This is a genomic window from Anaeromusa acidaminophila DSM 3853, from assembly GCF_000374545.1.
GTDB lineage: Bacteria > Bacillota > Negativicutes > Anaeromusales > Anaeromusaceae > Anaeromusa > Anaeromusa acidaminophila.
In genome coordinates, this window is record NZ_KB894582.1 from 111,286 (window position 1) to 168,956 (window position 57,671).

A 57,671-nucleotide genomic window follows, 5' to 3' on the forward strand; every position below is an offset into this window, starting at 1 on the left:
ATAGAAAGCGATGGGGTAGTGTCACGCGGGTCTGGATAGACATTTAAGATTTGATAGCGGCGATCCGCAATATAGATTTCATCTGGACTGATTTTGGCTTCCGGATAGGCGCTGCGAATGCCGGCTAAGCCCAAACCTATTTTTATGGGGCCGGCTTGGCCGTTTGCCAAAAGAAATGACGGAGCAATTTGGCTGTCCGGTACGTTAGAAGGCTTCGAGGTTGCTAGTTCCGGCGGCGGGGCCGGCGGCGTTCCGGCGGCTGGACCTTCGTCCGGCGCATTGAGCGAACGAAGCCATTGTACAACTGCTCCTTGGTTGCGGTTGGCGGCCAAACGCAAGGCGGTTTGCCCTAATTTGTCTTTGCGGGCCAGGTCAGCGCCACGGTCAATTAAAAGACGTACGACATCAAGTCGTCCGGCTGCGGCCGCACGCATAAGCGCGGTTTGCTTATCTTTATCGATGGCATTTACGTTGGCGCCATGATTCAACAAGAGTTCTACTGTCGCTAGGCGGCCTGATTCTGAGGCGGCAATGAGAGGCGTGTAACCGTCAAAGGCTCGGAAGACTTCCGGCGACATGCCTGCATCTAAGAAAAGTCCAGCTACGGTCAAATTACCGCGTTCAGCATTTTCGACAAAAGCTTGTTGACTGAAAGCGACGCCTTTTTGAGATAATGCTTCCTTCGGCGCCAGCGTTGCGGCATCATCCGAACCATGCTGCTTTACGCCTAAATAGTAACCAGCGAGAACTACTAGAGGAAGTAAAAGCAAGGTTGTGGCTGCAATCGCCTTGAAGCTGAGCTTACGGGCGCTAACATCCTCTTCTTCCGTGGCGGAAGTTGAAGAGGCTTCGCTCTTGACTGGTATTGCTTCTTGCGCTTCCAGCGCAGCGGCGCGTTTGCGTAAAGGAAGTTTAGCAAACCATGTCTTAAGAAGCAGTAAAAATGCAGCGAAGCGTCCTGACAGAGCGGAAGTGGAGGATGGCGTTTCTTCAACCACCGGTTCGATGGTAGCAGTTTCTGCATCGGATAAGATAGGAACTGGCTGCGTGTCATCCAACTTAGGAGTTGCTTCGGCAGGCGTTTCTTGCTCGGTTTGCTCAAGCGGTCCTAAATCGGAAAGAAGCTTTTCAATATCGTCTTGGCTCATTTGGGCGTTCGGATCGGCTGCCGGTGCAGCAGGAGCTTCTTCCGGCGCAGTTTCCGCGACCGGCGTTTCTTCCGCCTTCTCCGGTTCGCTTGGCATGGAGGCCAAGAGCGCTGCAATGTCATCCTGGCTCATTTGAACGTTCGGATCAGCTGCCGGTGCAGCAGGAACTTCTTCCGGCGCAGTTTTTGCAACCGGCGGTTCTTCTGCCTTCTCCGGCTCGCTTTGCATAGAGGCCAAGAGAGCCGCAATATCGTCCTGACTCATCTGGGCGTTCGGATCAGCCGCCGGTGCAGCAGGGGCCGCTTCGGGCGCAGTTTCTGCGACAGGCGGTTCTTCTGCCTTTTCCGGCTCGCTTTGCATGGAGGCCAAAAGCGCTGCAATATCGTCCTGGCTCATTTGGGCGTTCGGATCAGCCGCTGGTGCGGCAGGTGCGGCTTCCGGCGCAGCTTCTGCGACAGGCGGTTCTTCGGCTTTCTCCGGCTCGCTTTGCATAGAGGCCAAGAGAGCCGCGATATCATCCTGGCTCATCTGGGCGTTCGGGTCGGCTGCCGGTGCGGCAGATGCCGCTTCGGGCGCAGCTTCTGCGACAGCTGGTTCTTCCGCTTTCTCCGGCTCGCTTTGCATAGAAGCCAAAAGCGCTGCAATATCATCTTGGCTCATCTGGGCGTTCGGATCGGCTGCCGGTGCAGCAGGCGCCGCTTCAACAGGTTCGGCGGCTTTTTCTGGTTCTGTTTGCATGGAAGCAAATAACGCTGCAATGTCATCCTGACTCATTTGCGCGTTGGGATCTTGGCTGGACACGCCAACGGACCCTGCTGGAGGTGTCTCTGCCGGAGTTTCCTCTGGCGGCAGCGTTTTCAGCAGGGCTGTAATTTCTTCTTGTGTTAATGTTGCGTGAGGCGCCTTGTCATTCATTGGCATCGTTCCTTCGATTGTTCTGAGTGGGCAAGGCGATTGGGAAGCAGGCGCTTCCTCTAAAATGGCTTCCAGCGTAGCTGTAGCCAGAAGTTACCTTGCAAAATGACCGGAGTATGGTATCATTACTTAATAACTAGCACAGGAACTTGAGAATAAGTAACCAGTTTATGTGCTACGCTCCCTAAAAGCAGGGAGCCGATTTCACCTAAACCGCGAGTGCCGCACAAAATCAAATCAATCGGATTGGCGGCGGCATAGCTTATAATTTCATCAGCGGGATTTCCGTCGAGAAGAACGGTTTCAATAGTAAGGCCTTCCTTTAAAAAGGCTTCTTTTGCATCGTTTTGCAAGTCTTCTAGATATTGCTTAGCAGACATTTCAAATTGCAGTAAGTTAGCTGCTTTGCCGATTGGATATTGCGCTAACGGTTCAAAAACGCTTAGTAAAACCGTGGCTGCGCCACTTTCTTTGGCAAAGCGGATGGCCCAGGGCAGGGCCTTGCGGCTGGTTTCTGAACCATCGAATGAAAAAATAATGCGACGAACGCTCATTCAAAACACCTCCCCGCGAAAATGAATTTGTTGCTATTCTTACTAGTGATATCTGTTTTATTCGCTGTTTATTTAGGGAATCCTGTTGGCTGTTGAAAATTAAGCCCGTTGGCCCTTGCAGGTCCAAAGGGGGGGAGAGTTCCGTGGATTGAACAAGAGTCGCGGGAGTCAAGGACGAGCATGCATGAGGGCGTGTTTGGAAATGAATTTATAGGTGATTGATTTTCTTGCTTAATTATTTTTCCTTGTTTTGAAAACGATAACTTTTGGCAGGAAAGAGCCAAGAGGACTGCGAATCTAATACAAGATATACTTCTTATTTTGGGAAACGAGGTTGTTGCATGACGCAGACACGAATTCGGCCGCTGGTGGAAGGCGGTATTTTATCGGCGATTGCCATTGTTTTTGCTTTGATGAGCGCGTATTTGCCCATCTTGGGACCTTTTGTCAATATGCTTTGGCCAGTGCCGATTATTCTTTTGGGAGTTCGCCATGGCTTTCGCTGGAGCGTGATGGCTACATTATCGGCGGGCGTACTAATTGCCGTATTAATGCATCCGCTGCACGCGCTGAGCGTGGTGGTCGGATTTGGTTTAATCGGTATTGTTTTGGGACATGCGATTCGAGAAGCCTACTCGCCAGGAAAGGCCTTAGTTTGGGGCTCTTTGGCTTCGCTTCTTTCGAAGGTGGCCGTTCTGGGGCTGAGCGCCTTCATTTTAGGTATCAATCCATTGGAAATGCAGATTGATGTTATGGCCAAAGGCACGGAAGAGGCTCTAGCCATGTACCGCTCCATGGGAATGCAAGAAGAAGAATTGCAGCGCTTGGCGGCGACGATGGGGCAATTGGTTGATGTATTGCGTATTATTCTGCCGGCTGGGTTTGCTATGGCGGCCGTAGTAGATACGTATCTCAATTTTATTGTGGCGCGGCTGGTATTGCGTCGCTTAGGTATGGACGTACCGGCGTTCCCGCCGTTTCGGGAATGGCGTTTTCACGGCGGCCTCGCATACGCGTATGCGCTGGCGTTGGTGGGTGCGTACTGGGGATCTAGTCGTGAGTGGTTATGGCTGCGGGATATTGCTATGAATGTGCAGGTTATTGCCAGCTTGTTTTTGTTTGTGCAAGGCTTGTCTTTAGTAGTGTTTTTGACGGACAAATACCGCTTGCCGAAATTTGTGCGCGGTTTGATTTTGCTGTTACTTGTAACCAATGGTTTTTTGACGCAAATGGTGATTTATGCCGGTGTGGCCGAAGCGTGGGTGGACGTGCGTCGGCTGCGTAAATCGGGGGAACCATCGTAGGAGGCGACTGTCATGAAACTCATTCCCGACTTTTGGCGGGAGGCCCGTCTCTATCTGCTTGTGGCGCTGGGCCTGTTGGCGCTGTTTGGCTTTTACAATTTATATATTGCGTTGTTGGGGGCGTTTTTCTTAGGCGCGTTGTATTTATACGGGCGGGAGCAACGCCACGAAAATCAGCGTGAACTGGAAGCGTACATAAAAAAGCTGGCTGTGCAAGTGGGAGCCGCGGAAAATTATGCGCTAGAAGAGCTTCCTTTGGCGATTGCAGTAATTGATCAAGAGGGCATAGTTTGTTGGCACAATGATCGCTTACTGGAATGGTCGGAAGGACGTCTGCATACAGGAACGCGCATTGATTTGCTTTGGCCGGAACTGTTGCCCAATGGTTGGTGGGGGCAGGCAGGGGAGTTCACTTTTATGGCTGGCGCCCATTATTATCTTGTATTGCACCGGCCGGCGGAAGAACGCATGATCCTGTACATTCAAGACATGACGGAAGAAGAAGGGCGTCGCTTAGCTCTTAAAGCGGCATTGCCCGCCGTAGCTTATGTGCAGATTGACAATTTTGATGATGTGCTCCAGGGGCTGACCGAGAGTAAGCGTGCAGAGCTTCTAGCGGCAGTCAATAAGGAAATTGTCGACTGGGTAGCCGGACTAAAAGGATTTTCCAAAAAATATACTCGCGATATTTACTTGGTGATGTTAGGGCGCGGCCAGTTGGAAAAAGCTATGCGTGAGAAGTTTGACGTTCTGGATCGGGTACGGGAGCTTCATGCAGGAAATCGCATTCCGGTGACTCTTAGTATTGGCGTAGCTACAGGCGAACCGTCGCTGGCGGCGCTGGGAGAACGGGCACAAATCGGTCTGGATGTGGCTTTGGGACGCGGCGGCGATCAGGTTGCTGCGTATTGTGATGGCAAGGTGCAATTCTTTGGCGGCAAATCAAAGGCGGTGGAGAAAAACACCCGCGTTAAGGCGCGGACCGTGGCGCAGGCGGTACGGAAAAGCATGCTGGATGCGTCCAAGGTTTTGGTTATGGGCCATATTGGGGAAGATTTCGACAGCTTGGGCGCTGCCATCGGCGTGGCTCGCATGGCGCGGCATCTGAAAGAAGAAGTTCATGTTATTGTTAGCCAGCCGGGCACGGCCAGCCGCAAGCTGGAGGAACTCTTGTCCGACTATAGCGAATACGAAGGGCTCTTGGTCCCTGCAGATCAGGCGCAAGCTTTGGTTGAGCCTGGCGTTTTGCTGGTGGTAGTGGATACGCACCGGCCGGGGCTGGTAGCGGCCCCTGAATTGTTAAGCCTGATTGAACGTACAATTGTCATTGATCATCATCGACGCAGCGAAGATTTCATTTTAAATCCGTTTTTGGTGTATTTGGAGCCGTCCGCCTCTTCGACCAGCGAAATGGTAGCGGAGCTTTTGATGTACTTTGATGAATCGGTAGAATTGACTCGTTCAGACGCTACGGCGCTGTATGCGGGTATTGTAGTGGATACGAAAAGCTTTACCGTACAGGCGGGAGTGCGAACGTTCGAGGCGGCGTCTTTTTTGCGCCGCGCTGGGGCCGATCCGGTACTTGTGCGCTACTTGTTCCGCACGGATTTTGCTACAACGCAAGCCAAGGCGCGCATGATGGTGGATACGGAAATGCTGCCTGGAGGGGCGGCCGTGTCGGTTTGTCCTCCAGATGTGAGGGATGCTCAAGTGGTGGCCTCGCAGGTGGCGGACGGACTTTTGATGGTGGAAGGCGTGCATATGAGCTTTGTGCTCTTTCCGTACGAAGACGGCGTAGGCATTAGCGCTCGCTGTCAAGGGGATTGTAATGTACATGTGATTATGGAGCGCTTCGGCGGCGGCGGTCATCAGACGGTGGCCGGGGCGCAAATCCGCGGCGTTATGGCAGCGGACATAAAAATGCAGCTGGAGGAAATCCTCCACGAGATAGCAAAGGAGAGTGCAGCAGATGAAGGTAATTCTGACGCAAGAAGTTAAAAAATTAGGTAAAAAAGGCGATATTATTGAAGTGGCTGAAGCCTATGCGCGCAACGTGCTGTTTCGGCAGCAGTTGGCTATTGAAGCCACCGCGTCGAATGTGAATACCGCCAAGCAGCAGTCGGCTGCTAAAGAGCATAAAGAACAACGCGCTCATGATGAGGCGAAAGTGTTGGCTTCGCAAATGACGAAGGTCAAAGTGACGCTGGAAGTGAAAGTGGGCGAAGGCGGCAAGGTATTTGGCGCGATTACGTCCAAGGATGTGGCGGATGCCTTAGTTAAACAGCACGATTTGGATGTGGACAAGCGCAAAATTGAAATTAAAGAGGCCATTAAAACGGTGGGGATCTATCCGGTAACTGTTAAACTTCACCCCGAAGTCAGCACCCAGATTCAGGTGGAGATTGTTGCAGCTAAGGCGTAATCCTCATATCCTAATAGATCGGAGCCAAGTGGGGTATGAAAGATTTTTTACAACGTATTTTGCATAAAGAAGAAATACAGCCGCAGGAGCCGCCGCAAGAGCGGCAACTTTTGGCCTTATATCGTACCTATGCTTCGTTGGTCGGTCAAGAAAAGCTGATCATTAAAGCGGGGAAAATGGGCGTGCTGCCGTTGATGCAGTCGGAACGTTTTGAAGAGCGGCTGTTAGGGTTAGAGCGCTTGGTTTTTGAAGATCCCACCCTGAAGGAGGTTCCGCCCAAGCAGGAAGTTCCGGCAGTATTGCGGGATATTGAAAATTTGCTGGCGGACATGCTGGCGAAAAAGCGCGTTGAAGACCGCATTGAGAAAAAAGTAAACGAAAAAATGGAAGAGCGCCATCAAGAATACCTGCGCGACATTCGCTTGCAGGTACTGCGGGATGAAGAAGGCGGCGAAACGCCGGCGATGCGCAAAAAATATGAAGAACTGGAAAAAATGGAAGAACGCAGCGTTTCTAAGTCTGTTATGTCCATGCTGCGGCCAGCTTCTTTTGATGAGATTGTCGGACAAGAACGGGCGCTGGAGGCGTTGCGTTCCAAATTGGCGTCTCCTTATCCACAACATTTGATTTTGTACGGCCCTCCTGGCGTGGGGAAAACAACGGCGGCGCGCATTGCGTTGGAAGAAGCGAAGCGGTTGGCATATACGCCATTTTCGCAGGATGCGCCGTTTGTCGAAGTGGATGGCACGACGCTGCGTTGGGACCCGCGGGATATTACCAATCCCTTGGTGGGTTCTGTGCATGATCCCATTTACCAAGGCGCTCGGCGAGATTTGGTGGACAGCGGCGTGCCGGAGCCCAAGCCGGGCTTGGTAACGGATGCGCATGGCGGTATTTTGTTCATTGATGAAATCGGTGAAATGGATATTATGCTCCAGAGCAAGCTGCTTAAGGTGCTGGAGGACAAGCGAGTTTATTTTGAATCGGCTTACTACGATCCGAATGATCCGCAAGTGCCGCCCTATGTGCGCAAGCTCTTCAAAGACGGCGCGCCGGCGGATTTTATTCTCATTGGCGCGACCACGCGTGAAGCGGATGACATTGCTCCGGCTATTCGCTCGCGTTGCGCGGAAATTTATTTTGAACCGTTGACGCCGCAGCACATTCAGATCATCGTCACTAATGCGGCGAGCAAGCTCAAAGTGAAGCTGGACGCAGGCGTGGCGGAGCTGATCAGCGAATATACCATCGAAGGACGGAAGGCCGTCAATATTTTAGCCGATGCCCATGGCGTTTCGTTGTACCGCCAGGATGGGACCGAGGGACGTATTACCTTGGAAGATGTATATCGGGTGGCCCAGGTGAGTCGCTTAACGCCGTATGTCAGCCAGAAAGCCAGCGCCACTAGCGAGGTGGGCAAGGTCTTCGGCCTCGGCGTCGCCGGCTATTTGGGCTCGGTGCTGGAAATTGAAGCGGTAGCGTTTCCGGCGGCGGAAAAAGGCAAAGGCGCTATGCGTTTCAACGACACTGCCGGCTCTATGGCGAAGGACTCGGTATTCAATGCGGCGGCAGTGGTGCGCAAGTTGATCGGTGCGGATTTGCCGGATTTTGATTTGCATATTAATATTGTCGGCGGCGGTCGTATTGATGGTCCTTCGGCAGGGGTGGCCATTACGGCAGCCCTCATTTCCGCCATCTCCGGACGCGCCGTACGGCAGGACGTTGCTGTGACTGGCGAGGTTTCCATCCAGGGACGTGTCAAAGCCGTAGGCGGCGTGTTTGAAAAAGCCTATGGCGCGAAACAAGCTGGAGTACAGGTTATGCTGATTCCTAAGGAGAATGCGAAAGACATTCCGGAGGGGCATTTAGGACTGGATATTCGGCCTGTCGAAACGGTTTCCGAGGCGCTGGACATCTTGTTGGAAGAAAAGCCTGCGACATAAGTAAATAGAACTCCCCGCTACAGGATGGAACCTGCGGCGGGGAGTTTGTTTGCTTCTGTTCAATTTCCGTGCCCCTTGTGATCCGCTTTTTTGCAGGAGACTGTTTTTGTGTGTCGAAAAATAACCAAAACAAACACTTCGGACAATATGGAGAGGGGATGGTCGGCATGTTGCGCATTTATGCTCCGCTAGAAAATCCCGAAAATGGTTGGAGGCCTCTTTTGGCCAAAGAGGAGCTGCATTGGCAGCCAGGCAGTCCGATGCGGGCATTGGCTTACTGCTGGTGCGGCGCCGCAAAAGGGTTTCCTAAAGAGGTGGCTGCCGTATTTGCGGCGGCGGAAGAGCCTGAATTGAAAAGCATGCGGCTGCTTTTTGCCTTTCCAGAGTTTCAAGTGCATCTTCCAGGCGGCGAAACGGCGTCCCAATGTGATTTGTGCGTATTGGCGCGGAACGATTTGGAGCAGCATGTGCTCATCGTAGAGGCGCAAGGAGAAGAATCTTTGGGTCCTACGGTGCAGGAATGGCTGCCGCCGGCAAGTCTGCAAAAAGGCAAACGGGAACGGTTGCGGGCGTTTTTATCGTTGTTGGAGCTGGAAGAAGACGCCGCTGCGAATTGCCAATATCCCTGGATTCATCGCACCATTGCGGCTTTGTTGGAAGCTAGCCGTATAGGAGCGCCTAACGCTATGCTGGTGGTTCACGCATTTCAGGCGCCACCTGAGGTGTGGGAGGCCTATGTGCATTTTTTAGCTTGTTTAGGTCTGGAAGCAAGCCGGGGCGGTATTACTCCGGCCTTGCGTCGGGGCGGCTGTCAACTACGCTTTGCTTGGGTAGACGGAAATCCAGCTTGTATGCGCCGTTAGAAAGCTTGTGCAAAAATGCAGGGAATGCGTTATAATAAATGATTGTGAACATATGTTTTTGTTGCAGTACAGGAGGAAAGAATTTTGTTGATTGAACGTGTTCCCCCGCAGAACTTAGAGGCGGAGCAAGCCGTCCTTGGGGCGATGTTAATAGAAAAAGAAGCGATAGCCAGAGTGACGGAGCTTTTAAAAGGCGGCGACTTTTATCGTGAGGCGCATCGGCTGATTTTTGAAGCTATGCTGGATTTGTACAACCGCAATGAAGCCGTGGATATGATTACGGTTATAGAGCTGCTGAAGCGGGAAGACAATTTGGAAAAAGTGGGCGGTATCGCGTATGTGACTTCGCTGGCAAACAGCGTGCCGACGGCGGCAAATGTGCATTATCATGCCAAGATTGTGGAGGAAAAGGCGCTTTTGCGTCAGCTCATCCAGACTTCAACGCAAATTGCCGCTCTGGGCTATGAGGGCAGCGAAGAAGTATCGCAAATCGTCGATCAGGCGGAGAAGATGATTTTGGAGGTATCCAATCGTCGTATCGGCGGCGATTTTGCGCCGATAAAAAGCATCGTCTTAGACGCTTTTGGCAAGATTGAGCAGTTATACGAATCCCGCGGCGGCATTACTGGTTTGGCTACAGGCTTTAAAGACTTGGACCGTTTGACTTCCGGTTTGCAAAAATCCGATTTGATTCTTGTGGCGGCTCGCCCCAGTATGGGTAAAACGGCATTTACCCTGAATATTGCCTCCAATGTAGCCATTCGAGAAAAAAAGGCGGTAGCGTTTTTTTCCTTGGAAATGTCGAAGGAGCAGTTGGTGCAGCGTATGCTTTGCGCCGAAGCGTCTATTGATTCGCAGAAATTGCGTATTGGCGAACTGGAGGACGATGATTGGACCAAACTGATCAATGCAGCGGACCGCCTTTCTGGTGCGCCGATCTTTATCGACGATACCGCAGGCATTTCGGTGCTGGAAATGCGTTCTAAGGCGCGTCGCCTTAAAGTGGAACATGATTTGTCTCTTATCATCATTGACTATTTGCAGCTCATGCAGGGAAGCGGCGGCAAAGGCGGCGAAAATCGTCAGCAGGAAATTTCCGAGATTTCCCGTTCCTTAAAAGGATTGGCCCGTGAGCTGGGCGTTCCCGTTGTTGCGCTGTCTCAGCTTAGCCGCAGCGTGGAATCTCGCCAGGTGAAAAAGCCCATGCTCAGCGATTTGCGCGAATCCGGCTCGCTAGAGCAGGATGCGGATATTGTGGCGTTTCTCTATCGTGAAGACTACTACAATCCGGATACGGAAAACAAAAATATTACTGAGATCATTGTGGCTAAACACCGCAACGGCCCGGTGGACAGCGTGCAGCTCTTCTTCCACAAGCAGTTTACGCGCTTTGCGGATTTGACTCGCATGCCTGAATAAGGAACCTATCCAATGCTCACGTCCGCGCCATGACGGAGCTTTTTCCGCCAAAACTTGTCAGAAAGCCTCGGCATAGCCCCGCTATGCCTGTGTTTTCTTTTTCGTCTGGCAATAGGGCCTTCGGTTGTCGTGCGATCCCTAGATTTTCAGAGGAGACCGGCGATGTTTCTTCAACAGACTTTTTGAGAATCCTGGGCGGATAAAGAACCGCGAAACACACGAAAGGCGCGAAAGGTTTTTTGAAATTATGTCTTTCTTCTTTTCTCTGGCTTTTCTCTGTTGCTCTGTGTGATGTTTCTTTACTGGCGAATTGAAAGATTTTTGCAAAATAAAACAAGCGCCGGCTCATTGTGAATAAAAAATGACAAAGCTGTATGGGGTAAGCGCGAGCGGCAGGCGAACGTACGTAACGGAGCGGGATAACCGAACGTTGAAGTGTAAATCAAGAAAAATATTCGGCAAAATATTGACAGGAGGAAATTTTCCTGTTATGATATTTATGGTGAAAAATGAATAACTTGCGGGAGACTCAATCTCGGCGCTCCATGATGAGACCGTATTGAGTTCTTTTTATGCGTGAAAAATGACTAAGCTAAATTAATCATGGCTCGTTTTGAGCTATAAAAAAGGTGAGTGATATCATGTCAGCAATTATTGTTATCGGCAGTCAATGGGGCGATGAAGGAAAAGGGAAAGTAGTCGACTACCTGGCGGAACAGGCTAACGTGGTTGTTCGTTATTCCGGCGGCAACAATGCCGGCCATACCGTAGTGGTAAACGACGAAGCTTATAAGCTGCAACTGCTGCCATCGGGCATTCTTTATAAAGGAAAGACCTGCGTTTTGGGCAATGGCGTTGTTATTGATCCGGAAGCTATTTTGAAAGAAATCAACGGCATGAAAGAACGGGGCATTGATACTTCGAGTCTGCGTATTTCTACGCGGGCGCAGGTGCTGCTGCCTTATCATCGCCGCCAGGATGAAGCGGAAGAAGTCGCTCGCGGCGAGTTTAAAATCGGCACGACCAAGCGCGGCATCGGTCCTTGTTACATGGATAAAGTCGCTCGCTGCGGCATCCGCATTGTGGACTTGATGGACGCAGAAGAGTTTGCAGCCAAGCTGAAACATAATCTGGCCGCCAAAAATGAATTGTTGGTGAAACTCTACGGAGCAGAGCCGTTTGAGTACGAGCCCATGCTGGAGCAGTACTTGGCTTTTGCCGAGCAGCTTCGCCCGTATGTGGCTGATACGACCTACCTTCTCAGCGACGCTTTGGACAAAGGCGAAAAAGTGCTCTTCGAAGGTGCGCAGGCAACGTTATTGGATCTGGACCATGGCACCTATCCTTATGTGACTTCGTCCAATCCGATTGCCGGCGGCGCTTGCACCGGAGCTGGCGTAGGACCTGGCAAGATTGACAAAGTAGTGGGCGTAGTGAAAGCTTATACTACTCGCGTTGGCGAAGGTCCGTTCCCGACGGAACTGCATTGTAAAATGGGCGACACCATTCGCGAAGCTGGTCATGAATTCGGCACCGTTACAGGCCGTCCGCGTCGCTGTGGCTGGCTGGACGCCTGCATTGTCAAGTATGCCGGCCAAGTAAGCGGTCTGGATGCGCTGGCTATTACCCGTCTGGACATCCTGGACGGCTTGGATAGCATTAAACTGTGCGTCGGATACCTTTATAACGGTGAGATTCTTAAAGAATATCCGGCTAGCTTGAAAGTATTGTCCAAAGTGGAGCCGGTTTATGAAGAATTTGCCGGTTGGAAGACAGACATTACCAAAGTGCGCCGCTATGAAGACTTGCCGGCGGCTGCTAGAACCTATTTGGAGCGTCTTAGCGAAGTGGCGGGCGTTCGAATTGGTATTGTTTCTGTCGGCCCCAATCGTGAACAAACTATCATTATGGAAGAAATGTTTTAAAATATCATTGACAAGAAAACCGAATGATGATATAATTCCTTTCTGTGAGACATGACCCACTAGCTCAGTCGGTAGAGCACCTGACTTTTAATCAGGGTGTCGTTGGTTCGAGTCCAACGTGGGTCACCAGCAAAAACTCAGCCTTTCAGGTTCGCCTGAAGGGCTTTTTTTTATCGGAGCAGAAGCTTTACTCACGGCTCGCACCAAAACAGATCTTTTTGCGTCAGCCTTTGTCAGAAAGCCTCGGCATAGCCCCCACTATGCCTGTGTTTTCTTTCGCGCCTGACGGAAAAATCTTTTGTTTTGGCGGAGCGTTCGCTAAAGTTTCTGCTCCTTGCAGCCACTAGCTTTTGGGACGAAGTTGCTCATTAAGCTAATGGCTGCTGTCGTTTTAGACTCTAACTGTTATTCGGCTTAATCTGATTTTTTTGTTCTGTGATCATCTTGTTCCAATAAATGTTTTAAATACAACCATTGCTCCGTAACCCTCTGAGAAATCCTCCGATTCTCATCGAGACTCTTGTTCAATCGTCTTACCCTCACTCTACTCCCTTTACTCCTGTTGCATTTTCGTACCCTGCGCCTCTTAATGGAAGCATTATTGCTTTTAATAAAGATTCGCGATATAATTAATGGAATGCATTGAGCGGATAGAAGTCAGCCCCTACTTGGTATACGGAACGGACGGCAACCATATAGTGGTTATATAGGAACTCGCATGCAAGCGAGCTTTCTTTTGTATGTAAAAATGCAGTCGAAAATAAGAAAATTATAATAAAAACATGGAGGATTTTTTAGTGAGATCATCAAAACCAAAAGGAAAATTGCTGGTTATTCCCTTGGGCGGCCTAGGGGAAATTGGCAAGAACATGACGGTGTTTCAGTACGGCGACGACATCGTGATTCTGGATGCAGGTCTGGCATTCCCGGAAGATGATATGCTGGGCATTGATTTAGTGATTCCGGATATGTCGTATCTGTTTGAAAACCGAGACAAAGTGCGCGGTGTTGTTTTGACCCATGGTCATGAGGACCATATTGGCGCGTTGTCTTATTTGCTGCGGGAGATTAATGTTCCCGTATACGGCAGTCGCTTGGCCTTGGGTCTTGTGGAAGGCCGCTTGAAAGAAAACCGCGTTGGCAAGTATAATCTGGTGCCGACAAATCCAGGGGATGAGCTGACCTTAGGGGTCTTCAAGATCGGCTTTATTCAGGGCAGTCATTCCATTCCTGACGCTTGCGGCATTTACTTCAAAACGCCGGTGGGGACAGTAGTGCATACTGGTGACTTTAAGATTGATCAGACGCCTGTAGACAATAAGCTCATTGATATTCATAAGTTTGCCGAATTGGGTAATCAAGGCGTGCTGCTTCTGATGTCGGACAGCACCAACGCGGAACGCCCCGGCTATACCGCTTCGGAGCGGACCGTAACGGCAGCGCTGGACGTGCAGTTCCGGGCCGCGAAAAACCGCATTATTATGGCTAGCTTTGCTTCTAATGTATTGCGTGTGGGCCAAGCTATCCAGACAGCGGCTAAATACGGCCGTAAAGTAGTAGTAATGGGCCGCAGCATGGTAAACGTGGTGGCGATTTCTACGGAACTGGGCTATTTGGATATTCCCGAAGGCGTCTTGATTGAGCCTGAAGAAATGAAAAACTACCGCGACGATCAATTGCTGATTTTGACTACCGGCAGCCAGGGCGAGCCGATGGCGGGCTTGAGCCGCATGGCCTCGGGAACTCATCGTAATGTGGCTGTTGTGCCTGGCGATACGGTAATTATTTCCGCTACGCCGATTCCGGGGAATGAGAAGTCTGTTTCCCGTACCATCGACAGTCTGCTTCGATTGGGCGCTCATGTAGTATATGAGCGGTCCTCGGGCATTCATGTATCCGGCCATGCCAGCCGGGAAGAGTTGAAATTGATGCTGAATTTAGTGCGTCCGAAATACTTTATCCCCGTTCATGGCGAGTACCGTATGCTGCGGCAGCACGGCGCATTGGCGGAAGAGATGGGCGTGCCTTCGGAAAATGTTTTTTACGGTGAAAACGGGCATGTTTTCGAGTTTACGCGCAAAGCGGCGCGCATGGCCGGCAAGGTAAAAGCGGGACGCGTCTTTATCGATGGCTTGGGCGTGGGCGATGTAGGTAATATTGTAATTCGAGATCGGCAGCAGTTGGCGAACGAAGGGGTTATCATCGTCGTCGTCACGCTGGATAAACAGCGGAATGTACTGTTGTCCGGACCGGATTTGGTATCGCGCGGCTTTGTCTATGTGCGCGATGCAGGCGGCTTGATGAACGAGGCGCAGCAAAAAGTGCGCCAGGCGCTGGATCGTTGCTCGGAGCGCAATTTGAGCGATTGGTCTTCCATCAAAGTGCAAGTCAAGGAAACCCTAGGAAAGTTCCTGATGGAAAAAACAGGTCGTCGGCCGATGATTCTGCCGATTATCATGGAAGTGTAAGACTGGATTTGACAAGAAGAAGGTCTTCGGCTATATTGATGCATATACGAACAATGTGACGAATGGGAGAAGTAATGGCAAGGCGTCTTTTAGAGAGCCGGGGGGTGGTGCAACCCGGTAGGCGCGTGCGATGAAATACACCCAGGAGCAGCAGGTTGAAAATCCTTGCAGGGGTTAGTAGGCTGGGCCGGCGGATCGCCGTTACCGATCATAGTGGAGCGGTCAGTCTTCGGACTGGCAACCAGGGTGGTACCACGGGCATAACGGCTCGTCCCTCATTTGAGGGGCGGGCTTTTTTAATTAGGGGCCGCTCACTTCTTCACTGCTCACGCCCCGAAGTATCTTTTTACGCCTGACAGTGTCAGAAAGCCTCGGCAGAGCGCCGCTATGCCTGCGTTTCTTTTCGCGTCAGACGAAAAAATCTTTCTTTTGGGCGAGAGCGCTCAGAGCACGAGCGGCCCTTGAAAATGAGAACTAAAGGGTTCTAAAACAAGTAGACCTTTGGAGAGGTTTCTATGAAATTTTGATAGGATAGCAAGAGGAGGAACTTAAAATGAGTGTATTAGACGTCTTGAAAGAACGCGGCTATGTGCAGCAAATGACCCATGAGGATGAAATTGCCGAGCTGTTGGAAAAGGAAAAGATTACGTTTTACATCGGTTTTGATCCGACGGCGGACAGCCTGCATGTGGGGCATTTCTTGGGCATGATGGTTATGGCGCATATGCAGCGCGCCGGACACCGTCCGATCTGCCTGATTGGCGGCGGTACGGCGATGGTGGGTGATCCGTCGGGCAAGACGGATATGCGCAAAATGATGACGCCGGAAACCATTGAACAAAATGGCGATTGCTTTAAAAAGCAGATGGCTCGCTTTATTGATTTCAGCGAGGATAAAGCGGTCATGGCCAACAATGCGGATTGGCTGATGCAGTTGAACTATGTCGGCTTTCTGCGGGAAATTGGCGCGCATTTTTCCGTCAACCGCATGCTGACGGCGGAGTGCTTCAAACAGCGTTTGGAAAAAGGTCTGTCCTTCTTGGAGTTCAACTATATGATCATGCAAGGCTATGACTTTTTAGAACTAAACCGCCGTTACGGCTGCGTTATGCAGATGGGCGGCGATGATCAGTGGTCCAATATTCTTGCAGGCGCTGATCTGATTCGGCGCAAGGAAAGCAAACCGGCTTTCGGCTTGACTTTTACGCTGCTCACTAAGAGCGACGGCAAGAAAATGGGTAAAACCGAGAAGGGCGCGCTGTGGTTGGACCCGGAAAAGACCTCTCCGTACGAGTTCTACCAATACTGGCGCAATGTGGATGACGCGGATGTGCAAAAGTGCTTGTCTCTTCTGACGTTCCTGCCGATGGAAGAAGTGCGACGCTTGGGAGCGCTTAAAGATCAGGCCATCAACGAAGCTAAGAAAGTGCTGGCTTTTGAAGTAACGAAGCTGGTTCATGGCGAAGGCGAGGCGGCGAAAGCGAAAGAAGCGGCAGAGGCTCTCTTCGGTGGTTCCGGCGCCTTGGATAACGCTCCTACTGTTACAATTGCCCAAGCGCAACTCGGCGGCAAGATCATCGACATCATGGCCGAAGGCGGCATTATTGCTTCTAAGAGCGAAGGACGCCGCTTGGTGCAGCAGGGAGGCTTGCTCCTAGGCGATGCCAAGGTAACAGATTTAGACGCCGTCTTGACGGCGCAGGACTTCACTGACGGCAGCGTGCTGTTGCGTAAAGGAAAGAAAAGCTACTTTCGCTTAGTCCTGGAGTAAGGCTAGAGGGTTACGGTTTTTAACAGGAGTAAAGGGAGTAATCGGAGGGTACGCTGAGGATTACGGAGTGCGATTTTGAAAATGCTTTAAAAACAAGAGGCTGTGTCGCTAGGTTAGCGGCGCAGCCTCTGTTGCTTTTTCGAATCCCTCTTTCGTACCCTCCGGTCACTCTGGTTCTCTTGTTTGTATTTATCTCTCCTGCAGCGTGCCCATGAGGCCATGCTTGAGAGCGTAGTTGACCAGCTCGCTTTTGCGCGTAGCGCCCACTTTTTCCATCACTCTCGTTTTATAGGTTTCGACGGTTTTGGCGCTGAGGGTGAGTTTTGGGGCGATTTCAGTAATCGCGTAGCCGTGGACAATATAGCGCAGTACTTCCAACTCGCGGGTGCTGAGCAGGTCTTCGGGCCGGTCAGCAGCGGCCGTTTCTTCGCCCAAGGTGCGCAGCAAGCGCTGTGAATCCTGCGGCGATAAATAACGGCTGCCGGATAGGACGGTGCGTACGGCGTCAAAGAATTCCTTATCGACGGCGTTTTTCGTTAAAAAGCCTTGGGCGCCCAGGCGAAAGCCCAGGCGGATGTATTGCTCGTCTTCGTGCATGGTCAAAAGCAGGATGCGCGTTTGCGGCGAGGCGCTGCGGATGTGTTCGATGCAGGATAGGCCGTCTAAGGCGGGCATGGAAATATCGAGAATGATCAAGTCTGGCCGTAAGTCCCGCACTAGCTCAATGGCTTCCAGGCCGTCGGCGGCTTCGCCCACAAGCTCCAAAGAGGGATCTTTTTGCAGCATGGCTTTGAGGCCGGCGCGGATTAAGCGATGATCATCGGCTAAAATAATGGTATTCATGAAGGAGTCTCCTTTGTTAACGGAATTTGGACGCGCAAGAGGGTGCCTTGCTTGGAGTCGGGAGCGAGGGTGAAACGCCCGCCTAAGAGTTCTACCCGTTCGCGCATGCCTTGGATGCCCAAACGTTCTGTTTCAGCGGTTTGCTTTTCGCTTACGCCCTGGCCATCGTCGGCCAGTTCAATATATAGCCAATTGCCTTGCTGATGGAAGCGCAGGCGCAGGGAGGAGGCATGAGCATGGCGGATGATATTCGTGACCCCTTCTTGAACAATGCGGTAGAGCGCTACGGCGACATCGGAGCGCAGGTTCCACTCTTCTTGTTCGCTTTCCAGCGTCCACTGCAGGGACAGCGGCGTGCAAAGCCGCTCCAGATGCCTTCGTAAGGCGGCGATAAGGCCGATGTCGTCCAAGACCGGCGGACGCAGCTCGACGGCCAAATCGCGGATGCCTAATAGCACACCCTCGGCAACATCGCGGGAGCGCAGCAGCACTTCCCGGTAGGTGGGATCGTCGGTTTCCTCGGCCAGCATGCGCATGGTCACCATTAGGGACGCTAAGGCTTGGCCGGTTTCGTCGTGGAGTTCCCGGGAAATGCGTCTGCGTTCGTCTTCCTGGGCGCGCAGCAAGCGTTCCATAAGATGGGCGCGCACGGCTTCCTTTTGCTGCAGTTCCTGCAATAACCGCTCGCGTTCATCCAGGTTTCGGGTTAAGGTGCCGGTCATGGCGTTAAAGGCGGTAGTGAGGCGCTCTACTTCCGGTGCGCCGCCGCAGGACGCCTGCTTTTGCCATTGCCCGGCGGCGATTTTGTCGGCGACAATGGCAAGCCGTTCTAGCGGCGCGGTAATGGCTTTGGCGACGCGGCCGCTGGCCAGGGCGGCGACAAAGCAGACTAAAACGGTCAGGAACACTACTTCGGCTAACTTGCCTGTCAAGTATTGCCTGGCGGCGGAAGTGGACAGACCGACATGCACGCTGCCCAACGACCCTTGCTCGATAGGAGCTGTCATTTCCAGTAGGCGCCCTTCGTTACTGGTAAGCTGGCGGCTTTGGGGCGATTCGGAAGGCTGGGTTTGGCGGGCTCGTTCGATCAGCGCCGAAGGTACGCCGCCGTCAAAGGTGTGGGCCAAGATGCGCCCGGAGGTGTCGGAAATAAAGATATAGCGGATGTAGTGGCTGGTTTGCGCGCTTTGGCGCACTTCCTCGCCTAGCGTGTAGTAATCCTCAGCCATGATCATGACGGCGCTTTTGGACGCTACATGAAAAGCGGTTTCCTGGCCCAAACTTTCTAATTGTTTGTGCAGTAAATCATTGCTGACTTCCCAAATGATGCCGCTCATAAGTGAGGCCAGCAGCACCAGGAGGACCACGCTGTACATTTGGATACGGCTGCGGATGGAGAGGCGGCTTACGGCCGCGCGGATGTTCATGGCAGAGCCTCGCGGCGGTCGAAGGCCTTGCGGAAGCTGCTGTACCATTCCTCGCTGGGCGGGACGAAGCGGTCAATGAGGAGGCCTTTGAGGGCTTCCTTTAATTCAGGCTGCTCATGCAAGTGGAGGAAAAGCTCCTGCAGTTGTTGGCGTTCTTCCGGCGGCATACTGCGTCGCACGACTACCGGTCCGGTACCCATAGCGGGCGAAGTCTCGATGATGCGTACCGCATCGGCCACTTCGGGGTAATTCTGTCTAGCGTGGTTATAGGCCAGGGTGGAGACGGACGCGCATTGAACGGAGCGATTGGCGACGGCATGGAGCGATTTTTCATGACCGTACGTATAAACCGAGTGGGAGAAAAAGCTTTCCGGCGTTTGCCCCAGCTCCTGCAACCTTCTGGATAGATAGACGTAGCCGGAATAGCTCATGGGATCGGAAAAGGCGACAGTGCTCCCTTTTAAATCGCTTAATGCTTGGTAGGGGCTGTCTCGGTGCACCAAGATGACGGCGTTATAAAGAGAGCTGCCCATGCGTTCTTGCGCGGCGATGACGTGCATATCATCCAGGGAAGGGTACACGCCAAAGGCGCCTGCAGGGAAAAAGGCAAGATCTGTGCCGCCATTGCGCAGTAAGACCGATACTTCCAAATAGTTGCGCCTGGGGATTAGTACGGCTTGGCGTCCTGTAGCTTGGCCGAGGTAGTCCGCGATGCGCCGGAAATGCGCCGCTGTCTCAGCCGGGGAAAGACTGGAGATGACGGCGATGCGCAGGATTTTATCGCTCGTATGCAGCTTGTCCGGCGCGCCCAAAGGCTGGGTTTGACGAAAATCCACGTCGGGGGCGGTATTGGAACCGCAGGCGGTAAGCAGCATACAGCAAAGCAGCAACCATAAAACACGTGACGGGAAAGACACAGCAAAGCCTCCTTGAATCAAAAAAATACAATGTCAGGAAAAAGCTTACGAAAGCGGGAAGAAATCCTGCCATAAAGTTCAGCCAAATCCCGCTGGGGTGAAAACTGAACATTTGTAATAATGATAAAGGAAGTTATTATTTTTTAAAAGAGGTGGCAGCTATGTTTTCATTCTTGCAGCCAAGAGCCGCGACGCAGACGGTGGCGGCGGCCGATGTGGAACGCACGTACAAAGTCTATCGGATTCAAGCTCTTTTAGGCGTGTTTTTCGGCTATATGGCGTATTACATTGTGCGGAATAATTTTGCTCTTTCTACCCCTTATCTTAAAGCGCAGCTGCATCTGAGCGCAACCGAGGTAGGTATGCTCAGCAGCTATATGTTGATTGCGTACGGCGTCAGTAAAGGTATTATGAGCAGTCTCGCCGACAAGGCGGATCCAAAGCGCTATATGGCGTTAGGTCTTTTGATGTGTGCGGCGGTCAACTTGACCATGGGTTTTTCCACTGCTTTTTGGATGTTTGCCGGCTTGGTTGTATTGAACGGCATGTTTCAGGGCATGGGGGTAGGACCTAGCTTTATTACCATTGCTAACTGGTTTCCCCGGCGGGAACGCGGTATTGTAGGGGCGATCTGGAATATTTCTCATAATGTTGGCGGCGGCATTGTGGCTCCCATCGTTGGCGTGGCCTTTTCGCTTGTAGGCGGTCCGGAGCACTGGCAGGCGGCGAGCTACCAGGTTCCTGCGCTTGTGGCTGTTTTCTTTGCCATGGTGGTGCTCCTTTTATGTAAGGGGTCGCCGGCTAGTGAAGGGCTGCCGTCCTTGGCGGAACTGAGACCGGAACAGGCCAATCCGGCGGAGTTGCGGAAAAACAACGCCCAGGCGCCGGAAGACATGACCGCTTTTCAGATTTTTTGCCAATATGTATTGAAGAACAAAAACGCCTGGTTCGTTTCCTTGGTGGATACCTTCGTGTATATGGTTCGTTTTGGCATGATCAGTTGGCTGCCTATTTATTTATTAGAAGTAAAGCATTTCAGCAAAACCGAAATGGCGATTGCCTTTCTCTTCTTTGAATGGGCGGCTATTCCGTCGACTCTTTTTGCCGGGTATCTGTCGGACAAGTTTTTTAAAGGTTACCGGATGCCGCCGGCCATTATCGCTATGTGCTTGATCTTTTTCTGCGTTATCGGCTATTGGCAGAGTACGACTCTGTTCTGGACTACGGTCTTTGCGGCGATTGTAGGCTGCTTGATCTACATTCCGCAGTTTTTGGCATCCGTGCAGACGATGGAAATCGTTCCTTCCTTTGCCGTTGGTTCAGCGGTAGGATTGCGCGGTTTTATGAGCTATATTTGCGGCGCGTCCTTAGGGACCAGCTTGTTTGGGGTCATGGTGGACCGGGTAGGTTGGGACGGCGGCTTCTACGTGCTCTTGGGCGGCGTGGTTTGCTGCGTGTTCTTCTGCGTCTTGACGCACCGAGGTGCGCAAAAGCTGGCTAAAGAACGCGAAGAGCTGCAGCGCGCAGCAAGCTAATTGGTCTAAAAATAGTAGAACGTTGAATTCGGCTTGGTTGGTGCAGGCATCTGCAACAGCTAGGCCGAATTTGTTTTAATATACCAGTATTTATAAAATGAACCGCGAAATACAAGAAAGACGCGAAAGGGGGTTGTTAAAATACTCTTTCCTAACCCTCGCTTTACTCCCTTTACTCTTGTTTAAAAAACGTGTCCTCCGTCTTATTCTTCCTTGTTGTGTCTCGTGACAATGGAATTCCTCCATTACAAGTCGACTTTAAAAAACCAGTAAAATCAAGAGGTGTACAGTTTGTAAAGTTTCGTGGTGAAGGACAAAGTATACTTTTTTAAAAGTTAAGAATTTGTTTTCTCCGGCCTTGGAGTGTGCTATGATGAGATAGCAGTCGATAACACGACGAGGAGGATGGAACGTGAGAAAGTTTGAAGAAGTTCTGGAAAAAGCAAAGGGAATTCCTACGTGTAAAGTAGCCGTAGCGGCAGCGGAAGACGAGCATGTCTTAGAGGCGGTGCTGGCGGCGAAAAAACAGGGAATTGCCGAGGCGGTTCTTGTCGGCGATAAAGAAAAAATCTTGGCCCTGGCGGCGCAGTGCGGCGTAGCGGCGGAAGATTTGACGATAGTACATGAGGCCAATCCTTCTAAAGCGGCGCTGGAAGCGGTGCGTTTAGTCAGTTCCGGAGAAGCCCAAGTAGTTATGAAAGGCTTGATTCCTACCGCTGATTTTTTGCGCGCGGTGTTGAATAAGGAAGTGGGCTTGCGTCAGGGAAAACAAGTGTTGTCTCATGTGGCGGTAATGGAGATACCCGGACGGGAGAAGCTGCTTTTTATGAGCGACGGCGCTATGAATATGCGACCGGACTTGCCCCAGAAAGTACAAATATTGAAGAATGTCGTTCATGTGGCCCATGCGTTAGGCTTTGAAAAACCTCGTGTGGCGGCGTTGGCGGCGGTAGAGGTCGTCAATCCGGACATGCCGGAAACGGTGGATGCGGCAGCGTTGACTAAAATGTGCGAACGCGGCCAAATCAAAGGCTGTATAGTGGACGGTCCCTTGGCGCTGGATAATGCTTTGAGCGAGGAAGCGGCGCATCACAAAGGGATTGTCAGCGAAGTAGCCGGACGTGCCGATGTCCTCATGGTACCGGAAATTATATCCGGCAATATATTATATAAGGCGGTTACCTTTTTGGCGCAGGGCGCTGTGGCAGGCGTGGTGATCGGCGCTAAAGCTCCGATTGTTATGACTTCTCGCGCCGATTCGTCCGCCGCAAAGCTGCAATCCATCGCGTTAGCAGTGCTGGCGGCGCAGTCTTAAAAGCGGCTGAAACTACGCCTAGAATTTATTTTGAAAAAAGGCGTTGACAAGGTGAGGTTATTCCGTTAATATATACATTGTCCCGGAGCTGCAGTAGCGGCAACGGCAAAGAGGCCCGTTGGTCAAGCGGTTAAGACACCGCCCTTTCACGGCGGTAACAAGGGTTCGAATCCCTTACGGGTCACCAAACTCGCGTTTAGCGCTTTGGCGCTGGACATAGAGTGGGCGATTAGCTCAGCTGGGAGAGCGCCTGCCTTACAAGCAGGATGTCGGCAGTTCGATCCTGTCATCGCCCACCAAAAAAATGCGGCCCCGTGGTGTAGCGGTTAACATGCCGCCCTGTCACGGCGGAGATCGTCGGTTCGAATCCGATCGGGGTCGCCACTTTTTTTTTGCCGCGGTAGCTCAGTCGGTAGAGCAGAGGACTGAAAATCCTCGTGTCGGCGGTTCGATTCCGTCCTGCGGCACCATTGTAATAGCAACGCCTTTCCTGTTTGGAAAGGCGTTTTTTTGTTTGGAAAAGGGTGGGGCTTTGGACTAGAACGAGAAAATGAAAATTCACGTAATTGAAAATGTTTACTTTGAGAGTATTTTCAAACGATATAAATAAAAGTATAATAAATATACAATAAGCTAAGATTGGCAAATAGTAGAAATGAGGAGGACGTCATATGAATCAGAATAAGAGTCGTACGCCTATAGTTGCACAAATTGTATTTATGTTTGTCTTAGCAGTGTCTTTGATGGCAGGGGTCGTAGGATACACTTACTACCATTTGCGCGCAGTCGGAGCGGAAGCGCAAAACGTCATTGAAGCTGACGCTTTGGATATGGTGGCGGCAAAGGATGCGCATACGCAATTTACGCGCGCGCTTCTGGATATGCGCGGGTTTCTCTTTTATCCGGATGGCATGGATACCTATGAAAAAGGATATCGCACGAATATTCAGCTGAGTTATTCGATTATGAATGACCATGTTGCTAAGGTGGAGAAACCGGAACTGAAAGCCAAAGGCGAAGAAGTGAAAAAGCTTATTGGCGATTATATCAAGCTAGGAGATCGGGTCATTGCCGCAAAGCGGGCTAACGATCCAAACTTGAGCAAAATTACCGGCGAAGGGCGCGCCTTGGTGGCTGCCATCGACAAGGGCTGTGTGGATTTGACGGAAGCACAGCGGCAGAGTTTATTAGCGGAAACTAAAACCATGGTGACCCATGTGCAGGAGCGCTCTAATAATGCCTTGCTGGTAAGTGCGGTTATTATTTTGTTTGCGCTAGGCATGGGTATTTGGTATAGCCGCAATATGGCGGCGCGCTTGGCGAGCGTGAAGATAGAGCTTGAGAGTATTGGCAATTTGGACTTAACTCGATCTGATATTGTTCCCAAGCGTAATGACGAAATCGGCGATATGGGCTTGATGCTCAATTCTATGCGCGTGCAGCTTAAACAAGTGGTGCAGCAGGTCCATAGCGGCAGCCAGACCTTAGCCGCCGCTAGCGAAGAGCTGAGCGCTACCATTGAAGAAACGATGCGCGCTCTGGAACATGTAGTGACCAGCGTTGAGGAAATCGCGCACGGAGCTACGCAAAATGCTGATAACATTACTACTGTCTCGGCGACCATTGAAGAAATCTCCGCCGGGACGGAAGAAATGACCGCTAATGCCAATGAAGTAAATAACGGTACTCAAACTGCGGTGGAAGAAGCCAACCGCGGCATGGTTATGCTGGGCGAAGTAGTCGCGCAAAATGAAAATATTGGTCGTTCGATGAGTGAGATTACAGCGGTTACGAATAAGCTGGCAGCGGCATCGGAAAACATTAAAGGCATTGTCGATGTAATTAATGGTATTGCCGGGCAGACTAATTTGTTAGCGCTCAATGCGGCCATTGAAGCGGCTCGGGCGGGAGAAGCAGGCAGAGGCTTCGCGGTAGTGGCGGAAGAAGTGCGCAAGCTAGCGGAACAAAGCGCCAAGGCTACCGAGGAAATTGCCGGTATTATTGGCAGCATGGGCGAAGAAATCGCCTTTTCCGTTGCCCGCGTAGAAACAGCGAATAAGGATGTTCTTTCGGGCAAAGAAACGGCTCACCGTACGGCGGAGGGCTTTAAAGCCATCATTGATCGCTTAGGAAAAGTAAAGATCGGTATCGAGCAGATTACTGCCTCCGTGGACGAAACGGCGCACGGAACCCAGGCTATGGTGGATAATGTGCAAAGCATCAGCGCTGTAGCGGAAGAGACTTCGGCGACATCGCAGTCGGTGGTGCACGCAACAGAGCAGCAGCGGGCTAGTATGCGCGAGGTTAACAGCAGCGCCGAGTCGCTGGCTACCTTGGCGACGGAAATGAATCAGATTGTAGGTCGCTTTAAAATTTAATGTCTCTTCCTCTTGGCGTCGGCGCTGTTAGCCGTTACAATAAGGACAGGATATTTTTTACAGGAGAGGGGCAGTAAGGTTGGCGACACTGCATGAAGCGCTGCAGCAGCTTTGCGACGAAGGATTTTTGGATGTAACTGGAGACGGAGGCTCGATGCGCGATATCGAGGACGTCTTAGAAGAGGCGCTGGCGATTGCGCCTTTTGATGCGGACCAGTATCGCGTGGTGCGAGGCGTTCCCGGCGAGGCCTGGGTGGTTCGTCTGGAAGCGGATGGCCGCATGTCCCAGCGGGGACGGATGTTCGTAAAAAAATAGCGGTTTAGTATGGAGGAGAGGCTTGGATGCAAGCTTCTCCTCCATTTTTTATAAGCATGAGTATCACAATGATGGTACATGCCATAATTGGATCTAGGCTTACCGTTTGCGAAAGAATCCTTTTCTGTTAAAATTAAATATATAATGGATTGCATGAAGCAGAGGGAGTCTGAATAAAATGGGAGAACAAGTGGAACGCGGTTACCGGGAGTTGTTTGAGCATTCGGCTGTCGGTATGGCGGAGGTTACGTTGCAGGGCGTATTTCGGCGGGTTAACAAGATGTTTTGCCAGATGATGGCTTGCGCGGAAAAAGACCTGTTAGGTCTTCGGTTTCAAGATATTACGCATCCGGATGATCTGGAAGAAGATATAAGGCTAGTGGAAGATTTAGTAACGGGAGTAAGAGACCGTTATGAACTAGAAAAGCGATATATACGCTTTGACAAGACTTTTTTTTGGATTCATCTTTCCGTTGCGGTCGTGCGAGATGAAATGGGGAAGCCCTTGTACTTTGTTGCTACGATTATTGATATTTCGCAGCGCCGTGCGGACGAGTTGCGTTTGAGGGTTTTGTCGGAAGCGGTGGAGCAGAGTCCTGTCAGCATTGTGATTACCGATCCTCAAGGCGGAATTGAGTATGTCAACCCGATGTTCTGCCAGGTTACGGGTTATGGAAAAGAAGAATTGCTGGGCAAAAATCCTCGCATTCTCAGTTCAGGGAAGATGAACAAGGCTTTTTATCGTAAGCTTTGGCAAACAGTGACTTCACGGAAAATTTGGCAAGGAGAGTTTGTTAATCGGCGCAGGGATGGCGTCGAATATTGGGAAAAAGCCAGTATTTCTCCCATTGTCGATGAACAGGGGCGAATTTTGCATTATGTCGGCGTCAAAGAAGATGTTACCGAGCGTAAGCGCAATAATGATGAACGGGAGCATTTGCTGGCGGCGCTGGAACGGCGCGTCCGCGCGCTGCAGTGTTTGACGATGATTTCGAATGCTATTCAGCAGAAGGAGAAGTTGGAAGACCTTTTCTGGGAAGTGCTGCGAATCTTGCCTGAAGGCTGGCGGTATCCGGCGCTGGTGCATTTGGTATATGACGGCGTGGATTATGCCTACCCTGGTTTTTTACAGACTGCGGATCGGCTGCGGGCGGCATTGAAAGTGGGCGAAACTACGCGAGGCTGGGTGGAGGTCGTTTATCCTCAAAAGCACCCAAGCGCCTATGAGGGGCCGTTTTTGAGAGAAGAGAGAGAATTGTTGGAAACGGTAGCGCGGATGCTGGGCCAGAGCCTGCGGCGGCGTGAAAGCGAGGTAAAACTGGAACAAGCCAGGGAAGCTGCTATGGAAGCTAATCGGGCCAAGAGTTTATTTCTTTCGAATATGTCCCATGAGATTCGGACTCCGTTGAACGCCATTCTCGGTTTTTCGGAAATTTTGTATCGCGACGCCGCTATGGAGCGAGAACAGCGGGAAAAACTGCAGATTGTCAATCGCAGCGGGACGTATTTGTTGGCACTGATTAACGATGTGCTGGAATTGGTTAAAGTGGAATCCGGGCGTGTCGTTTTGCAGGAATCTCTTTTTGATTTGCGCCGTTTGGTGAGGGATATGGGCAGCCTGTTCCAGGTGCGCTTGGATCAGAAAGGCTTGCAGCTTTTCCTGGAAACCGTGGAACCATTACCGGAGCAGGTAAAAGGAGATGAAGGAAAAATCAGGCGCATTCTGGTCAATTTGATTGGCAATGCGTTGAAGTTCACGGATCGCGGCGTTATTAACGTGCGTTTAGCTGGAGAGTCCCTGGGAGACGGAAAATGGAGGCTGCAAGTAACGGTAAAAGACAGCGGCATTGGTATTGCGGCAGAGGATCAGGAGGCTATCTTTGGGTATTTCGAGCAGGCCTACCATCAACGGCATGATCGAGGCGGTACGGGGCTGGGACTGGCTATCAGCCGGGATTTTGCCCGAGCGATGGACGGCGACATTTCCGTGTCTAGCCGGCCAGGCGAAGGGGCGGAGTTTTTGGTGACCTTGCGTTTGGAAGAAGGAACTCAGCAGGAGGCGACGACGCCTCGCTCAGAGTTGGCGGTCGGGCTGCTGCCGGGACAACAAGCATATCGGATCCTTGTTGCGATGTCAGTGGAAACGGATGCGCTTTTGCTGCAAGCAATGCTGGAGCAAGCCGGATTTTTGGCGGTAGCCGTAGGGGGCGAAGAGGAATTGCTGCAAGAAAGCGCTCGCGGCGCGGATCTGATTTTTGCGGATTTGGCCTTGCTGCAGACCGAGGAGTATCGGCTGGTTCGAGAACTTCAGGAACGTTCGAGTCGGTGCGATTTGCCGATTATTGCCGTGTCCGCTGGCTTGGGAGCCGACGAGGTGCAGCAGGTCTTGCTGCAGCAGGTGCGAGCTGTGTTGGGCAAGCCCTTTACAACCGAGCAGGTTTTGAATATGGTGGCGGCCCATACGGGGGCGCAATATGCCTACCAAGAACTGGAGATAAACTCGCCCGCTACTTGGCAGGGGCAGTGTTGTTTGGAGAATGCGCTGAGGGAACAGTTGTTGGCGGCAACTCTTGACGGGGATATTGAACGTCTGGAAGAGCTGCTGGTGCAGGTTGCGGCGCAGGAGCCAGAACTAGCTGCGTACGCACGGGAATTGGCTGGCGCGTTTCGGCTGGATGCCTTGGCGGCGTTGTGGGAGCAGGGAGAGGAGCCTAAAGATGGAACGAAAAGCTGATATCATGATTGTAGATGATACGCCGGAAAACCTGAAGCTGCTTTCGCTGCTGCTGCGCGAGCAAGGGCACCGCGTGCGGGCGCTGCCCAGCGGCAAGATGGCTTTGGCTGCCATGCGCAAACAACGCCCGGAAATTCTCTTGCTGGATATTACTATGCCGGAGATGGACGGTTATGCCGTGTGTGAAGCTATGCGCGAAGAAGGTCTTTTGGCGGATGTGGCGGTGATTTTCGTCAGCGCCTTAGCGGAGACGTTTGACAAGGTAAAGGCTTTTCGATGCGGCGGCGTGGATTATGTGACAAAACCGTACCAAGCGGAAGAATTACAAGCGAGGTTGGAGACGCACCTGTCGTTGAAGCGCTTGCGCGAAGAGGTGCAAAGACATAATCAGGACTTGCAGCAGCAGGTGAAGGCCCAATTGGATGAATTGCATCATGCGCAGATGGCTACGATCTTAGCCATGGTTAAGCTGGCAGAAGCGCGGGACGACGACACAGGGAAGCATGTGGAACGCATTCGGACGTTTTCAGCGATGCTGGCCGCCGAAGTGCAGCGCCGAGGCGGGGGGCGTGAAATAGATGACGCCTTTGTGGAAAATATCTATAACGCCAGCCCGCTTCACGATGTAGGCAAGATCGCCATTCGCGACGCCATCTTGCTTAAACCGGGGCGGCTGACGCCGGAAGAATTTGAGGAAATGAAGCTCCATACGGTGTATGGAGCGCAGACGCTGCGTCAGGTTCGCCAGGAGTACCCGCACAACGCTTTTTTGAATATGGGCATCGACATTGCCCAAGCGCATCATGAACGCTGGGACGGCAGCGGTTATCCCAATGGCTTGCGGGGCGATGCAATTCCTTTGGCGGCGCGTATGGTGGCGGTAGCTGATGTGTATGACGCCCTTTGCTCTAAACGGGTGTACAAGGAAGCGTATCCGCATGAAACAAGCCTGGATATGCTGCGCCAAGGAGCGGGCAGCCATTTTGAACCGCAGCTGATCGAAGCCTTCTTGGCGATTGAGGCGGAGGTGCTGGCGCGCAGCCGCGAGCTGCGCGAAGGCGAGTAAAGATTAAGAAATGGGGAACTTGAACAGGAGTCGCGATGAGAACAGGAGGGCTCGACGGAGGGTTACGGAGAACGTATTTTTTAACAGGAGTATAGGGAGTAGAGTGAGGGATACGATAGAAATTTTGAAGGACGGAACTTGGCAGCGGTGAGCCGTCAAGTTCCGTCCTTCTTTTAGATTGTTACTCTGTGCAGGTAAGGCGCGCCGCTATTTGGTGCAGCGCCAGAAGCGCTTGGGGATCGACGGCCAGCGTCAGGTTTTCTTGGCCGCTGCCGCCGTAGACCAGCGGGTAGCGCAGAAGCCTCTCGTCGAACAGGCAAGGGAAGTTAATGCCGAAAAGAGGCATGTTTCCAGGTTCAAAGCCGGTGAGGTTGTAGACCTTCTTGTATTTGACAGGCGTGAGTTTTGGTGCGTTTAGGAGTGCAGCCGCTTTACCGAGATCCAAGCGGCCTCGGTCGCCGGCAAGGAGACAGAGAAAACGCTGCGAGGCATCTGCTTCCGCCAGCAGCACCGGGGCGGTTTGCCCGACGGCAATGCCGAAATAAGCCGCGCCGTCTTCGGCGGAACGCAGAGGTCTTGTCTGCGGCAAAAGCTGATAGGCATAACCGTTTTCTTGTAACGTTTTCTCCCAAGGGAATTGATAATACATTATCGTACCCTCTTTCATACCCTCTGATTCTCGCCGCGACTCTCGTTCAATCCTTATCTTACGAAAAAGCGATAATTCCGACGCTGACGGCCGCCATGGCCGCCAAAGCCAGGTAGTCCATGATTCGCAAGGACACTTTGCCGGCAAAGGTGCGGCCGGGAGCGCCGAAGCCGCGCAACTCCAGGCTGACGGCCATGGTCTCCGAGCGGGTGATGGCCCGCAGCACCAGCGGCTGTACGACGGCCAAGTAGGAGGCGAAGCGTTTCAGGGGATTGCCGCCGGGATGATAGCCGCGGCAGGCTTGGGCTTCGCGGACCGCCTTGCTTTCCGCCAGGAAGTCAGGCACAAAGCGCAGTGCCGTCGTTAGCATGAAAGCGTATTCGTAGGGGACTTTGCACTGCGTTGTCAGGGCTGTAGTCAGATCTTGCAGGCGCGTCGTCGCCAAAAGCAGCACGAAAATAAGGGTCATTACCAGCATTTTTAGGGCGATGGCGATAGAGAAATCAAGGCTGGCGCCGAAGGCGTATTGCATGAGTCCGAGCAGTACCGCGAAGAAAAACAGGCCTGTAGAAGCGGCTAGGGTGCTACGCAGTTTTCCAGCTAAGGCCAGAGCTAGGAGCTCTGCAACGATGAGCAGGGACAGCGCCAAGGGCGTCTGTAGCACCATGGCCCAGAGCGTGACCGCCAACGTGAGTAGCAGCTTGGTTAAAGGAGCCAATTTATTCATGGCGCAGGCCTCCTTTCAGCAAAGGCAAAAGCTGCTGGCAAAATGTTTCGACTTCGCTGACACCCGGCTGCTTCAGCAGGCGGGACAGCTGCAACAGAGCGGGCTCCGCCAGGCCCCATTGCTGCAAATCATGAGCGCCGGAGAATAAATCCGTCACTGTGCCGTCGAAAACCTTGCGGCCGCCGCCAAGGACGGCGACACGTTCGAAATGAGCGGCTAACAGTTCCATGTCATGGGTGATCATCAAAATGGCCATGCCTTGGCGGTGCAGGTCCTGTAAAAGTTCCATCAATTGCCTGCGCTCCCAGGCGTCTTGGCCGCTTGTGGGCTCATCTAAAATGAGCAGACGCGGCTTCATAGCCAGAGCGGAAGCAATAGCTACGCGCTGCTTGAGGCCTTTGGGCAACAGGCGCGGGTCTGCCTGCGCCTGGTCGGTCAAGGAGACGGCCTGCAGGGCCTTGGCAACGGCCTCGCTTGTTTCTGCGGCGCTGAAGCCAAGCTGTTGCGGGCCGTAGGCCACTTCCAGCGCAACCGTGTCGCGGAAAATCTGGCGGTCCGGATTTTGAAAGACATAACCGATGTGCCGGGCCCGCTGCGCAGTGCTGCGGCTGGACAGGTCTTCTCCGTCTAAGAGAATGCGTCCGCCGGTGGGCTTAACGAGCCCCATGACTAGGCGAGTCAAGGTGGTTTTGCCGCTGCCGTTGTGTCCGGCGAGGGCCATGAAATCGTCAGCCTTTAGCTCCAGGGAGACTTCGTGCAGGGCGGGGGCTTGCTGGCTGTATTGAAAAGAAATGCATTCAAGTGTTAGCACGATGAACGGTCTCCTTTAGCATAGGCTTGCAATTCGGCGGCTGCTTCCGCTGTGCTTTTCCAGGGGGCCAGAGAATGACCCAATTTTTCTTCCAGGAGGAAGCGGGCTTGCCAGAGCGGCGGCAGGGCCGGACGAAAGGATTCTTCCAGCCACAAATGCCGTAAGACGGTGTCGGCATCGCCTTGGCTGGAGATGCATCCTTCCTGCAGAAAGACAAAGTGGTTGGCGTAGGGCAGGACGCAGGCTAAGTCGTGCTCGACGGTCAAGACCGTCAGGCCTTCTTCCTGGTGCAGCCGGTGCAATAGAGCGTATAACTCGCTGCGGCCTTTGGGGTCAAGAGCCGAAGCCGGTTCGTCCAAGATGAGAATCGAAGGCTTGGTCGATAAAAGAGAAGCCAAAACCAGGCGCTGCTTTTGCCCTCCCGACAAGGCGGCGGTTTCCCGACGCTCCAGACCAGACAGGCCCACCTGTTTCAGGGCGGAAGTTACGCGAGACTTGATCTCGGCAGGCGCCAGCCCCATGTTTTCCAGGGCGAACGCTACCTCTTCTTCAACGGTCATGGCAACCAACTGCGTTTCGTAGTCTTCCAGCAGGATACCGGTCATGGTAGCCAAGACGGCAATGCCCGTTGTGCGGGTGTCCTGGCCTTGCACATAAACATGGCCGCTCAAAGAGCCTCCGTAGTAATGGGGAATGATGCCTGCGGCAGCTCGGCATAAAGCGGTTTTACCGGCCCCGTTGGGGCCGGTAAGTACGGTAAAGGAGCCTGCCGGAATGGCTAGGTTGATGTCTTGCAGGACGGGAGTCCGGCGAGGATAGCTATAGGTAAAATTCTCAAATGTTAGGGCGTCAGTCATGATGAGTTCAGTCCTCCTGGCGGTTTAGCAGCTTGCGCGCCGGCAGGTACAACAGCTGGGTGATAACGCCATTAGCGGCGCCAACGGCCAATACAACCGGCAGCATGCCGTACAGATATACTTCGTTAGGAATGGAAAGAATGAATTTCAGAAGTGTTACAAAGGTGAAGCCGCTGGCGACGGTGCTGAAAAAACCGGTAAGTCCGGGAGCTAAAGGCAGACCGCCGATGTTGAGGCGAGAGAGAAGAGGCAGGAACAGTGCGCAGGTGAGCGCGCCGATAGGCTCGCTGATCAAGTTGGCATAAGGTATGGCCGATTTGGAGGTGGGTACGTTCAGCGCCCCCGCCACCAGGCCGATACCGATGACTTGGCCTAAAGTCGGGCGGACCAGGTTGATGGCTAAGCAGTACATGGCAATCATCCAGTTAAGGGTCAGGCCGGCAATGTTCGGCGTAACCAAATGTAAAATAGCGCCAATGGCTAAAAGCAGAGCCGTAACAGCCACCCAGCGGAAGCGGCCGCCTTGGTTGGCTTCAAAAGTAACGGTCTCCTGTGCTTGTACTTGTTGTTTCATGTGAAACTCCTCCTTTTTCCTTCTGAGCATACAAAAAACCCCTCGTCTATCGTTAAACGATAGGGACGAGGGGTTAACCCGCGGTGCCACCCTAATTGGCTGCAAAGCAGCCCGGCTTGACAAGGTACGGCTATGTAAGCGATACCTGCTTTCTGATAACGGCGAAAGATTCCGGCAGCGACTACCCCGCAAGCGGCTCGGGCTGCATCTTCCAGGTCCATTCCACATCTCGAGCAGTACCGGACTTCCACCAACGCCGGCTCTCTGAAACCCTCTTGAGCAAGTGTACTCTTCCTGGTCATGGATGATCATAATATGGATTTGTTTACTACTATACCGTCGTCAAAGACCTTTGTCAATGCTTTGTAAGCATCTATGGAGAAAAATTATTCTTCCGCAGGCAGCCATTCTACGTCGCCAAGAACAAAAAACGTACCTTTGCCTTTCATGACGAGCTTGCCCCGTTCATCATACAGTTCGCCGTCGACTACCATAGTACTGCGACCGGCATGGATTACAGAGGCCTTGGCGATAACTTCTTCGCCGCTGGGTACGTTGCGGATGAAAGAAAGGCTAAGATCGGTAGTGACAACTTTGCGCCGCATGCTAAAGCAGGCGGAACCCATGGCGGTGTCGATCAAAGCAGCAAAGGCGCCGCCGTGAACGGTCTTGTGGATATTGGTATGAATGTCTTCTTTGATCGGCATGGAAAGTACGGCTTTGCCCGGTTCGATAGAGATGAATTTCATGCCCAACAGTTTGACGAACGAATTCGTTTCATAAATATGTGTAAAAAAGGCTTCTAACATAACTAGCTCCTTGAGGCTTAGGCCAATTAGCTCTTGCCTTTGCCGTTTGTGTTTTTATCGTTGCTGTTATCTTTTTGTTGCATATGGAGCTGGTGCTTGTCGGCGCCAGGCGTGTTGCGTCCTTTGACTGGGGGATTGTGTTTTTCATCTTCCAAGAGGCGTTCTAAATCGTCTTTTTCCTTGTCCATTTTGGCGTCTTTAAATACTTTGTCGCATTTTTTGCGAACATCTCCTACCGATAACCCAAGTTCTTGCGCTACCTTGCCCCAGCCTAACGGCTTTTCGCGGAGTGTAAATACTTCGCTAACCGGTTTGCGGCTGCGATCAGCCAAGCTGTAAGCTAAGGCGATTTCACCGCGTCCATAGTTGCGGTTTTCCCGCAAATCGCTGATGCGGGAAGTGTCGACGGAAACCCCGAAGACTTTAGATAGTGAGCTGGCTAGAACAGCATCGAGAGATTCTTCATCCGGCGCCGGTGCGGCTGCCGTCGTAGCGGTGAAACCGAAGCAAAGACAGCACAAGAGTAATGCGATACGTACAAAGGACATGAACCAACACTCCTCTCCTTTAATGCCCAATATTATGAAGGCATTTATCTGCTTTTTATGATAACACAAAAAATAAGCGTTGCGAACTGTATTCCGAATGACCATGAATTAGAAGAGACAATAAAAAGAAAGAAAAGTCTGCCAATTAAAGAAAGAATGCCAGCAAAGGGCAGGAAAATAGAACTAAAAGCGAGAATTAAGAAAAGGCGCATTACTATATAAGCATATTAAACATAATTACGAAAAAGTACACGGGGGATACCAAGGAAAGTCAGGGGGGTGAGGGCATGTTCAAGAAGGCGGTGACATCCAGTTTGGTGGTGCTGGCCATGCTGCCTGTCATGGCTACTGGCGAAGCGGCGACGCCAGGTTCGGCCACTGATGCAGCTTCAGCGAAAACTATGGTGCAGCATCAAGCCATCCAAGAAGGAGTAGAGGAAACCCATCAACGAGCGATTGAACTCTCACGAGCTGGGAAAATGAATGAGGCGTTGGTGTTATTGCAGGAGCTTAGTCAGCGCCAAGGAGTGGGCGATGCTGTTTGGTATGATTATCTGACGGTGCTGCAGTGGTCGGGAAACAACAAAGCAACCATTGATATCTTTCAGCAGCGGTATAGCGGCAAAGAAGATTCGGTTCCAGGTTTTGTCCTGCGGTCTGTGGGCGGCGCATACTACCAACTGGAAGACTTTGAAAAATCCCAGCGTTACTATACCTTGGCGGTGGCTAAAGGCGAGCTGCCTTCGCGGCTGCAGTTGGCGGAAGCCGCTATGCGCGCAGGAGATACGGCTACAGGACAGGCTATGTATGGAACGCTATTAAAAGAGTCGCCTGATAATGGTGCGCTGTACTTAAGTCGCTCTAACATGGCCTTATATCGCAAGGATTTTTTGCAATCGCAGGCGGATTATCGCAAAGCGTTGGAGCTTTTAGCAGGAGAAGGGAATTTTGAAAAGAAGCGAGACTTTGATTCCGAACGGGCGGCTATTTTAATACGGACTGATGAATTGCAGCAAGCTATTTTGCTCTTGCAGCCGTATATGAGCGGGGCAAAAAGCAATAAGCGGATGGAATGTGATTACATTCTAGCGTTGCGCCTAAAAGGAGACTATAAACAGGCCATTAGTGAAGGAACGCGGCTGTGGCCGGACTTGGGGGATGTTCCTACGTATGGACTGCAGGCATTGGGGGATGCCTACCTTCGTTTGGGACAGTTCGAAAAAGCGGATGCGGTATATGCCACGCTATTGAAAAGGGAACCCACGAGGGTTGCGGCGTATTTAGGCCGGGCTTACGGAATGACTGCTAGGGGGCGTGTCAGCGACGGAGCGGCGTTGTATCGGCAGACCTATGCGCTAGATGCGGCTGCGTCGTCGAGGATCATCGCTGCGGATGCCAACAGCTTCTTTACGGAAGGTCGCTATGCGGCAGGCAAAGCTTTGTATGAGCTGCTTTTGGAGTTGGAACCGGATAAGGCCAGCCATTATCGCGAGTATGGCAATAATTTAGCGAGGACGGAGATGCCTCGCGAAGCGTACGGCGTTTTTCGGCGCTTAGCGTCTTTGCCGGAAGGCGAACTGTACGGCTTGTCTGGAGAAGTAAAGGCGGCCGTGGCTGCCGGTGACTATCAGTCTGCGCAAAAAGCGTTGATGCAGTTGCAGGAACGGTATGCGCGTCATTCTTTGACAGCGGAGGCGATAAACGTATATGAGACCCGGAAAATTGGCGAAGCTACTACCGGATTTACCGCTTTTTCGGATTACAAGGGGAATGACAGGCGGATCTGGGACCATTCGGGTTCTCATGCATTAGGGGGGAGCAATTGGGATGTTCTTTGGGCTGCCGGCTTTGAACGTGTTGCCGACGATGTTGATGTCAGCCGGATTAACACACAGAGCGTTGGCTTAGGATATCGCGATCGTTGGTGGTCTACTCGCTTATGGGGTTCCAGCTTTACTGGCGAGGGCAATAGCATGAACGGGTTGCGCTGGGAGAGTACGCTTTATTTTCGGGATTATACCTACATGACTTTTGCGGTAGGAAGGCGACCCTTGATGGATGCGCAAGCATGGCGTAACGGAGCGATGGGCGACTCTTTCCGTTCGGTTTCGTTTACCCATCGCGTAGGCGCTAGGGATACTTATACCGCAGGCTATGAATGGAGTAATTATACGGATAGTAACCGTTACAGCGCTCTTACTCTAGACTTTACACATAATGTATATGCTACAGACAAGAAGACGCTCAGCTGGTTTTTATTCTTCAATCGTTCCCGCTACAACTTTGAATCGGATTTGTACGAATCGCCAGCAGCTCGCGTAGGTTATGGCGGCGGCGTCTTCCAACGGTGGGAAATTCCCAAGGGATATTGGGCGCTGACGTCAGCACTGGGATGGGGCTATGATAAGCCGGATCCGATCGATTTTGCACCCTATTTTCGCTTGGAATACGGTCATGATTTTTCTGCTCAACATTCTTTGGTTATTGGTTTTGAGTATGGCTTCCGTTCCAACCGAGCTCGTAATGTTCGGGACTCTATTTTCAGCTATCGGCAGTTTGATATTCGTTACAATGTGCTGTGGTGAGGAGGGTTTGGCATGAGGTGCAAGGAACATAGCTTGATTTGGTTGTGCTCGTTGCTGTTGACAGCAGTTCTATGGGGCGGTTGGCTTCCGGAATGTGCGGCGGCCGAAGGGACTGTATCGATCCTTTGTTACCACGATGTGGGAAATCCTAATCAGCCTGGAGTGGGTGCGAACCCATGGACGGTGACTGAGAATACGCTGGAAAGTCATTTTAAATATCTAAAAGACAACGGATACACAGTGATCAAAGCGGAAGACTATATTGCCTTTGCCAAGGGGGAGCGGCCGGTCCCGCCCAAAGCAGTATTGTTGACTTTTGATGACGGATATAGCTCTTTTTACGAAAAAGTCTATCCACTGTTGAAACGCTATAACTATTCTGCAGTGCTTTCCGTGGTGATAAGCTGGCTCGACGCTAAAGCGCCAGATGAAGTAGGTAAGCTGGTTTCCTGGCAGCAGCTTAAGGAGATGCAGGACAGCGGCGTTGTGGAAGTGGCTTCCCATTCCTATGACTTGCATCGCTGGGGCATTGCCAATCCCCAGGGAGACGGAGCGATTGTCGCGGAAAACCGACTTTTTGACGGTAAGAATTATGAGAGTGAAGGCGCCTATCGGAGTCGTCTTCAGTATGATTTTGATCAAGCGCAGAAGGTGCTGACTCGTGAGTTGGGGCATCCGGCTCGGATCATGGTCTGGCCATATGGCGGTTATAGTGCGCAGGCGTTAGAGGTTGCCAAGGACGCAGGCTTCACGGTGACCTTGGGACTGGGCGGAGGAAAGAATCAGATGGGGGAAAATGCTTTGTTTCAAGGGAAGAGAGGCATTATCTATGGAAACCCCTCTGTATCGGAGTTCGCAAAATTTTTACAGAACAGCCTTCTGGATTGGCGGCAACGTCCTTTGCGTATGGCGCAGGTAGATCTCGACCAGATTTATGACAAAGATGTTCGGCAGATGGAAGAGAATCTGCGGCAGCTAATCGAACGGCTGACCGCATCGGATGCCAATTGCGTAGCGCTTCAGGCTTTTGCCGATCCTAAGGGAGATGGCGTTTTAGAGAAGGTGTACTTTGCCACCAAGCATGCTCCGGTAGAAGCGGATGTGTTTAATCATGTGGCAGGACGTCTTTCGGGGGCTGGTTTTCGCGTTTTCGCCTGGTTTCCGACTTTGGGCGGTCAATGGCTTTTGACAGGACATTCGGAAGAGGCAGTGAAGGCTAGCGAGGCGGAAAAAGCTGGCTGGTATCAGCGAGCTACCCCCTTTAGCTCTCGCGTGCGCGAGCATATCCGGGCGTTAGCGAATGATCTTGCGGCGCAGAATCGAATTGACGGCATTTTGTTGCAAGATGATCTGTATTTAAATGATTTTGAGGACTTTTCGCCAGCGGCGCAGGCTGCCTATCAACGTGAATTCGGTCGGGCGCTGACGCCGGATGTGCGCAAGGATGCAGCGCGTATGGCGGAATGGAGTTCTTGGAAGACACGGGAGCTGGAGGCGGTGGCGCACGAAGTTATTGCCGAAGTACGTAAGCATCGTCCAGAAGCTTTGTCGCTGCGCAATATTTATGCAGAGCCCGTGCTGAATCCCGCATCGGAAGAATGGTTCGGCCAAAATTATGCGCACTATTTGCAGCAGTATGACGTTACGGTGCTTATGGCCTATCCGTTTATGGAAAAACAGGGCAAGGATCCGGAAGGTTGGCTGCGTAAACTGACTGCAGCAGCCTTGCAGCAACCAAAGAGCGAGAGTAAAGTTCTCTTCAAATTGCAAACGTATGATTGGGCTGGTAAACGTTGGTTGAGTCGCCAAGAACAGCTGAAACAAGTAGCGGCGCTGCGCGCGGGCGGAGCGCGGCATATGGGGTATTACCCGGAAGGAGTATTTGATTCTCGGGCTACGCTCTTTAAAGGTGAAGGACGGGAGGTGTATGATCAGCCATGACTTTATTAGAAATGTTTGGCGCATATATCTTCTATTACCCGATTATTATGAGTCTCATCTGGATGATCGGGGGCATTTACTATCATTTTCGCTATGAACGCAACCAATCGGACTATCCGGCGCTGACTGCGCACCCGTTAATGTCTGTGCTGATTCCAGCGAGGAATGAGGCAGGGAATATCCGGGAAACGGTGGAGGCGGTTCTAAATAGCGCATACCCGAACTATGAAGTGATTGTCATTAATGATGCCAGCACGGATGAGACAGAAGCGATCGTACGGCAGTTGGTAGCGGAACACCAACAGGTACGGATGCTTAATCTGACTGTCAATCAGGGGAAAGCGACAGCTCTCAATTATGGTTTTTTGATGAGCAAAGGCGAGATTATTGTGACCGTAGACGCTGATTGCATGTTGGATACGCGGGCGCTTCACTGGATGGCCTGGCATTTTATCAACTTTCCCCGCGTTGGCGCTCTTACCGGCAATCCAAGGGTGCGCAACCGCACGACGCTGTTGGCGCAGATTCAGACGGCGGAATACGCCAGCGTAATCGGTCTGATCAAACGGACGCAGAGGGTGTTGGGCAAGGTGCTCACCGTGTCCGGAGTTATCGCCGCCTGGCGGCGTCAGGCTCTTTTGGATGTGGGGCTTTGGAGCAATGATATGATTACCGATGATATTGATATGACCTGGAAAATGGAAAAACGCTTTTGGGATGTGCGCTATGAAACCAAGGCGATTGGCTGGATGCTGGTGCCTGAGACCCTGTGGGGTCTTTGGCGGCAGCGCTGCCGCTGGGCCCAGGGAGGCGTAGAAGTTATTCGCCGACATCGCAACGTTTGGAGTGACTGGCGGCAGCGGCGTATTTGGCCGCTGTATATTGACTATGTTCTCAGTATTATTTGGGCCCATATTTTCCTGCTTTGTATGATCTTTTGGAGCTATGGGTGGCTTAGCGGCGATTGGTTTCTCATTGCTCAGCTAGGAAACCCCGTTGCTCTGTGGAATGGTTCGGTGATTGCGTTGGTATGTATGCTGCAATTTGCCGTGAGCTTGCTGGTGGATAACAAATATGATAAGCATCTTTGGCTTACGTATTTTTGGGTTATTTGGTATCCTGTCATCTATTGGGTTTTCAATGCCATGACGGTGTTGGTGGCCACGCCTCGGGGTCTCACCAAAAAATTTGGGAAAGCGGCGACCTGGGCTAGTCCGGATCGCGGTCTAAGGGCGGTGACGCATGATGCGCAGCAAAAATGAGCTTCCCATCATCTTTGTGCCTCAATTGGAACCGAAGGGGCAGCGGACGCTAGAAGGAATGCTGAAATTTATCCTGACCGTTATTTTCATCTTGATTTTAGCGGTTCTTACGCTTGCGCTGTGGATTGCTTCCGGATTTCATGTGCAGGAGCAGGTTTTGGCGGACGCCTATATCAAGAGGTCCTGGGGGATGTTGTTTACAGTGGGGTGGGTTGCCTTAGCGGCGTTTCTGATTATGCTGGTTTGGCAGCAATACAATCTGCGTGTTTTTGGCAAACGAACGAGGCGGCAGTTTCCACCGCCTGTAGGTCCTGCGGAAGTGGCAAGGATGCTGCAAATTTCGGAGGAAACCGTGATTCATGCGCAAGAGCTGCGTATTGGAGTGTTTCATGTAGAAGACGGCAAGCGAATATTGTGCGATGATGAATTTGTGTGCACGTCCTTAGAGAGTGTGACTACTATGGAAGAACCGAAAAAAAGCGGCGAATAGCCGCTTTTTTTATTTCTCCTAAAAGTAGTAAGATGAATTATTCTATTGATGAAAATGATAAAATAATGGTGTAAAAAACATAAAAGCGTAACAATGAAGCGTTGGTCCTGGGACTTAAAGCTTAAAAAAGCGTGTAAAATAATGGATTTGTTTGGCGCTATTTGGTATAATCGGTCTTGTCGTTGTGCCGTGTCCGCTGGATGTAGATTTACGTTAGGGACATTTTTTTTTTGCTGAAATGGTGCTTGTAACGAGAGGATGGGATCGTTTGAAGAAAAAGACAGGATTGGCGTTATGCTTGGCAATGATTTTTTTGTTAAGTTTTGCGACGTATGGAGAAGTGAAAGATCACTCACAGAGTTTGTCGCCTCGGCAGGAAATGATTAAGCTTGTTCAGGAACTGCGGCAGTATGCGCGGGCGCAGAAAAGCGATTTTGTGTGTATTGGCAATAATGGCTTAGAATTGATGATGGAAAAGGACGAATTGGTTTCTGAAAATGAGCTTTCGGGCATGCTGGCAGGTTTTGACGGTATGTTGCTGGAGTCCTTTTTTTATGGTTCGGATATGGAAAGCAACAAGAGAACGCCGCTGGAGCATCGTATGTACTTGATGGATGCGCTTAAACGTTTCCAAGGAGCGGGCAAGCCGGTTTTCAACATTGAATATGCGAATGACCCTGAGATTATGGGAAGCGCTTATCGCCAAAGTCAGCGTGCCGGGCTGATTCCTCTTGCTGCGGATCGGAGAGAATTGAACAATATTCCTCAATATCCCGCTACCGTTTGGGAAGAAAACGCATCGCCGATTACCAAGCTGGGGGAGGCGCGCAATTTCCTGGCATTATTTAATCCAGATCGATTTGAAACAAAAGAAGAATATTTACAGGCTTTAGAACGTTCGCGCTATGATGTATTGATTATAGATGCTGAATATCAGGGGGAATGGCTGGAGCCGGCAGATGTAGCCCGCCTTCAGCGCAAGCCAAACGGCGTTAGACGCTTAGTGCTTTCCTATTTTAGTATCGGAGAAGCGGAATCATACCGTGCCTATTGGAAGGAAGAATGGAATAAAAAGCCGCCAGCTTGGATTGTGGAGCTTAACCAAGATTGGGAGCACAATTATCGTGTAAAGTACTGGGCTCCAGAATGGAAGCAGATTTTATACGGAAGTCCGTCAGCGCAGTTGGATCGTATTTTGCAGGCAGGCTTTGACGGCGTCTTTTTGGATGTAGTAGATGTATATCAATATTTGTAATAGAAAACACGAGGAGGTGAGCATGTGAAGGTTTTAGTAGTAGGGAAGCAAGACGTAGTAATTGATTCGTTACTGGTTCGCTTGCGAAAAGAAGGCAACGAGGTATCTTGGAGTCCATTAGAAAGCAACCTAAGCTACGGGGGGGCTTGCAACCTGGAAGCGCTGCTGGCGCTGCATAAGCCGGAGTGTTTAATATATCGGCCCTTTGGGGACGGGAATTTACAGGGGCTGGAGGGGGAAAATGCGGTAAGTTTGCTGGGGCAATTGCTTTTGTACGCTGAGAGACAAGGCGTATCGCGTTTTTTCTTGCTTTCTTCTTCACGGATCTTTGGGGTTGCAGGAAAACGTCTTTGGGAGTCATCGCAAGTCGTATGCCCCGAAGGAGACCAAGCGGCTGTTCTTTCAGCGATGGAGCGCTTGCTTCTATGTTGGCCAAAGGAAAAAGGGCTAAACACCTGCGTTGTTAGAATCCCGCTGGTATATGGAGAGGCGCAGAGTATAGAGGAGAAAGCATTATTCTTGCGGCGGCTTCAAGCGGCAAGAAAGACAACGACTGTAGTGGGCGGCGATTATTTGCACGCAGGCGACGCGGCAGACGGGATAGAACGTCTTTTGCGAAGCGCCCAAGATCTGCATATTGTACATTTGGCTGCAGTAGAGCCTGTGTCGATAGAGCTGGTGATGAAATGTCTTAATGCAACCCCGTGGCCGGAAATAGAGAAGGAAGAGATAGTAGGCTGGCCTTCTTTGGCAGTGTCGGAAGAGGTCGAAGCATTGCAAACGTGGCGACCGCGTTATTCCCTGAAAAGTGATTTAAGCGAGTGGAGCATACCAGGAGCCGAGGCGTCGCGCAATAGGGGCGCGGGATCTTGGCGGAGCTGGCTGGCACAAAAAAAGCCGTACTTAGAAAACGCTACTTTGTTCGCTTTGCTGGCGGCATTCAGCTTTGCTAATTCGTTTGGCGGTTTGATTGATTTGCGCTTGGGTGTAGATTATAACTTTCTTTATATTGCCCTTATGGGGCTTTTGTACGGGAAAAAGCAAGCTTTGCCGGCGGGAGCCTTGGCTGCGGCCTTATTCATATTTCATTTGCAGTTGCGCGGGATGGACGTATTAACGGGTTTATACCAAATGGAGTATTTAGTGCATCTGACATTGTATTTGCTGGTAGCGATTGTGACAGGTTATGTTACTGATAACGCCAAGCGTCTTACGGAAGACCAAACTTTGACGATGCAAAATCTGCAACATCGCTATGAAGATTTACGCAATCTTTATGGAGAAAGCCTGCGCCTTAAGGATAGTTTAGCAGCGCGTATCGTTAATGCCAATGACAGCCTAAATCAGATTTATGACGTGGTTCGCAGTTTGGACAGTGTACGTCATGAAGAAGTGTACACAGAAGCAGTAGAGGTAGTGGGACGTATTTTACAGATACCGGCTGTTGCTCTATATACAGTAAATGCCGAAAGCACCTATTTGCGGTTGCGTGTGAGAAGCCATGCTTGCGCGCAGTCTATAAAAAACTCTCTTCGTATTACGGACATGCCTCATTGCAAGACCTTAATGGAGGAACGGCAAGTTTGCGTTAACCGGCAGCCTGCTGAAGGGGAACCGGTTTTTGCGGCGCCTATTTCGTACCATGGACGCGTGGTGGCGGTATTGCATTTATACGGGGCGACGTTTGAAAAAATGTCATATTATCATGCGGATTTACTGCGTGTAGTGGCGTTGATGGTTTCGGATGTTCTTGGACGCGCCTATGAATATGACCAACTGCAGCAAGATCAGCGCTATATTGAGGGAACCAGCATGCTTCAAGCGGAAGAGTTTGAAAAGGTGAAAGAGGAAATGCAGAATCGCCAGGAACGGTTTCTGCAGGACTATGCGCTGTTGGTGTTGTCTGGGGAGACGGAGCTGGAAAAACTTTGTAAGAAAGTATCGGCGTTGATACGTGCAGAGGACTATCTAGGGGTTGGACGAGACGGATCGGTGCAGTTGCTGCTGCCCAATACCTCCGCGGGCATGGCGGCGCAAGTTATGGACAGACTTCGAGATGCGGGCTTTGTGGTTGAAGAAAGGGTGGCGTAATATGACACTGGCAGCATGGTTGAGCGGACAAGCCTTATTGGCAGGAGGGTATTCGGTAGGAGCTAAGCTCATGCGCGGGGAACGAAGAGCTTGGGTACAGGGCTTGCTGATTTTGCTCTTGCCGGTATGGGGCTTGGTTTTAGTGGCGCTTTTGCATGGAAAAAAAAGCGGTAGCGACGAGCTGCCTGATTTATATGCAGGCTTTCGGAAACAGGTGCGCACTTTGCGGCGGCCAAGTCAAGAAGAATATCAGTTAATGCCTGTGGTCGATGTGCTGAAAGTGCAAAATTCCCGTGCGAAGCGGGGGTTAGTGGGGCATGCGGTACAAAAAGGATTGCTGCATAGCGCGCCGGTCTTGTCGGCGGCTGTTCGCGACTCCGATCAGGAGGTGGCCCATTACGCAGTGTCGGTATTGACTCATCGGCAAGCTCAAGTGGAACGCCAGCTTCGGCGAGCTAAAGACGGCATGAATATTGATGCGGATGCAGGTGCGGAGTGGGCGTTGCGGTATGTTGACTTAGCGGCTGAATACCGTCGAATTGCAGTGCTGGATGAAAATGCGCAACATATTTTCTTTCGCGAGTACCTGGGTGTGTTGGAACAGGTGTTGGCTCAAAAGAAAGAAGTTTGGTATTTCGAAGAAGCAATGGATGTTTTGGAAGCGATGGGAGATGTGCCAGGGGCCTTGGCAATAGGGACAGAGTTTCAAGAAACCTTTCCTAGCCGCGAAGAGCCGTATTTTCGTCTGTTGTCCTTGCAGCATCAACAAGGACGGTACCAGGAGTTGCAAGAGACTCTAGAACGGATGAAAAAGCAGATTCCGCTCTTTTCGAAAGAAGCAGTTCGAGTGATCCGGTTTTGGCAGGGAGATGCTTCCTATGCATCATAAGAGTATTTATTTTGTATTAGGATTAGTGTTGTTTTTAGGATTGCTTTTTCAATATAATCGGCAAGATGGTTTTTTGCACTTGTTGAAAAATACTAACGATCTAGTTTTAAGGCCGGTGCAGGATGCCCCGGCAGATGTTAAAAATCTGGCGGAAGAAACCTTGCTGCTTGTGTACGACCCGTTGGATGGCGATAGCTTGCGTATTCGGGCGAACGTGGAACGGACACTTCGTTACATGCATAAAGCCGTACGGCCGGTGTCGGTGCAGGGAGCAAGTTCTTTCGAAGGCTATAGCGGTGTAATTGTAACGGCTTCACGGTTAGATCGGATTGTCGGCAGCGCTGCTTTGCGGCAATATGTACAGCAAGGAGGCTCGTTATACGTCCTTGCAAGTCCGGCGCTGGAAGCGGTTTCGCCGGAATGGGCTGAACTGCTTGGTTGGCAGAGTGTTGATGAACAAGAATCTTCTTATGGTCTGAAGATGGAAAGCGATCTGCTTTTGGGAGCGAAGGGGTTGGAGCTGTCGGAGGATGATATGGTCAACTCCTCGCTGCACGGTGAACTTCGCTCTGGAGTCAAAGTTCACGCCAAGTCCCAAGATGAAGTACCGCTATTATGGGAACATCCTTACGGGCAGGGACGCGTAGCGGTATGTAACGGCAATCTTTTAAGCAGCAAGGAAAATCGCGGCGTTATTGCCGGCCTTCTCTCACTGGGCAAGGAGCCTTTCTTGTATCCAGTGGCGGGAATTCGTATGGTACATATTGATGATTTTCCTGCGCCAGTACCGAATGAAAAGCATGAAAAAATTTATCAGGAATACCGCTTGGAAATGCCTGACTTTTATCGTCAAATTTGGTGGCCGGATATGCTAAAAGCGGCAGAACGCTATGATATCAAATATACTGGACTAATTATCGAATCCTATAATAAGCAAATCTCTGGGCCATTTTCGCCGGAAAAAGGCGATGGGGCTACGCGGAATAACCTGGTTATCTACGGGCGCGAATTGTTGCGTCATGGCGGTGAATTGGGGATTCATGGCTACAACCACCAGCCGCTGGTGTTAAGCCACCAGCAAAAACATATGCGCGGTTTTTATGAGACCTGGCCTGGGCAAGAGCCTATGGCTGAAAGCCTGCGCGAGTTGAAACGCTATGTGGCGGAAGCGTATCCAGATTATCAGTTGCGCGTCTATGTGCCGCCGTCCAATATTTTGGGGCCTGAAGGAAGAGCGGCGGTGAAAGAAGTCTTTCCTGATTTGCATATTGTTGCAGCTATTTTTTCAGCCTCGGATGACCCTGAGGCTGCGGATAGCTATTTGCAAGAATTTGAACGAGGACCGGACGGTATTTTGAACATGCCTCGCATCAGTGCGGATTATGTAGTTCCGGATTATAACCGCTGGAGTCTCATTAACGCCATCAATTATTTGGGGATTTTTTCGCACTTTATTCATCCAGACAATATTTATTATGAAGAAAACGGCCAAAGAAGCTGGCGGGAGATGTATGAGGGCCTGGACGGCTTGTTGCGCATGGTGCATGATCAATATGGCTGGTTGCGCAGTTGTACGATGTCCCAGGGGGGAGAGCTGGTCGATGATTACCTGAATCTCAACTATCGCGTACAGCGCGAACCGGAGAGAATTCGACTGCATGCCTGGGGCTTTCGTCAAGATGCATTCTTTGTGCTGCGCAGTCGGCAAAACGTGAAATACGCAGAGGGAGCCCAGGTGCAAAAAATCGGTGACCAAGCATATCTGGTTAAGCTGCAGCGTCCTGAAGCGCTTATTTATCTTGCGGCGGAGGCAACACAATGAAGATTTGTATGGTTGTGGAAGGCAGCTATCCCTATGTAACTGGTGGTGTATCCTCCTGGTTGCAAATGTTGATTAGCTTGATGCCGGAACATGAGTTTATCGTTTATTCCGTTGCTGCGGAAGAAAAACAGCGTGGCTGTTTCAAATATGAAATTCCTGAAAATGTGATTGAGGTAAAAGAAGTCTTTTTGGACAGCATTTTGCATCAGTCTGTACAAGGCTTGGGAAAATGTGAATTGAGCCCGCAGGAAGCGGCAGCCTTTGAAGCATTGATTTGCGGTGAGAGAAATGTGCGGCTTCAAGAACTTCTTCCTCTTTTTCAGAGTGGGCGAGCTGGGAAAAAACGCAGCGGCATGGCGATGAATATTTTCATGAGTTTTTCTTTTTTTGACGTCGTGCAGCGCGCGTATCAACGCCAGTTTGGTCATCTCCCGTTTACGGATTTCTTTTGGACCGTTCGTTCCATGCTGCTGCCCTTGCTCTATCTGCTAGAGCAGGATCTGCCGGAAGCGGATGTGTATCATAGTGTGGCGGCCGGTTATGCAGGCGTGATTGCTATGGCGGGAGCGGCGCAGCACAAGAAACCTTTTTTGCTGACAGAGCATGGCATCTATGCAAGGGAACGCGAAGAGGAGATCATTCAAAGCTCTTGGGCGGGGGATGATTTTAAAGGACTTTGGATTAATTACTTTTACAGCTTGGCTAAACTATCATATCAAGAAGCCTCCAAGGTATTGACTCTATTCCGGCAAAATGCGGAAATGGAAGCCTATTTAGGCTGTGATCCGGCTAAGATTGAAGTTGTTCCTAATGGCGTAAATGCGTCTCGCTTTGCGGGGACTCCTGGCAAAAGAGGTGATGGGCGGACGGTAGGAGCGATTGTCAGGGTAGTGCCGATTAAAGATATTATGACCATGCTGCGAGCCTTTGCTCTTGTGCGGACAGAGTGCCCGGAAAGTCGCTTTTTTATCATCGGACCTATTGATGAGAACGAAGAGTATTTTGAAGAATGTCAAAATCTAGCGGACTCTCTCGGCTTGAGTGATGTGGTATTTACAGGAACTGTCGATGTGCGTGAATACTTGCCGAAGTTGGACTTGTTGATGCTTACCAGTATTAGTGAAGGCCAGCCGCTGGCCTTATTGGAAGGCATGGCGGCCGGCAAGCCCTTTGTTTGTACCGATGTCGGCGCGTGCCGCGAACTTCTTTTGGGCGAAGACGGCTTTGGTCCGGCAGGGTATGTTGTGCCAATGTTGGATGCGCCCGCGTTGGCGCAGGGCGTAGTGAAGCTTTTGAGAGACCCGAAGCTGCGTGAAGAAATGGGAGAAAATGGGCGGCGGCGTGTTGGGGAACAATATACGCGCCAGCGTTTTATTGATCGATACCGTCAGGTGTATGAGGAGGTGGCAAGCGATGGCAGGAATCGGCTTTGAGCTGAAAAAGCTGTTTAAAGACAAGAGCGCCTTCGGGTATGCGAAAGCCTATGCATATACGGCGGTAGTGACGGTAGGTCCGTTTTTGCTGGCTGTGCTGCTGCTGTTGGTGTTGCAGCTGCTGCTGAAGGAAGGCGAAGTTCCCTACGCGTTTCGCATGGTATACCAGTGCTCTATTGTGTATGCGTTGGTTTTTTCACAAATTCTTTCCAGTGGCTTTTCTATGATAATTACCCGTTTTGTAGCGGATCAGCTGTATGCGGGACAGGAGGAATATATTCTGCCCTCCCTGCACTGTATGGTGGTAGTGGCATTGGCTTGCGGAGCGCCAGTGGCTATTTTGTTCCTATGGTCGTCGCCGCTGGATTTTCTTTTGAAAGCGTTGACTTATGTGCTGTATTTGACAATGATCGTGATTTGGATTCAAGCGGTGTATTTATCAGCGCTCAAGGATTATCGCAAGATTCTGCTGGCCTACGCCATAGGAGTAGGAATAGCAATTTTGGCGGGAGTAGTTGTTGTTTGGCAGGGAGCATATTTAGTGGAAGGGATGCTAGGGGCCGCTTGTATGGGGGTTGGTGTCATCGCTATGATCCTGCAATGGCAGCTACAACGCTTTTTCCCTTGGCGGGCCCAGCAAGTCAGTTATCGTCAAATTATGGCGGCTTGGCTCGATTATAAGGAATTGTTTGGTGTGAACTTTTTTTATACACTAGGATTATTTTTGCCTAATTTCTTGTTTTGGTTTGGCCGGGATTCCCAACTGATTGCCTGGACGTATCGCGTGGCGCCGGAATACGATATGGCGACCTTTTTTGCTTTGCTGACAGTGCTGCCGGCAATGATTATGTTTGTAGTTGCTACAGAACTTTCTTTTTATGATAAATATATTGTGTATTTTCAACGTATCGTGGGCAAAGGCAATTTTCAGGAGATTAGTGAAGCCCGCAAAGACATGTTACAGGTTCTTTGGTCGGAATTGCGTCACCTGATGGAATTTCAACTTTGCTTTTCGCTCTTATTTTTAGCGTTGGGAAGTTATTGGCTTCCCAAGGTGGGCGGAAGCTATCGTGTGATTGAAATTTACACGATTTTAGTATTGGCGGCGTATTGCATTTCCATGATGCAAAGCGTTTTGATTTTACTTTTGTATTTTGAAGACCGCCGCGGCGCCCTATTGGTGACTTCGCTGTTTGCGGCAGGGTCCTTTATTTTCAATCTTTTATCGGTACTGGGTGACGCCAGCGGCAATACGGATGGCTTTGGCGTATTTGCCGCAGCATTTGCAGCTCTTGTATATGCTTTGCGGCGATTGCGTTACTATACAGACCGTATTGATTATTTTGTGTTTTGCACGCAACCGGTTTTACAAGGGCATGAACGAGGAGGCTGGCTTCGAAATTGGCTTTTGCGGCGCAGCGTAGCGGCGGCCCTTGCGGTTTTTGTCGCAGGTTACGCGTCTCCTCTTTGGGCGGGGGCGGCGCAGATCGAAGAAGAAAGTCAGCAACAGCATCAGACCTTAAAAAATGACGCCTTGCGCTTGGCGGAGATAAAACAGCTTCGTAAAGAGCTTGTGGAAGTGAAAGAAGAACTGAAAAGCGCCGAAGCAATGATGCGTGAAGCGCAGGACCAAATTGCGCAGGCGGAAAAACAAAAAGGCGATGTGTTGCAGCGGCAGGAAGCGCTGCGTCTACAAATGAAGGAAGCTGAACGGCAGTGGCCGGAGCTTAAAGAGCAGCTGAAACATGCTCAAGAACGTTTGCATCAACTGCGTCAGGAAGAAGCGGCCCTTCAAGAACAGGCTGAGAATGCAAGGCAGCGAGGCGAGCAAGCGCAAGCTTCCGTGGAAGCCATAGAGGCGCGGGCGCTTCAACAAGGAAGCCTTGATCAGTTAAAAGAAGAGGAGTTGGAACGGCTGGCGGCGGCAGCGGATGCTTTGAATGAACGGTTGGAAGGCGCTTATGCAGCGGCGGAGACATTACAGGCGGAAGCGGATGCCTTGGATCAGTCGTTAGAAGCCTTCCAGGCTCGAATCGAGGCGGCGGAGGCCAGAGAAAATCATTGGCAAGAACAAGTTCAGAAGATGCAGGATCATTGGCAAGAGGCGCGCGATGGTTTGCAAGATGCTCTAAAGGAAGAGCAAGAAACCAAAAACGATCTCGCAGAGGCGCACTCTTTCTTGAAAGAAGCGACAACTTCTAAAACAGAGCTTCAACAATATGAAAAAGAAGTTGTCAAGCAGCTGCAAGGACCTCCGCCGGTTCGGGAAGGTTCTTTGGAGCAGCGGTATTATAGCTGGTCTGGTAACGGGAGTAGCGGCTATCAATGGTTGAAGAGCGGTACGGTAGCGTACAACGATAAAGAGGTAGAAGCCAGCTTGCGCCTGCAGCATGTGAATGCACAAGCTACGGTTAACGGCGCTAAGGGCTATTTGGCCGGCTGGATGGATACGCAGTTGGCGGTGACGCGGACAAAAGAGGATAAGACGCATATATGGCGCTATGGGGTGGACGTGAATTTGCCTACTGGCATGACGCGGCTTTCCTCTGCCGCAAGGCAGGCTCAAGTAGACGATGACTTAGTGGAAACCGATGTGTTTGGCGAAGGCTGGAATTGGACGCCAAGAGTGGAATGGAGTTATAAAAAAGGAGAGCAGGATCTCTGGACTCTGGGGACAAGTTACGGCTTCCGAGGCAGTTATGTCCGGTATAGCTCTGGGACGGCAGACGATATGGCTAGCTATTCTCCGGGCAATGAATGGAGCCGCTATCTTCGGTGGAGACACCTGGGAGAAAAACATCGCATTGAATGGGAAGCGTCGAACTCGGTTTATAGTGATGCAACGTTAAATGGAGCAGCATGGTATCGTTCGGGAAATGCTTGGGACGTACGAGGTTCCTATGCGAAAACATTGACGCCAGACTCTGAATTACAGGTATATATACGTCAGCATTGGGATGCGGCGGAGCGTTCCTACCAGGGAGAAGACCTTGGGGGCGGGCAAAAGCGTCGTTATGCAGGGGTTGCCTTGGAAAGAGAAATTAAGCCAGGGCGTTTATTGCGTTTTTCGTTAGATGGCATGTGGGCAGATGGAAACTTGTTGGATCCAAAGACTGATTTGCTTAAAAGCAAGCGTCAGCGCTATTCGGTAGGCATCGGCTACGAGATTACGCTGGCGAAAGAGAGACGGCTCTATTGGGATCTACGCTGGTTCCGGTTGCATCAAGATGAGGCGGCAAGTTATCATGGCTATCAGCTTTCGTGCGGCTTTTTCCAATCTATGTAGCATCAGCGGATTTCAATAGAACATAAAACTATCGCCGGAGGGAAGGGATTTTCAAAAACAAAGCCGAAGTTCATAGGGTAAACCAGAGCGGAAGAGGAGGCAGACATGGAAGAGAAAAAAGGCGCTCGGAAAGTGTTCTTGCAAATCTTTATGGCGTTAGGGAGCCCGTTGTTCTTACTGGCCATTGTAGCATTGTTCTTTTTTGCTTTCGGCGCGGGGTACTTGGTGTCCTGGATTTTGAGACCCTTGGGTTTTTGGCCCTTTGCAGGGTATCTCGATTTTTTAGTCAAAGAAGTGGTGGGTTGTTTTGTTCTCAGCTTTTTGGCGATTGCCCTGGCTAAACGTTAAAGAAGCGACGAAAAATACCGGAACCGTAGGTTCTGGTATTTTTTTGTCGATTTTTGTATTGAATATGTTTTTGAGTATACATGAAGGCGTAGATTTCGAGCGGCAGGATTTTGACAGTGTAACGGGAATAAATACAAAGCTTTATACATAGCGAATATATAATTAGAGAGAAATAGGGCGGGGGAGGAAGTCATCGTGCAGGAAAAAGTGTTGCCTAGTGACGAATTGGGGGAGAAAATTCGTGAAGCCGAGGCCTGTTTTGACCGGCGTAGGAAAAACTTAGGTCTTGTTTTGGGGCCGGCGCTGGGAATTTTGGTTTGCTTCTTACCGTTAGGAGGCCTGCCGGCGGAAGCGCATCGACTACTGGCAATTATTGCTTTTATTGCGACTTGGTGGATTACTGAGCCGGTTCCCATACCTGTAAGCGCTCTTTTGGGGCCGGTATTGGCTATTTTGTTTGGCGTTATCTCTCCGGCTAAGGCCTTTGCGCCCTTTGCAAATCCTTTGATTTTCTTATTTATGGGGAGTTTTATGCTGGCCACAGCGATGATGAGCCACGGCCTGGATAAGCGTTTTGCCTATGCCATTTTGTCTATGAAATGGGTTGGCTCCAGCCCGACGCGCATTTTGCTCGCGCTGGGACTTGTAACTACGTTATGCTCCGGCTGGGTGAGCAACACGGCCACCGCAGCGATGATGATGCCCATTGCGATGGGGCTATTGCTTGCGATTAAAGACATGCATGCAGCGACAGGCAATGGCGATCTGGATTTGCACCAGTACAAATTCGCTACTGGTTTGATGCTGATGGCTGGCTACGCTTCCTCGGTAGGGGGAGTGTTGACGCCGGTAGGAACGCCGCCGAATTTAATTATGATCGGGCTTTTGGAGCAGTTGGGCGCGGTAAAGGTGTCTTTTTTCGAATGGATGATCTGGGGCAGCGTGGCGATGGTTGCTTATTTTGTGATTATGTTCATCGTGATTAAGAAGATGTTTCCTGCCGATGTTGACCGTATTGAGGGCGCCGAAGAGATGATACGTGAGCAGCGTTCCAAACTGGGGCCTTGGAGAGCGGGAGAAATCAATTCGGTTATTGCCTTTGCCGTAGCGGTGACATTGTGGGTGCTGCCGGGATTTATGGCGATGGCATTGGGAGCGGAGCATCCGCTGCTAAAAGCCTATAATTCCTATTTGTCCGAAGCCGTCGTAGCCATGCTGGCGGGGCTCTTGCTGTTTTTGCTGCCTACGGACTGGGGCAAACGAGAGTTTACCCTGACCTGGCCTGAGGCCGTCAAGGGTATCGACTGGGGAACGCTAGTGCTTTTTGGCGGAGGCTTATCGCTCGGAAGCATGATGTATACCACTGGGCTATCTAAATGGATTGGCGCGCTCATTGTCGAAGCTACAGGCGCTCATTCGCAGCTGGCGCTGGTGACGACCTTCGCGGTTTTTTCCTTGCTTATGTCGGAATTGACATCTCATACGGCGGCTACCAATATGGTAGGCCCTTTGGGGATTACCGTAGCCATGTCAGCAGGCCTTAGCCCGGTGCCGGTGGCGGTGGCCATTGCGCTGGCATCCTCTCTGGGCTTTATGCTGCCTGTTTCTACGCCTCCTAATGCCATTGTCTATGCTAGCGGTTTTATTCCCATCACAAAGATGATTAAAGCTGGTTTTATCTTGGATGTCATTGGTATTTTCTTCATTACCATTCCGATTGTGCTGTATTTAGTAGCGTGGGTGGGATACTAAGCGACAAAGCCTCTCTGACTTGACAGGGACGCTTTGCTTTTGTTTGGCGAAAAAATGAAACAAAAAAACGGCTATCATTTCGATAGCCGCGATTGCTTGCGTGGCGGAGTGGGTGGGATTTGAACCCACGCACGGGTTACCCCGTCTAACGATTTAGCAAACCGTCCTCTTCAGCCACTTGAGTACCACTCCGTGTGTTTTGGTTTACCGTAAGGTTGTCTGGCGGAGGGGGTGGGATTCGAACCCACGGTTCCTTGCGGAATCACCGGTTTTCAAGACCGGCTCCTTAAACCACTCGGACACCCCTCCGTGTCCGATACGAACCAAATTATATCAGCATTGACGGTGCATTGTCAATGAAAAAATGCAGAAACCTCTGTAGGACCATTAGAAAAACTTCGGAGATATGGCTTGAGATTATTAAGGAAGGATTAAATTTTGAAAAAACAGGAGAGAGCCTTGACGCAGGGCAAGAGGGAGAGTAATATCTATTCGATAGGTTTCTGCAAGGAAGCAATAAATTAAGATACATATATGAAAGCGGGTGAAAAGAATGGATGCCGACCGACCTAGTATGCTGAAAGAAAATGCAGTGCAAGATGAAATACCTCCTGGAGCAAGGCCCATTCTTTTCTCCTGCTTTAGAGAATTGTTGACTGTACGGATGCTCTGATAAATCGGAAGAACCTCCCTGTGTGTAGAGGCCGTGTTTGTGAGAGTTTGTGATGGCTGTAACCATCTCTTTTTTCGTGCGAAAAATAGAGTGCAGCAGTTCTTTAGCTCAGTCAGAATATCGCCGCTTGCTGTAAAAAGCGAGGTTGTCTGCGATTTCAAGAATGGTTCCTTCCTCTTGGAGTCCAAGGGGGAGCGAATTGTGTTAAAAGTATATAAAAGCGTATGCGAAACCTGCGCACAACTGCAGGAATTGACCGTAGATACGGCGGAAAAAGGAACGTGGTTTAACTTAATCAATCCTACACCGTCGGAGCTGGAGGTTGTCGCGGAAGCTACGCATGTACCGATGGATTTTCTTAAAGCAGCGTTGGACGAAGAAGAACGTTCCCGTACGGAAATCGAAGATAACTGCATTTTGGTTATTACGAATATTCCAGTGGTACGGGGCAAAGATATGTATGATACGCTGCCGCTGGGCATGATTGTGACTAAGGACTATGTTATCACCGTTTGCCTGGAGAACAATGACGTATTGTCAGAGTTTAACCCTCGCAATGCCAAGCTTTTTAGCACCTTTAAAAAGACGCGCTTTATTTTTCAACTGTTGTATCGGTCGGCAACTTTGTATTTGCGCTACTTGCAGCAGATTAGCCGTCGTACCAATGATATTGAGCGGCAGCTGCGCAAGTCTATGAAAAACAAAGAACTCTTTCAGCTTTTGGAGTTGCAAAAGGGTCTTACGTACTTTGCGGCTTCTCTGAAGTCCAATGGCGTGGTATTGGAAAAACTGCTGCGGTTGCGTTCTAGTACGCACCTGCAGACCTTTATCAAACTCTATGAAGAAGACGAAGATTTGCTGGAAGATGTTATTATTGAAAATAAGCAGGCCATTGAGATGGTAGAGATGTATAATAACATCTTGAACGGAATGATGGATACCTTTGCTTCTATTATCTCTAATAATCTCAATATCGTAATGAAGTTTTTGGCTTCTATGACGATTATCCTAGCCATACCTACTATGATTTCCAGCTTCTTCGGCATGAATGTCGCGGGGTTGCCCTTGGCGGAGCATGAACAAGGATTTTTGATCATTTCCGTTATTGCCGGCGTGATGACCGTTTTGGCGGCGGCTTTGCTTTGGAAACGAGGTATGTTTACCTTATAAGATGAAAATGTATGGATATACGTAAGCCCCGGCGCGGACTTTTCCGTACCGGGGCTGTTTTTTCGTTGTACCGGAATTTGTAAAACGAACCGCGAACCATGCGAAAGACGCAAAAGGGGTTTGTTGCGTTTCGTGCTTGTTTGTTCTTTCTAAACCCCGGCTTTAGGAATATGCCGCTTATCCAGCACTTCGCGGATGTCCGGATCGAACCCGAAGACCGGAATGCGGGTTAGGTGAAAGCTGGCGGAAATCTGCGAGCAGAGTCCTTGCTTTACCGTGAAGCCTTCGCTGTATCCGTAGGACTGAGCAATTTGAATGGTATTATCATCATAGCTTCCTTTGGGATACGAAATAGAATTGACCGATTTCCCTAGAATATCCTCCAAAGCAATTTTGGAGTAGCTCAGTTCCATGCGTCGCTCTTCTTCCGTCAATTCTACTAAGGCTTTGTGGGTGACTGTATGGGAGCCGAAGGACATGCCATGGGCGGACATTTCGCGGATTTGAGCCGGTTTAATGCGGTCGGCGTTGGGCAACATGCCAGTAATAATGAAGAACGAAGCTAGCATGTCGTTTTTTTGCAAAATCGGGAATGCATTTTCGTAGTTATCCAAATAGCCATCGTCAAAGGTGAGAAGTAGGGGCTTTTCCGGCAGCTCGATCTTTTGGTTAAATAAAAACTGCTCGAATTGCTCCAGAGAAATAGAAGTATATTGTAGTTCTTTCAGAGTACGTAAATCGCGGGCGAGCCGGTTTGGCGTGATGGTCAAATCATCATTCGTGTAGCCGACGCGATGGTAAAGCATAATAGGGATGATGCGATCCGCAACGCCAATGCTGCTGTGCGACTGAAAGAGCAGACTGCACCCTGCGGTGGCGGCTAACGTAGTAGCGCAAAGACGAAGAAATCGACGACGCGAAAGCATGGCAGATGGCCCTCCTGCATGGCAAACTAAGCAATAAAAACATCCCTTATATTGTAGCAGAATGGCGGAGCCTTTGTGCAATAAAATAGTAAAAAAGGCGTTAAAAAGACATTTCTTTACGAAGCGACGCAGAAAATACGAGCTGGAACCTTGACTTTTGATGGCTGAGAAGCTAAAATTATCTCCGTAGCGCCGATATAGCTCAGCTGGTAGAGCGGCTCATTCGTAATGAGTAGGTCGTAGGTTCGAATCCTATTATCGGCTCCAGTAATTTCGCGGGTTCCCAGGTTTGTGGGAGCCCGCTTTTTTGTTTAAAAATGGATTTTGCACCTTAAGAAGATTTTAATCATGCTTTAAAGGGGGATCGCATAGTCGAGTATAGAAAAAGAAGCTAACGTCGTGGTAGTCCGTTTTTTTACCATGACGATGGCTTCTTTTTTGCAATTTAAGATGGTTGTTTTTGAACGAGATTTGATTTCTGCGCATCATGATTGAAGGCGATTATATGCGTAGCCATCGGAGCGGGCGGCGTCGGACTTTCCCATGTAAACGATTCGGGCTTCTGGATTGTAAAGGAATACTACGGAATGTCCGTACAGGATACTTTTAAAACCTGGACGCTTTGTACGACCATTGCTTCGGTGGCAGCGCTGGTTTTTGCGATGCTCTTTAATGTATTCCTCTAAAAAGCATTTACCATCGCCGCTTGCCTTGCTTCGTACAGCTGTTTTAAACGCCAGCTGTTTGGAAGCCTCCGCTACCCAACCGGACGCAAGATATTGGCGTGCTTGGACTATACTTTTTCTCTAACAAGAAAAGCCGGACTCTGTCCGGCTTTTCTTGTTTTTATATTTTACTGCGAAACGGTTGCTGCAAAAGAGTAACAGAGAGTTAGAGTGAACATGAAAGATTTTCTACTATTCTAAAAAAGGATTGCTTGAAGGTAACTAGAATTTATTATATTAAGAATTAAGAAGATAAAAAGGTGCTGAGAGGTGGATAATAAACGTAATTCTAATACTTGGCTTTTTTAATATAGCGATATTATTTGCGTATAGGAGGGATTCTTATGATAAAAGAAATCAATGAATTAGCATTAGATATTGAGGTGCTTCGTAATTATTATGACGCAGTTAGGGTTGTTAACCCAACAAATCATAGAGTAATCCAGCTAACAAAAGTGGGAACGGAATTTTTCGAGAGAGAATTGCCTGATGAACGTTGTTTTGATATATGGAAAATAGATAAGCCTTGTGAAAATTGTATATCAATGCAATGCGCTCAATCTTTGAAAACCTTTGTAAAATTAGAGTTTGTTGATGAGGAAGTTTTTTTCATCGTTACTATTCCAGTGAAGAGCAGTAAAGGATCTGTTTTGATCATGGAATTGTTGCGAGACGTAACTGGACAAGATGTGTTAGGGGGGCTTCTTTCTTTTGGAGATTCTCGAGGAAATGGCATAGATATCCGGACTCGTATACTGGAGCTTAATGAAATGGCTGTGAGGGAT

General features: G+C 50.6%; 44 protein-coding genes, 8 tRNA genes and 2 other annotated features (2 of these 54 only partly in view). Of the genes, 36 read left to right on the forward strand and 16 right to left on the reverse strand.

Annotated features, from left to right (window positions below):
* Both C508_RS0100630 and C508_RS0100635 read right to left on the reverse strand, forming a co-directional pair.
* Positions 1 to 2,063, reverse strand: partial view of an ankyrin repeat domain-containing protein gene (locus C508_RS0100630; RefSeq protein WP_018701599.1) — the 5' portion only. 289 nt of this gene lie to the left of the window's left edge; 2,063 of the gene's 2,352 nt are visible here — the first part of the coding sequence; it begins with the start codon at positions 2,061 to 2,063; its stop codon lies off the left edge, out of view.
* A gap of 125 nt (positions 2,064 to 2,188) precedes the next feature.
* Complete coding sequence (locus C508_RS0100635; protein WP_018701600.1) at positions 2,189 to 2,617, reverse strand: universal stress protein; 429 nt, start codon at positions 2,615 to 2,617, stop codon at positions 2,189 to 2,191.
* Positions 2,618 to 2,958: 341 nt separating this feature from the next.
* On the opposite strand from C508_RS0100635, the gene C508_RS0100640 reads away from it, so the two are divergent.
* From C508_RS0100640 to dnaB, 6 genes are all read left to right on the forward strand, one after another.
* Positions 2,959 to 3,921, forward strand: coding sequence for a YybS family protein (locus C508_RS0100640; protein ID WP_018701601.1), 963 nt, complete (start codon positions 2,959 to 2,961; stop codon positions 3,919 to 3,921).
* A 12-nt stretch (positions 3,922 to 3,933) separates the two neighbouring features.
* Positions 3,934 to 5,919, forward strand: a complete 1,986-nt coding sequence (locus C508_RS0100645; RefSeq protein WP_018701602.1) for a DHH family phosphoesterase — start codon at positions 3,934 to 3,936, stop codon at positions 5,917 to 5,919.
* Complete coding sequence (rplI, locus tag C508_RS0100650; protein ID WP_018701603.1) at positions 5,891 to 6,343, forward strand: 50S ribosomal protein L9; 453 nt, start codon at positions 5,891 to 5,893, stop codon at positions 6,341 to 6,343. Before C508_RS0100645 ends, rplI begins: the two co-directional genes overlap by 29 nt.
* Positions 6,344 to 6,378: 35 nt before the next feature.
* Positions 6,379 to 8,286, forward strand: a complete 1,908-nt coding sequence (gene lonC / locus C508_RS0100655; RefSeq protein ID WP_018701604.1) for a Lon family ATP-dependent protease — start codon at positions 6,379 to 6,381, stop codon at positions 8,284 to 8,286.
* A 110-nt stretch (positions 8,287 to 8,396) separates the two neighbouring features.
* On the forward strand, positions 8,397 to 9,149 hold the full coding sequence (locus C508_RS17455) for a DUF6946 family protein (protein ID WP_018701605.1): 753 nt from the start codon (positions 8,397 to 8,399) through the stop codon (positions 9,147 to 9,149).
* 87 nt (positions 9,150 to 9,236) lie between these two features.
* Positions 9,237 to 10,568: a replicative DNA helicase gene (gene dnaB / locus C508_RS0100665; RefSeq protein ID WP_026319273.1), complete on the forward strand. Its 1,332-nt coding sequence runs from the start codon at positions 9,237 to 9,239 to the stop codon at positions 10,566 to 10,568.
* A 16-nt stretch (positions 10,569 to 10,584) separates the two neighbouring features.
* Here dnaB and C508_RS20215 read toward each other — a convergent pair whose 3' ends face one another.
* Positions 10,585 to 10,905 carry a hypothetical protein gene (locus tag C508_RS20215; RefSeq protein ID WP_026319274.1) on the reverse strand — a complete coding sequence of 107 codons (321 nt, stop codon included), beginning with the start codon at positions 10,903 to 10,905 and terminating at the stop codon, positions 10,585 to 10,587.
* 304 nt (positions 10,906 to 11,209) lie between these two features.
* Between C508_RS20215 and C508_RS0100675 the strand changes: the two genes are divergently transcribed.
* The 4 genes from C508_RS0100675 to tyrS all read left to right on the forward strand — a co-directional run bounded on the left by C508_RS0100675 (position 11,210) and on the right by tyrS (position 16,732).
* Positions 11,210 to 12,493, forward strand: a complete 1,284-nt coding sequence (locus C508_RS0100675) for an adenylosuccinate synthase (RefSeq protein WP_018701607.1) — start codon at positions 11,210 to 11,212, stop codon at positions 12,491 to 12,493.
* A 53-nt stretch (positions 12,494 to 12,546) separates the two neighbouring features.
* Positions 12,547 to 12,622, forward strand: a tRNA-Lys gene (locus C508_RS0100680).
* Positions 12,623 to 13,275: 653 nt separating this feature from the next.
* Positions 13,276 to 14,961, forward strand: a complete 1,686-nt coding sequence (locus C508_RS0100685) for a ribonuclease J (protein WP_037351381.1) — start codon at positions 13,276 to 13,278, stop codon at positions 14,959 to 14,961.
* 49 nt (positions 14,962 to 15,010) lie between these two features.
* Positions 15,011 to 15,240 (forward strand) — a binding site (T-box leader).
* Positions 15,241 to 15,514: 274 nt separating this feature from the next.
* The gene (tyrS, locus tag C508_RS0100690) at positions 15,515 to 16,732 is read left to right on the forward strand and encodes a tyrosine--tRNA ligase (RefSeq protein WP_018701609.1); all 1,218 of its coding nucleotides are present in this window, start codon (positions 15,515 to 15,517) and stop codon (positions 16,730 to 16,732) included.
* Between the two features lie 189 nt (positions 16,733 to 16,921).
* On the opposite strand, the gene C508_RS0100695 is transcribed toward tyrS, so the two are convergent.
* Genes C508_RS0100695 through C508_RS0100705 form a run of 3 tightly spaced genes read right to left on the reverse strand, consistent with a single transcriptional unit; the run spans position 16,922 to position 19,919 of the window.
* Entirely contained in the window at positions 16,922 to 17,575 is a 654-nt protein-coding gene (locus C508_RS0100695; protein ID WP_018701610.1) for a response regulator transcription factor, read from the reverse strand.
* Positions 17,572 to 19,002 (reverse strand): sensor histidine kinase, encoded by a 1,431-nt coding sequence (locus C508_RS0100700; RefSeq protein ID WP_018701611.1) that lies wholly within the window; start codon positions 19,000 to 19,002, stop codon positions 17,572 to 17,574. The genes C508_RS0100695 and C508_RS0100700 overlap by 4 nt, the downstream gene beginning before the upstream one ends.
* Entirely contained in the window at positions 18,999 to 19,919 is a 921-nt protein-coding gene (locus C508_RS0100705; RefSeq protein WP_018701612.1) for a substrate-binding domain-containing protein, read from the reverse strand. The genes C508_RS0100700 and C508_RS0100705 overlap by 4 nt, the downstream gene beginning before the upstream one ends.
* Positions 19,920 to 20,080: 161 nt before the next feature.
* On the opposite strand from C508_RS0100705, the gene pgtP reads away from it, so the two are divergent.
* The 10 genes from pgtP (at position 20,081) to C508_RS0100755 (ending at position 29,263) form a co-directional block, all read left to right on the forward strand.
* Positions 20,081 to 21,454, forward strand: coding sequence for a phosphoglycerate transporter PgtP (gene pgtP / locus C508_RS0100710; RefSeq protein ID WP_018701613.1), 1,374 nt, complete (start codon positions 20,081 to 20,083; stop codon positions 21,452 to 21,454).
* A 412-nt stretch (positions 21,455 to 21,866) separates the two neighbouring features.
* Positions 21,867 to 22,769 carry a phosphate butyryltransferase gene (gene ptb, locus C508_RS0100715; RefSeq protein ID WP_018701614.1) on the forward strand — a complete coding sequence of 301 codons (903 nt, stop codon included), beginning with the start codon at positions 21,867 to 21,869 and terminating at the stop codon, positions 22,767 to 22,769.
* A 112-nt stretch (positions 22,770 to 22,881) separates the two neighbouring features.
* A tRNA-Glu gene (locus C508_RS0100720) sits at positions 22,882 to 22,956 on the forward strand.
* 36 nt (positions 22,957 to 22,992) lie between these two features.
* Positions 22,993 to 23,068, forward strand: a tRNA-Val gene (locus C508_RS0100725).
* Positions 23,069 to 23,077: 9 nt separating this feature from the next.
* Positions 23,078 to 23,153, forward strand: a tRNA-Asp gene (locus C508_RS0100730).
* 10 nt (positions 23,154 to 23,163) lie between these two features.
* A tRNA-Phe gene (locus C508_RS0100735) sits at positions 23,164 to 23,239 on the forward strand.
* 201 nt (positions 23,240 to 23,440) lie between these two features.
* Positions 23,441 to 25,147 (forward strand): methyl-accepting chemotaxis protein, encoded by a 1,707-nt coding sequence (locus C508_RS0100740; RefSeq protein ID WP_018701615.1) that lies wholly within the window; start codon positions 23,441 to 23,443, stop codon positions 25,145 to 25,147.
* 79 nt (positions 25,148 to 25,226) lie between these two features.
* Entirely contained in the window at positions 25,227 to 25,463 is a 237-nt protein-coding gene (locus C508_RS0100745; protein WP_018701616.1) for a hypothetical protein, read from the forward strand.
* 178 nt (positions 25,464 to 25,641) lie between these two features.
* Positions 25,642 to 28,197: a PAS domain S-box protein gene (locus C508_RS0100750; RefSeq protein WP_018701617.1), complete on the forward strand. Its 2,556-nt coding sequence runs from the start codon at positions 25,642 to 25,644 to the stop codon at positions 28,195 to 28,197.
* Positions 28,181 to 29,263 (forward strand): HD-GYP domain-containing protein, encoded by a 1,083-nt coding sequence (locus tag C508_RS0100755; protein WP_018701618.1) that lies wholly within the window; start codon positions 28,181 to 28,183, stop codon positions 29,261 to 29,263. Before C508_RS0100750 ends, C508_RS0100755 begins: the two co-directional genes overlap by 17 nt.
* A gap of 181 nt (positions 29,264 to 29,444) precedes the next feature.
* Here C508_RS0100755 and C508_RS0100760 read toward each other — a convergent pair whose 3' ends face one another.
* The 7 genes from C508_RS0100760 to C508_RS0100790 form a co-directional block, all read right to left on the reverse strand.
* A complete protein-coding gene (locus tag C508_RS0100760) occupies positions 29,445 to 29,912 on the reverse strand; it encodes an aminoacyl-tRNA deacylase (RefSeq protein ID WP_018701619.1) in 468 nt (155 codons plus the stop codon).
* A gap of 58 nt (positions 29,913 to 29,970) precedes the next feature.
* Positions 29,971 to 30,639 (reverse strand): energy-coupling factor transporter transmembrane component T, encoded by a 669-nt coding sequence (locus tag C508_RS0100765; RefSeq protein ID WP_018701620.1) that lies wholly within the window; start codon positions 30,637 to 30,639, stop codon positions 29,971 to 29,973.
* Positions 30,632 to 31,450 (reverse strand): energy-coupling factor ABC transporter ATP-binding protein, encoded by an 819-nt coding sequence (locus C508_RS0100770; protein ID WP_018701621.1) that lies wholly within the window; start codon positions 31,448 to 31,450, stop codon positions 30,632 to 30,634. The genes C508_RS0100765 and C508_RS0100770 overlap by 8 nt, the downstream gene beginning before the upstream one ends.
* Entirely contained in the window at positions 31,444 to 32,307 is an 864-nt protein-coding gene (locus C508_RS0100775) for an energy-coupling factor ABC transporter ATP-binding protein (protein ID WP_026319276.1), read from the reverse strand. Before C508_RS0100775 ends, C508_RS0100770 begins: the two co-directional genes overlap by 7 nt.
* Before the next feature lie 7 nt (positions 32,308 to 32,314).
* Positions 32,315 to 32,881, reverse strand: a complete 567-nt coding sequence (locus C508_RS0100780) for a tryptophan transporter (RefSeq protein ID WP_026319277.1) — start codon at positions 32,879 to 32,881, stop codon at positions 32,315 to 32,317.
* Between the two features lie 58 nt (positions 32,882 to 32,939).
* Positions 32,940 to 33,192: a binding site (T-box leader), on the reverse strand.
* Between the two features lie 75 nt (positions 33,193 to 33,267).
* Positions 33,268 to 33,690 (reverse strand): PaaI family thioesterase, encoded by a 423-nt coding sequence (locus tag C508_RS0100785; protein WP_018701622.1) that lies wholly within the window; start codon positions 33,688 to 33,690, stop codon positions 33,268 to 33,270.
* Between the two features lie 26 nt (positions 33,691 to 33,716).
* Positions 33,717 to 34,238 (reverse strand): hypothetical protein, encoded by a 522-nt coding sequence (locus C508_RS0100790; RefSeq protein WP_018701623.1) that lies wholly within the window; start codon positions 34,236 to 34,238, stop codon positions 33,717 to 33,719.
* 287 nt (positions 34,239 to 34,525) lie between these two features.
* Between C508_RS0100790 and C508_RS0100795 the strand changes: the two genes are divergently transcribed.
* From C508_RS0100795 to C508_RS0100850, 12 genes are all read left to right on the forward strand, one after another.
* Positions 34,526 to 36,823 (forward strand): PgaA family protein, encoded by a 2,298-nt coding sequence (locus C508_RS0100795; RefSeq protein WP_018701624.1) that lies wholly within the window; start codon positions 34,526 to 34,528, stop codon positions 36,821 to 36,823.
* Positions 36,824 to 36,835: 12 nt separating this feature from the next.
* Complete coding sequence (gene pgaB / locus C508_RS0100800; RefSeq protein ID WP_018701625.1) at positions 36,836 to 38,764, forward strand: poly-beta-1,6-N-acetyl-D-glucosamine N-deacetylase PgaB; 1,929 nt, start codon at positions 36,836 to 36,838, stop codon at positions 38,762 to 38,764.
* Positions 38,761 to 40,026 carry a poly-beta-1,6-N-acetyl-D-glucosamine synthase gene (gene pgaC / locus C508_RS0100805; protein ID WP_018701626.1) on the forward strand — a complete coding sequence of 422 codons (1,266 nt, stop codon included), beginning with the start codon at positions 38,761 to 38,763 and terminating at the stop codon, positions 40,024 to 40,026. Before pgaB ends, pgaC begins: the two co-directional genes overlap by 4 nt.
* Complete coding sequence (gene pgaD / locus C508_RS0100810) at positions 40,007 to 40,516, forward strand: poly-beta-1,6-N-acetyl-D-glucosamine biosynthesis protein PgaD (RefSeq protein WP_018701627.1); 510 nt, start codon at positions 40,007 to 40,009, stop codon at positions 40,514 to 40,516. Before pgaC ends, pgaD begins: the two co-directional genes overlap by 20 nt.
* 268 nt (positions 40,517 to 40,784) lie before the next feature.
* On the forward strand, positions 40,785 to 41,771 hold the full coding sequence (locus C508_RS17460) for an endo alpha-1,4 polygalactosaminidase (RefSeq protein ID WP_018701628.1): 987 nt from the start codon (positions 40,785 to 40,787) through the stop codon (positions 41,769 to 41,771).
* 24 nt (positions 41,772 to 41,795) lie between these two features.
* On the forward strand, positions 41,796 to 43,862 hold the full coding sequence (locus tag C508_RS0100820; RefSeq protein ID WP_018701629.1) for an NAD-dependent epimerase/dehydratase family protein: 2,067 nt from the start codon (positions 41,796 to 41,798) through the stop codon (positions 43,860 to 43,862).
* A gap of 1 nt (position 43,863) precedes the next feature.
* Positions 43,864 to 44,751: a hypothetical protein gene (locus C508_RS0100825; protein ID WP_018701630.1), complete on the forward strand. Its 888-nt coding sequence runs from the start codon at positions 43,864 to 43,866 to the stop codon at positions 44,749 to 44,751.
* On the forward strand, positions 44,741 to 46,573 hold the full coding sequence (locus C508_RS0100830; RefSeq protein ID WP_018701631.1) for a DUF2194 domain-containing protein: 1,833 nt from the start codon (positions 44,741 to 44,743) through the stop codon (positions 46,571 to 46,573). The genes C508_RS0100825 and C508_RS0100830 overlap by 11 nt, the downstream gene beginning before the upstream one ends.
* Entirely contained in the window at positions 46,570 to 48,006 is a 1,437-nt protein-coding gene (gene pelF / locus C508_RS0100835; protein ID WP_018701632.1) for a GT4 family glycosyltransferase PelF, read from the forward strand. Before C508_RS0100830 ends, pelF begins: the two co-directional genes overlap by 4 nt.
* The gene (gene pelG, locus C508_RS19240; RefSeq protein ID WP_018701633.1) at positions 47,987 to 51,292 is read left to right on the forward strand and encodes an exopolysaccharide Pel transporter PelG; all 3,306 of its coding nucleotides are present in this window, start codon (positions 47,987 to 47,989) and stop codon (positions 51,290 to 51,292) included. Before pelF ends, pelG begins: the two co-directional genes overlap by 20 nt.
* A 105-nt stretch (positions 51,293 to 51,397) precedes the next feature.
* Positions 51,398 to 51,640 carry a hypothetical protein gene (locus C508_RS0100845; protein WP_018701634.1) on the forward strand — a complete coding sequence of 81 codons (243 nt, stop codon included), beginning with the start codon at positions 51,398 to 51,400 and terminating at the stop codon, positions 51,638 to 51,640.
* A 195-nt stretch (positions 51,641 to 51,835) separates the two neighbouring features.
* Positions 51,836 to 53,392: an SLC13 family permease gene (locus C508_RS0100850; protein WP_018701635.1), complete on the forward strand. Its 1,557-nt coding sequence runs from the start codon at positions 51,836 to 51,838 to the stop codon at positions 53,390 to 53,392.
* A gap of 101 nt (positions 53,393 to 53,493) precedes the next feature.
* Here C508_RS0100850 and C508_RS0100855 read toward each other — a convergent pair.
* Together C508_RS0100855 and C508_RS0100860 are read right to left on the reverse strand one after the other, a co-directional pair.
* Positions 53,494 to 53,584: transfer RNA gene (locus tag C508_RS0100855), tRNA-Ser, on the reverse strand.
* 28 nt (positions 53,585 to 53,612) lie between these two features.
* Positions 53,613 to 53,701 (reverse strand) — tRNA-Ser (locus tag C508_RS0100860).
* 565 nt (positions 53,702 to 54,266) lie between these two features.
* On the opposite strand from C508_RS0100860, the gene C508_RS0100865 reads away from it, so the two are divergent.
* Positions 54,267 to 55,235 (forward strand): magnesium transporter CorA family protein, encoded by a 969-nt coding sequence (locus tag C508_RS0100865; protein ID WP_018701636.1) that lies wholly within the window; start codon positions 54,267 to 54,269, stop codon positions 55,233 to 55,235.
* A 149-nt stretch (positions 55,236 to 55,384) separates the two neighbouring features.
* Here the strand turns inward: C508_RS0100865 and C508_RS0100870 are convergent, their stop codons facing one another.
* Positions 55,385 to 56,161 (reverse strand): polysaccharide deacetylase family protein, encoded by a 777-nt coding sequence (locus C508_RS0100870; protein ID WP_026319279.1) that lies wholly within the window; start codon positions 56,159 to 56,161, stop codon positions 55,385 to 55,387.
* Between the two features lie 191 nt (positions 56,162 to 56,352).
* Between C508_RS0100870 and C508_RS0100875 the strand changes: the two genes are divergently transcribed.
* From C508_RS0100875 to C508_RS0100890, 3 genes are all read left to right on the forward strand, one after another.
* A tRNA-Thr gene (locus C508_RS0100875) sits at positions 56,353 to 56,428 on the forward strand.
* 224 nt (positions 56,429 to 56,652) lie between these two features.
* The gene (locus tag C508_RS0100885) at positions 56,653 to 56,847 is read left to right on the forward strand and encodes a GntT/GntP/DsdX family permease (RefSeq protein WP_018701638.1); all 195 of its coding nucleotides are present in this window, start codon (positions 56,653 to 56,655) and stop codon (positions 56,845 to 56,847) included.
* Positions 56,848 to 57,230: 383 nt separating this feature from the next.
* Positions 57,231 to 57,671, forward strand: the start of a protein-coding gene (locus C508_RS0100890; protein WP_018701639.1) for a GGDEF domain-containing protein. Its footprint extends 489 nt past the window's final position; only the first 441 of its 930 coding nucleotides appear in the window; its start codon is at positions 57,231 to 57,233; its stop codon lies off the right edge, out of view.

Coding starts and splice junctions, on each gene's coding strand:
- C508_RS0100635 (WP_018701600.1), bottom strand. CDS start 2,617: ATGAGCGTTCGTCGCATTATTTTTTCATTCGATGGTTCAGAAACCAGC.
- pgaD (WP_018701627.1), top strand. CDS start 40,007: ATGATGCGCAGCAAAAATGAGCTTCCCATCATCTTTGTGCCTCAATTG.
- C508_RS0100675 (WP_018701607.1), top strand. CDS start 11,210: ATGTCAGCAATTATTGTTATCGGCAGTCAATGGGGCGATGAAGGAAAA.
- C508_RS0100785 (WP_018701622.1), bottom strand. CDS start 33,690: ATGTTAGAAGCCTTTTTTACACATATTTATGAAACGAATTCGTTCGTC.
- C508_RS0100755 (WP_018701618.1), top strand. CDS start 28,181: ATGGAACGAAAAGCTGATATCATGATTGTAGATGATACGCCGGAAAAC.
- pgaB (WP_018701625.1), top strand. CDS start 36,836: ATGAGGTGCAAGGAACATAGCTTGATTTGGTTGTGCTCGTTGCTGTTG.
- C508_RS0100790 (WP_018701623.1), bottom strand. CDS start 34,238: ATGTCCTTTGTACGTATCGCATTACTCTTGTGCTGTCTTTGCTTCGGT.
- lonC (WP_018701604.1), top strand. CDS start 6,379: ATGAAAGATTTTTTACAACGTATTTTGCATAAAGAAGAAATACAGCCG.
- C508_RS0100795 (WP_018701624.1), top strand. CDS start 34,526: ATGTTCAAGAAGGCGGTGACATCCAGTTTGGTGGTGCTGGCCATGCTG.
- C508_RS0100765 (WP_018701620.1), bottom strand. CDS start 30,639: ATGAATAAATTGGCTCCTTTAACCAAGCTGCTACTCACGTTGGCGGTC.
- pelG (WP_018701633.1), top strand. CDS start 47,987: ATGGCAGGAATCGGCTTTGAGCTGAAAAAGCTGTTTAAAGACAAGAGC.
- C508_RS0100845 (WP_018701634.1), top strand. CDS start 51,398: ATGGAAGAGAAAAAAGGCGCTCGGAAAGTGTTCTTGCAAATCTTTATG.
- C508_RS0100740 (WP_018701615.1), top strand. CDS start 23,441: ATGAATCAGAATAAGAGTCGTACGCCTATAGTTGCACAAATTGTATTT.
- C508_RS0100645 (WP_018701602.1), top strand. CDS start 3,934: ATGAAACTCATTCCCGACTTTTGGCGGGAGGCCCGTCTCTATCTGCTT.
- pgtP (WP_018701613.1), top strand. CDS start 20,081: ATGTTTTCATTCTTGCAGCCAAGAGCCGCGACGCAGACGGTGGCGGCG.
- C508_RS0100825 (WP_018701630.1), top strand. CDS start 43,864: ATGACACTGGCAGCATGGTTGAGCGGACAAGCCTTATTGGCAGGAGGG.
- C508_RS0100870 (WP_026319279.1), bottom strand. CDS start 56,161: ATGCTTTCGCGTCGTCGATTTCTTCGTCTTTGCGCTACTACGTTAGCC.
- C508_RS0100750 (WP_018701617.1), top strand. CDS start 25,642: ATGGGAGAACAAGTGGAACGCGGTTACCGGGAGTTGTTTGAGCATTCG.
- tyrS (WP_018701609.1), top strand. CDS start 15,515: ATGAGTGTATTAGACGTCTTGAAAGAACGCGGCTATGTGCAGCAAATG.
- C508_RS0100700 (WP_018701611.1), bottom strand. CDS start 19,002: ATGAACATCCGCGCGGCCGTAAGCCGCCTCTCCATCCGCAGCCGTATC.
- C508_RS0100775 (WP_026319276.1), bottom strand. CDS start 32,307: ATGACTGACGCCCTAACATTTGAGAATTTTACCTATAGCTATCCTCGC.
- C508_RS0100830 (WP_018701631.1), top strand. CDS start 44,741: ATGCATCATAAGAGTATTTATTTTGTATTAGGATTAGTGTTGTTTTTA.
- C508_RS0100780 (WP_026319277.1), bottom strand. CDS start 32,881: ATGAAACAACAAGTACAAGCACAGGAGACCGTTACTTTTGAAGCCAAC.
- pgaC (WP_018701626.1), top strand. CDS start 38,761: ATGACTTTATTAGAAATGTTTGGCGCATATATCTTCTATTACCCGATT.
- C508_RS0100685 (WP_037351381.1), top strand. CDS start 13,276: ATGGAGGATTTTTTAGTGAGATCATCAAAACCAAAAGGAAAATTGCTG.
- C508_RS0100640 (WP_018701601.1), top strand. CDS start 2,959: ATGACGCAGACACGAATTCGGCCGCTGGTGGAAGGCGGTATTTTATCG.
- C508_RS0100695 (WP_018701610.1), bottom strand. CDS start 17,575: ATGAATACCATTATTTTAGCCGATGATCATCGCTTAATCCGCGCCGGC.
- C508_RS0100760 (WP_018701619.1), bottom strand. CDS start 29,912: ATGTATTATCAATTCCCTTGGGAGAAAACGTTACAAGAAAACGGTTAT.
- pelF (WP_018701632.1), top strand. CDS start 46,570: ATGAAGATTTGTATGGTTGTGGAAGGCAGCTATCCCTATGTAACTGGT.
- rplI (WP_018701603.1), top strand. CDS start 5,891: ATGAAGGTAATTCTGACGCAAGAAGTTAAAAAATTAGGTAAAAAAGGC.